The sequence below is a fragment of the Streptomyces sp. NPDC059816 genome, assembly GCF_042732055.1.
Lineage (GTDB): Bacteria > Actinomycetota > Actinomycetes > Streptomycetales > Streptomycetaceae > Streptomyces.
Genome location: NZ_JBHWIQ010000013.1, coordinates 1 through 57,671, shown reverse-complemented (window position 1 = coordinate 57,671; position 57,671 = coordinate 1). Strand labels below are relative to the sequence as shown.

Annotated in this window: 14 protein-coding genes and 2 pseudogenes (1 of these 16 running past the window's edge); 2 read left to right on the top strand and 14 right to left on the bottom strand. The window is 73.0% G+C overall.

What is annotated here, in order from left to right; translation table 11 throughout:
* The 7 genes and pseudogenes from ACFV88_RS18565 to ACFV88_RS18535 all read right to left on the bottom strand — a co-directional run.
* Nucleotides 1-2,026 (bottom strand): annotated as a pseudogene (locus tag ACFV88_RS18565) (type I polyketide synthase); its annotated part reaches 8,282 nt to the left of the window's first position; the annotation flags it as partial.
* 58 nt (nucleotides 2,027-2,084) lie between these two features.
* Nucleotides 2,085-20,837, bottom strand: coding sequence for an SDR family NAD(P)-dependent oxidoreductase (locus ACFV88_RS18560; protein ID WP_385492439.1), 18,753 nt, complete (start codon nucleotides 20,835-20,837; stop codon nucleotides 2,085-2,087).
* Nucleotides 20,838-20,855: 18 nt separating this feature from the next.
* Nucleotides 20,856-21,671 (bottom strand): thioesterase II family protein, encoded by an 816-nt coding sequence (locus ACFV88_RS18555; protein ID WP_385492437.1) that lies wholly within the window; start codon nucleotides 21,669-21,671, stop codon nucleotides 20,856-20,858.
* Nucleotides 21,668-22,792, bottom strand: a complete 1,125-nt coding sequence (locus tag ACFV88_RS18550) for an alpha/beta hydrolase (protein WP_385492435.1) — start codon at nucleotides 22,790-22,792, stop codon at nucleotides 21,668-21,670. Before ACFV88_RS18550 ends, ACFV88_RS18555 begins: the two co-directional genes overlap by 4 nt.
* Complete coding sequence (locus tag ACFV88_RS18545) at nucleotides 22,789-23,544, bottom strand: 2-oxo acid dehydrogenase subunit E2 (RefSeq protein WP_385492433.1); 756 nt, start codon at nucleotides 23,542-23,544, stop codon at nucleotides 22,789-22,791. Before ACFV88_RS18545 ends, ACFV88_RS18550 begins: the two co-directional genes overlap by 4 nt.
* Complete coding sequence (locus tag ACFV88_RS18540) at nucleotides 23,541-23,774, bottom strand: phosphopantetheine-binding protein (protein ID WP_385492431.1); 234 nt, start codon at nucleotides 23,772-23,774, stop codon at nucleotides 23,541-23,543. The genes ACFV88_RS18545 and ACFV88_RS18540 overlap by 4 nt, the downstream gene beginning before the upstream one ends.
* Before the next feature lies 1 nt (nucleotide 23,775).
* A complete protein-coding gene (locus ACFV88_RS18535; protein WP_385492429.1) occupies nucleotides 23,776-24,816 on the bottom strand; it encodes a 3-oxoacyl-ACP synthase III family protein in 1,041 nt (346 codons plus the stop codon).
* A 108-nt stretch (nucleotides 24,817-24,924) separates the two neighbouring features.
* Between ACFV88_RS18535 and ACFV88_RS18530 the strand changes: the two genes are divergently transcribed.
* Together ACFV88_RS18530 and ACFV88_RS18525 are read left to right on the top strand one after the other, a co-directional pair.
* Nucleotides 24,925-25,458: a flavin reductase family protein gene (locus ACFV88_RS18530; protein ID WP_385492427.1), complete on the top strand. Its 534-nt coding sequence runs from the start codon at nucleotides 24,925-24,927 to the stop codon at nucleotides 25,456-25,458.
* 140 nt (nucleotides 25,459-25,598) lie between these two features.
* Nucleotides 25,599-26,264, top strand: coding sequence for a class I SAM-dependent methyltransferase (locus tag ACFV88_RS18525; RefSeq protein ID WP_385492425.1), 666 nt, complete (start codon nucleotides 25,599-25,601; stop codon nucleotides 26,262-26,264).
* A 63-nt stretch (nucleotides 26,265-26,327) separates the two neighbouring features.
* Here ACFV88_RS18525 and ACFV88_RS18520 read toward each other — a convergent pair whose 3' ends face one another.
* The 7 genes and pseudogenes from ACFV88_RS18520 to ACFV88_RS18490 all read right to left on the bottom strand — a co-directional run.
* Nucleotides 26,328-27,485: an acyl-CoA dehydrogenase family protein gene (locus tag ACFV88_RS18520; protein WP_385492423.1), complete on the bottom strand. Its 1,158-nt coding sequence runs from the start codon at nucleotides 27,483-27,485 to the stop codon at nucleotides 26,328-26,330.
* 49 nt (nucleotides 27,486-27,534) lie between these two features.
* Nucleotides 27,535-35,661 carry a type I polyketide synthase gene (locus ACFV88_RS18515; RefSeq protein ID WP_385492421.1) on the bottom strand — a complete coding sequence of 2,709 codons (8,127 nt, stop codon included), beginning with the start codon at nucleotides 35,659-35,661 and terminating at the stop codon, nucleotides 27,535-27,537.
* 294 nt (nucleotides 35,662-35,955) lie between these two features.
* On the bottom strand, nucleotides 35,956-36,540 hold the full coding sequence (locus ACFV88_RS18510; RefSeq protein ID WP_385492419.1) for a DUF2867 domain-containing protein: 585 nt from the start codon (nucleotides 36,538-36,540) through the stop codon (nucleotides 35,956-35,958).
* A gap of 296 nt (nucleotides 36,541-36,836) precedes the next feature.
* Nucleotides 36,837-38,279: a cytochrome P450 gene (locus ACFV88_RS18505; protein WP_385492417.1), complete on the bottom strand. Its 1,443-nt coding sequence runs from the start codon at nucleotides 38,277-38,279 to the stop codon at nucleotides 36,837-36,839.
* Nucleotides 38,280-38,342: 63 nt separating this feature from the next.
* Nucleotides 38,343-49,520, bottom strand: a pseudogene (locus ACFV88_RS18500) (SDR family NAD(P)-dependent oxidoreductase); the annotation flags it as partial.
* A gap of 67 nt (nucleotides 49,521-49,587) precedes the next feature.
* A complete protein-coding gene (locus ACFV88_RS18495; RefSeq protein ID WP_385492415.1) occupies nucleotides 49,588-56,022 on the bottom strand; it encodes an SDR family NAD(P)-dependent oxidoreductase in 6,435 nt (2,144 codons plus the stop codon).
* Between the two features lie 14 nt (nucleotides 56,023-56,036).
* The coding region (locus tag ACFV88_RS18490; protein ID WP_385492413.1) for an SDR family NAD(P)-dependent oxidoreductase at nucleotides 56,037-57,671 on the bottom strand (1,635 nt) is incomplete at its 5' end.

Below are 57,671 nucleotides of genomic sequence, written 5' to 3'. Positions count from 1 at the left end.
CTTTGCTGCGCCGGGCGACCAGGGCGGCGGCGTCATCGAGGTCGAGGGCACCGGCGACGTAGGCGGCGGCGATCTCCCCCTGTGAGTGGCCGACGACGGCGGCGGGTTCCACTCCGAGGGAGCGCCAGGCGGCGGCGAGCGAGACCATGACGGCGAAGAGGGCGGGTTGGACGACGTCGACGCGGTCGAGTGCGTGGGCGTCGTCCCCGGCCCGGGCCACCACATCGAGCAGGTCCCAGTCGGTGTGCGGGGCCAACGCCGCCGCGCAGCGGGTCAGTTCGGCTCGGAAGGGTTCGGAGGAGGCGAGTAGTTCCCGGGCCATGCCGGCCCATTGGGAGCCTTGGCCGGGGAAGACGAAGACCGGTCGTACGGGGCCCGTCGACTCGCCGCGTGCGGTGCGGCGCGAGGGCACGTCGTCGGCGAGGGCGGTGAGGGCGCGGGTGAAGTCCTCCGGGGTGCGACCGACGGCGACCGCGCGGTGCGGCAGGGCGGCGCGGCCGGTGCGCAGGGTGTGCGCCACGTCGAGCGGGGACAGGTCGGGGTGGTCCGTGAGGTGGTCGCGCAGCCGGGTGATCTGCTCGTCCAGGGCCCGTTCGTCGTGGCCGGACAGCAGCCAGGCGAGGGGGTCGTCCACCGGGTCCGGTGCGGCGGCGTCGGGGGCCGGGGGCGCGGGTGCCGGTGGGGCTTCGACGACGATGTGGGCGTTGGTGCCGCTGATCCCGAACGAGGACACCGCGGCCCGGCGCGGCCGGTCGCGGTCGGGCCAGGGCCGTCGGGCGGTGAGCAGGGCGACTCCGCTGTCCTCCCAGGCCACGTGCGGGGACGGCGTGTCGATGTGCAGGCTGGCCGGCAGCACCCCGTGGCGCATGGCCTGGATCATCTTGATGAGGCCGCCGACACCGGCCGCGGCCTGGGTGTGCCCGATGTTCGACTTCAACGAGCCGAGCCACAGCGGGTCGTCGGCCGGGCGGCCCCTGCCGTACGTGGCGATGAGGGCGGACGCCTCGACGGGGTCCCCGAGTCCGGTTCCGGTGCCGTGTCCCTCGACGGCGTCCACCTCGGTCGGTCCGAGGCCCGCATCGGCGAGGGCGGCCCTGACGACGCGTTGTTGGGCGGAGCCGTTGGGGGCGGAGAGCTGGGTGCTGGCGCCGTCGGAGTTGACGGCGCTGCCCCGCAGGACGGCGAGCACGGGGTGCCCGGCGGCGACCGCGTCGGAGAGCCGTTCGACGAGGACGAGGCCGGCGCCCTCGGCCCACCCGGTGCCGTCCGCGCCGGCCGCGTACGCCTTGCAACGGCCGTCCGGGGAGAGTCCGCGCTGTCGACTGAACTCGACGAAGGTGGCCGGGGTCGCCATCACGGTGGCGCCGCCGGCCAGCGCCATCCGGCAGTCGCCGCGGCGCACCGCCTGCGCGGCGTAGTGCAGGGCGACGAGCGAGGAGGAGCAGGCCGTGTCGACGGTGACGGCGGGGCCTTCGAGCCCGAAGGCGTAGGCCACCCGGCCGGAGGCTATGCTGCCGGCGCTGCCGGTGCCGATGAACCCTTCGAAGCCCTCGGGCGCCCGGGTGTGGCGGGAGCCGTAGTCGCCGTACATGACGCCGGCGAAGACCCCGACGGGCTGCCCCGACAGGGACCGCGGGTCGATGCCCGCGCGCTCGAACGCCTCCCAGGCCGTCTGGAGCAGCAGCCGTTGCTGCGGGTCGATGGTGAGGGCCTCACGGGGGCTGATGCCGAACAGGGCGGCGTCGAAGTCGGCGGCGTCGTGGAGGAAACCCCCCTGGTCGGTGTAGGTGGTGCCCTCCTTCGCCGGGTCGGCGTCGAGCAGTCCGTCGAGCGGCCAGCCGCGGTCGTCGGGGAACGACCCGATGGCGTCGGTGCCCGCGGCCACGAGTCGCCACAGGTCTTCGGGCGAGCGCACACCACCGGGGTAGCGGCATGCCATGCCGACGATCGCCAAGGGTTCCCCGGCGGCGCGCTCGACCTCTTCGAGGCGCGCCCGGGCGCGCAGCAGGTCGGCGGTGGTGCGTCTGAGGTAGTCGCGGAGCCTGTCTTCGTTCGCCATCGCTACACCGCTCTCCGAAGGTCGGTCAGTGTTCGAGTTCTCGGTCCAGCAGCCCGAAGAGGTCGTCGTCGGAAGCTGAATCCATGCCAAAGTCGGCCGGGTCGGTGGCCTCCCCCGCGGGGTCGGCGAGCCGTCCCAGTGCGGCTTCCAAGGCCACGACGAGCGCGGCGCGTTGCTCGTCGTCGGGGGTGAGTCCGGCCGCCGAGTCCACCCAGTCGCCGAGGGCGGACGCGTCGAAGACGGTCGACGGGGCGGCGCTGAGGGCGCTGAGGTGGTCGCTGAGGGCGCGGACGGTGGGGTGGTCGAAGAGCACCGTGGCGGGGAGCCGTTCCCCGAGTTCGGTGCCGAGTCGATTGCGCAGTTCGATGGCGGTGAGCGAGTCGAGTCCCAGGTCGAACAGGCCCCGGTCATCGGGTACGTGGACGGATTTCGGAAGGCCGAGGACTTCGGCGACGGCGCCGGTGACGGTGGACCGGACCAGGGCGCGGGCGGCGTCACTGTCCAGCCCTGCCACGCGCTCGGCCAGCGGGACGTGCGTGGCGCGGGCGGCAGCGGGCCGGGGCGGCAGCAGTTCGGCCAGGAGCTCCGGCGGGTCCTCGGGCCGCCGTGCGAGTGCTGCCGGGTCGAACCGGGCGGGCACCAGCAGGGCGGGGGCGTCGTCGCCGAGGCCGAGCGCGGTGTCGAGCAGGGCGAGGCCGTCGGCCGTGGACAGGGCACGGATGCCGAGCCGTTCGATCCTGGCCCGGGCGGCGGCGTCGAGCGAGGCGGCCATGCCGCCGGAGCGCTCGGCGTGCGCGGATTTCTCCGTGGTCTCGGTCGGCTCGGTGGGCTCGGTGTCCCACAGACCCCAGGCCAGCGAGGTGCCGGGCCGCCCGGCGGCGGTGCGCCGCTGGGCGAGGGCGTCCAGATGGGCGTTGGCCGCGGCGTAGCCGGCCTGCCCGGCGTTCCCGAGGACACCGGCGACGGAGGAGAACAGCACGAACGCGGTGAGCGGCGCGTCCGCGGTGGCCCGGTCGAGTTGGGTGGCGGCATCGACCTTGGGGCGCAGCACCCGGTCCAGGCGCTCGTCGGTGAGGTGGTCCAGCACGGCGTCGTCGAGGGTTCCGGCCGCGTGGAGGACGGCGGTCAGCGGGTGCGCGGGATCGACGGTGGCGACGAGGGCGTCGACGGCGGGTCCGTCGGCGAGGTCGCAGGCGGCGGTCCGCACCCGGGTCGTACCGCGGGACCGCAGTGCTTCGGCCAGGTCGCGCAGGGCGGGGTCGGTGTCGCCGCGCCGGCTCACCAGGAGCAGGTGCCGGACGCCGTGGTGTTCGGTGAGGTGGCGGGCCACGGCGGAGCCGAGTGCGCCGCCGGCTCCGGTGACCAGGACCGTGCCGTCGCCGAAGCGGGGGGTCGCGCCGGTCCGTGGGGCGAGCGGGACCAGCCGGGGCGTGAGGGCGCGCCCCCGGCGCAGCGCGAGTTGGCCCGGGCGGGCGGCGACGGCGCGCGGGAGCAGGGCGAGGGAGTCGTCGTGGCCGTCGGTGTCGATGAGGCTGAGGCGTCCCGGGTGCTCGTGCTGGGCCGAGCGCACCAGGCCCCACAGCGGCGCCTGGGCGAGTCCCGGCAGCGTTTCCGTGCCGTCGACCGCGACGGCGCCCCGGGTCAGGACGACCAGGTGGGTGCGTTCGGGAAGGGTGAGGATCAGGTCCCGGACGGTCTTCAGGTTCCGGCGTACGTCGTCCTCGGCGACGACGGCGAGCACGGTGTCCTCGCTGCCGTCCGGCGCGTCGACCACGGGGAACGGCAGGGGGGCCGCCGTGTCGGTTCCGCGGACGACGGCGACGACCCTGGCGTCGTGCGGGGCGGTGTCGAGCGATTGGGTGCGCCAGAGCACCTGGTGCAGGAGGCCGGCGCCGGCGCGTCGGGTGCGCAGGGCGGTGGTGGGCACCGGGCGCAGCAGGACCTCGTCGACGGTGAGCACGGGGTGGCCGCGATCGTCGGCGACGTCCAGGGCGAACGCGGCGGCCGAGGTCCGTCGGATCCGTACTCGCAGCGCTCCGGACGGGGTGCGGTGCAGTCGGATGCCGCGCCAGCCGTAGGGGACGTCGATCCGGGGACCGTCGGCGTCGGTGGGTGCCCGGTCCGGGTTGCGCAGGGCATCGGCGAGCCAGGCGTGCAGGGCGGCGTCGAGCTGGGCGGGGACCGGGGCCGTGCCGGTGTCCACCTCCGCGTAGAGGGTGTCGTCCTCGGTCCACAGGGCGCGCAGGCCCTGGAAGGCGGGACCGTACGTGTAGCCGTGCTCCGCGAACTCGGCGTACACGTCCCCGAGTCGTACGCCGTGCGCGGTCGCCGGGCGGTCGCCGGTCCAGGTGACAGGGGGCGGGGTGGTGTCGAGGGTGGCCTCGGCGTGCAGGGTCCACGGGGTGTCCTTGCCGGCCCGGGCGTGGACCCGGACGCCGTGGCCCTCGACGGTGACTCGTAGGTGCACCGGGGCGGGTCCGTCGACGAGGAGCGGTGCGTGCAGGGTGAGTTCGGCGACCGTGTCGGCGTCGTGCCGGGGTGCGAGTCGGGCGATCAGGTCGAGGAGCGCGGTGGCGGGCAGTACGGGGGTGCCGTGCAGTGCGTGGTCGGCGAGCCAGGGGTCCCGGTGCGGGGACAGGACGCCGGTGTACACGGTGCGCCCGCCGTCGGGGTCGGTGATCGCGGCCGACAGCAGCGGGTGGTCGGGGTCGTCGGCGCCGATGCCCGTCGCGGTGGTGGTGCCGCCGGGCGGGGGCGCCAGCCACAGGCGTTCGCGCGCGAACGGATACGTGGGCAGCGGGACGGTCACGGCGCCGGGGCCCAGCAGCGCCGGCCAGTCCCAGTCGACGCCGGCGACATGGGCCGCGGCGACGAACGACCAGAGGGCGGACAGGTCCTCCCGTTTGCGGTCGAGGGCGGCGACGGCGGTGGTGTCGTCACCGAGGTCGCACTGGTCGGCCATCGCGGTGAGTGCGGCGTCCGGGCCGATCTCCAGGAAGCGGGTCGCGCCCAGGGCGCGCAGCCGGTGGAGGGCATCCGCGAACCGTACGGTGCCGCGGACCTGGGCGGCCCAGTGCGCCGCGGAGCCGAGGGCGGGGGCGTCGGTCTCGCGCCCGGTGAGCGTGGAGACGACGGTGGTGTGGGGTGCGGTGGCCCGTAGTCCGTGCAGCGAGGCGCGGAACGTGTCGAGCATCGGGTCCATGTGGGCGGAGTGGAAGGCGTGGCTGACGGGGAGCCGTTTGGTGCGGTGGCCGTGGGCGGCGAGTGATTCCAGGAGGTCCCCGAGCGGCTCCGGGTCCCCGGACAGGACGAGTGAGCCAGGTGCGTTGACGGCGGCGACGTCCACCCGGCCGTCGGTCCCGGCCAGGGCCGACTCGACGGCGTCGAGGTCCGCTTGGACCGCGGCCATCAGTCCCCCGCCGGGCAGTTGCCCCATGAGTCGGCTGCGGGTGACCACGAGGTGTGCGGCGGCGGGGAGGTCCAGGGCGCCGGCGAGGTGCGCGGCGGTAATCTCGCCGAGGGAGTGGCCGGCGAGCAGCGGCGCGCTCAGGCCCCAGCCCGCGAGCAGCCGGAACAGGGCGACTTCCAGGGCGAACAGCGCGGGTTGGGTGTTCTGGGTGAGGTCCAGGTCGACGGCGGGGTCGGCGTCCACGGCTGCGCGGACATCGGGACCGCCGGCCGCGCGCACGGCTTCGGCCACCTCGTCGAAGGCGCTCGCGTACGCCGGGAAGGCCCGGTGCAACGCGGCGCCCATGCCGGTGCGTTGGCTGCCCTGTCCGGTGAACAGCAGGGCCGTTTCGCCGCGGACCGGGGCGCCGGTGACGAGCGCGGGGAAGGCGTCGGGACCGGGCCTCGTCCCGGTGGCGACGTGGTCGAGGCCGGTGAGCAGTTCGGTCAGGTCGCGGCCGAGGACCACGGCCCGCCGTTCGAAGGCGGTCCGGGTGGTCGCCAGGGACAACGCCACGTCGACGGGGCGCGGTCCGGGTTCGTCGCGGACCCGTCGGGCCAGTCGGGCGGCCTGTTCCCGTAGCCCCTCGTCGGTGCGGGCGCTCAGGACCCACGGCACGACCCGTGCGTCCCTGTTGCCCTCCCGGGAGGACTGTGGCTCGGGAGCGGCCGGGTCCTCGCCCTGTTCCAGGATCACATGGGCGTTGGTGCCGCCGATGCCGAACGAGGACACGGCGGCCCGCCGCGGCCCGCCGCCCTCGGGCCAGGCGGTGGTGCGGGCGGGCACGCTCACGGCGCCGCGCGTCCAGTCGACGTGTTCGGAGAGCCGGTCCAGGTGGAGGGTGCCGGGCACCTCGCCGTGCCGCATGGCGAGGACCACCTTGATGATGCCGGCCACCCCGGCGGCGGCCTGGGTGTGCCCGAGGTTGGACTTGACGGAGCCCATCAGCAGGGGTCCGCGGGGGCCGCGTTCGCTGCCGTAGGTGTGCAGGACGGCGCCCGCTTCGATGGGGTCGCCGAGCCGGGTGCCGGTGCCGTGCGCCTCCAGGACGTCGACGTCCCGGGGACGTAGCCCCGCGGTGTCGAGGGCGCTGCGGATGACGCGTTCCTGGGCCGTGCCGTTGGGTGCGGTGAGTCCGTTGCTGGCGCCGTCCTGGTTGACCGCCGAGCCGCGCAGCACGGCGAGGACCCGGTGGCCGGCGCGGCGGGCGTCGCCGAGTCGTTCCAGGACGAGGAGCCCCGCGCCCTCCGCCCAGGCGGTGCCGTCCGCCCGCGCGGAGAAGGGCTTGCAGCGGCCGTCGGGGGCGAGCCCGCGTTGTCGACTGAACTCGACGAAGGTGGCCGGGCTGGCCATCACGGTGGCTCCGCCGGCGAGGGCGAGGGAGCATTCGCCCAGCCGCAGGGCCTGGGCGGCCTGGTGCACCGCCACCAGCGAGGAGGAGCAGGCCGTGTCGACGGTGACCGCGGGGCCCTCCAGTCCCAGGGTGTACGAGACCCGACCGGAGGCGACGCTGCCCGCGCTGCCGCTGACGAGGTACCCCTCCAGGTCGGGGGCGGCGCCCCGGTGCTGGTGGAGGCGGGCGCCGTAGTCGGCGTACATGAGGCCGACGAAGACGCCGCTGTCGGTGCCGCGCAGCCGCGTCGGGTCGATGCCGGCGTCCTCGACGGCCTCCCACGCGGTCTGGAGCAGCAGCCGCTGCTGCGGGTCGACGGCGAGGGCTTCGCGGTGGCTGATGCCGAAGAAGCCGGGGTCGAACTCGGCCGCGTCGTGGAGGAAGCCGCCGTGCCGGGCGTACGAGGTGCCGGGGTGCTCCGGGTCGGGGTCGAAGAGGTCGGGGTCCCAGCCGCGGTCCGTGGGGAACTCGGTGATCGCGTCGGTGCCGGAGGCCAGCAGCCGCCACAGGTCGTCGGGGGTGCGGACACCACCGGGGAACCGGCAGGCCATGCCGACGATCGCGATCGCGTCCTCGGCCGGGTCGGCCGCGGGGGTGCCGGGCCGTGGGTGCGAGGGGGCGGCGGGGTCGGTGACGTCCGTGGTGAGCGTGTGCGTGTGGTGGATCAGGGCGGCGGGGTTGGGGTGGTCGAAGACGACGGTCGCGGGGAGGTCCAGACCGAGGTCGGTGTTGATCCGGTTGCGTAGCTCCACGGCGGTCAGGGAGTCGAAACCGAGGTCGATGAAGGCGCGTTCGGGGTCGACGGCGGTGCCCGCCGGGTGGCCGAGGACCTCGGCGACGGCGTCGAGCACGACCCGGGCGACGTCCGGCCCCGTGCCCCGGTCGACCGGGGCCGCTGCCGGCACGGCGCCGGGTCGGCGGGGCGGGGCGGTGGCCCGGGGGTCGAGGCCGGCGGCGGTCACCGTGGTCAGGTCGAGGCGCAGGGCCCGGTCGAGCAGGGTGAGGGCGGCTTCGGGCGGCATGGGTCGGATGCCGGCGCGGGCGAGGCGGGCGACGTCACGTGCGGCGAGTTCGCCGGCGAGACCGCCGTCGGTGTCCCACAGGCCCCAGTGGACGGTGAGCGCCGTCCGCCCGGCGTGCCGGCGCTCGTGCGCGACGGCGTCGAGGGCGGCGTTGGCGGCGCCGTAGCTGCCCTGCCCGGCGGTGCCGAGGACCGCGGCCACGGAACCGAAGAGCACGAACGCGTCCAGTTCGGTGCCCCGGGTCAGCTCGTCCAGGTGGCGCGCCGCCACGGCCTTGGGGGCGAGGACCCGGGCGAGCGCCTGCGGGGTGAGTCGCGCGGCGACGGTGTCCTCGGCGATCCCGGCGGTGTGCACGACGGCGGCGAGGGGGCCGTCCAGCGTGTCGAGCAGGGCGCTGAGGGCCGCCCGGTCGCCGAGGTCGCAGGCACGGACGTCGACCCGGGCGCCCAGCGCGGTCAGTTCGGCCACGGCCGCGGGGGCGTCGGGGTGCTCGGGGCCGCGCCGGGAGACCAGGAGCAGTCGGCGGGCTCCGTGGTGGGTGACCAGATGGCGTGCGGTCAGCCGGCCGAGCGTGCCGGTGCCTCCGGTGACCAGGACCACGCCGCCCGCGCTGCTCAACGGCCAGGTCCCGGGCGGGGGCCCCTCGGGGTCCTGGGCGCTCCCCGGTGCCGGGTCGGCGTCCGGCACCGGGGTGGCGTCCGTCAAGGGGGTCAGCCGGGGCAGGTGCACCGTGCCGTCACGCACCGCCGCCTGCGGCCAGCGGGCGGCCACTGCGGCGAGCAGGGCGTCGTCGTGGGTGCCGTCGGTGTCCACCAGGGCGAAGCGCCCCGGATGTTCGGCCTGCACGGCGCGGACGAGTCCCCAGGCCGCGGCAGTGCCCGCGGACATCGACTCCCGTTCCGTGAGGGCCAGTCCACGGGTGACGACCACCAGCGGAGCGGGCGCGTCAGCCGCGAGCCGTGCCACGACCGCGGCCCGTACGGCTTCGGCGGCCGGCAGCGGATCACCGGCGTCCATGGTCGCCGCCTCGGGCAGGACGAGGACGTCGGGGACCGCGGACGGCTCGGCAGGGGGCGGCTCGGTAGCGAACGGCTCGGCGGCGGGCTCCCAGTCCGTCCGGTACAGCTGCGCTTCGGCGGGCAGCGGGCGCAGGGCCAGACGTTCGACGGTGAGCACGGGCTCGCCGTCCGCGGTCGTGAGGTCGAGGCGGTACGCGTCGGGGCCCACGGGTGCCAGGCGCGCCGTCACCCGGGTCGCCCCGCGCCGGTGCAGCCGTATCCCGTCGAGGGCGTACGGGACGAGCCGCGGGCCGCCGTGGGCGTGCAGCGGCAGGACGTGCAGGGCGGCGTCCAGCAGCACCGGGTGGAGGCCGAACCGGTCGGTGCCCCGTACCGTCGACGGGGTCTGTGCCTCGGCCCTCAGGTGGTCGCCGGCACGGCTGGCGACGGTCAGCCCCTGGAAGGCCGGGCCGTACGCGTACCCGGACCCGTCGAGCTGCTGGTAGGTCGCCGCGCGGTCGCCCAGGTCGAGCCGGACGGCCGAGGCGGGGTCCGGTTCCCCGGGCACCGGTGCGGCGGGGTCCGCCGGGTCGGTGGGGACGGCCCTGTCGGTGAGGACGGCGGTGGCGTGCACGGTCCAGGTGTCGTCGGCGTCCCTGGCCCGTACGGCGAGTTCGCCCTCGGCGTTGACGCTCACCTGGAGCGGGACGTCCGCGGTGGTGGTCAGCTCCAGCGGGGCCCGGACCAACAGCTCCCGCAGCGCGGGGCGGCCCAGGGCGTCGCCCGCCGCCAGGGCGAGTTCCAGGAACGCCGCGGCCGGGACCAGGGTCCGCCCGTCGATGCGGTGCTCGGACAGCCACGGTTGCCGCCGCGGAGACAGGACGCCGGTGAACAGCAGTGTTTTGTCCGGGAGTTCGGTCGATCCGGCGAGCAACGGGTGAGCGCTGGCCTGCAAGCCGAAGGCCTCGGCACTGCCCTCCTCTTCGGGTGCGTCGAGCCAGTAGCGCCGGGTCTCGAAGGGGTATCCGGGGAGGTCGACCAGACGGGCGCCGACGAGGTCCGCGGTGCGGTCGACCTCGATGCCCGCGACCTGGAGCCGGTTCAACGCCGTTCGTACGGTGTCCCGTTCGGGCTTGCCGGGCCGGAGGAAGGGGACGGTGACGAGGTCGTCGGCCGGACCGGTCCGCCCGGTCTCGGCGGCGAGGGCGGCCAGGGTGCCGTCGGGGCCGAGTTCCACGAAGCGGGTGACGCCGAGCGCGACCGCGGTGCGTACCGCGTCCGCGAACCGTACGGGACGACGGAGCTGCCGTACCCAGTACTCCGGGGTGGACAGCTCCCGCGCGTCGGCGAGGGCTCCGGTGACGGTGGAGATCACGGGGGTGTCGGCGGTGTGGAAGGTCAGCGGGGCGAGCGCCGCACGGAACTCGTCGAGCACGTCGTCCATGTGCGCGGTGTGGAAGGCGTGACTGACCTTGAGCCGGGACGCCTTGTGGCCGGCTTCCTTCCAGTGCCGCACCAACCGGTCCACGGCGTCCGCCGCACCGGCGAGCACCACGGCCCCGGGCCCGTTGACGGCGGCCAGTTCGACCGCGCCGCCCGTCGACGCCAGCAGTTCGGCCGCCTGCTCCTCCGAGGCGGCGAGGGCCGCCATCGCCCCGCCCGGAGGTGCGGACTGCATCAGCCGTCCGCGGGTGGCGACCAGGGCGCAGGCGTCGGGCAGGTCGAGGACCCCGGCCAGGTGGGCGGCGGCCACCTCGCCCACGGAGTGCCCCAGGACGAAGTCGGGCCGTAGGCCGTAGGACTCGGCGAGGCGGTGCAGCGCCACTTCCACGGCGAACAGGGCGGGTTGGGCGCGCCGCGTCTCGCGCAGCACCTCGGCGTCCCCGGTGAGCAGGGCGCGCAGCCCGATGTCGAGCAGCGGATCGAGGTGGCTGGCTACGGCGTCGAAGGCTGCGGCGTACACCGGGGAACGGTCGAGGAGTTCGCCGCCCATGCCGATGCGTTGGGCGCCCTGCCCGGAGAAGAGGAACGCCAACCGCGCGTCGGAGGCGGCCCGGCCGACCACCGCCCGCGGGTGCCGCCGGCCGTCGCGCACCGCGCCGAGCGCGGCCAGCACGTCCGGGTCGGCGTCGATGACCGCCCGGTGCGCGAACCGGGCCCTGCGGTCGAGGGTGTGGGCGACGTCGACGGGTCGGAGCGTCGGGGTCGCCGCGAGGGCGTCGTGGAGTGCGGCGGCCTGCGACCGGAGCGCGGTGGCGGTCTTGGCGCTCAGCAGGAACGGTGCGGGCGACGACGGGTCGGGGTCCGTACCGGGGTCACGGGTGTCCACCGGCAGCGTGCTGTCCGGTTCTTCTTCGGGTGCTTGTTCGAGGATGACGTGGCTGTTGGTCCCGCTGATCCCGAACGACGACACCCCCGCCCGCCGCGGCCTCCCCCGATCCGGCCACACCCTCGACTCCCCCAACAACTCCACACCCGAACCCACCCACTCCACCCGCGACGACGGCACCTCCACATGCAACGTCCGCGGCAACACCCCCGCACCCAACGCCATCACCGCCTTAATCACCCCACCCACACCCGCAGCCGCCTGCGCATGCCCCACATTCGACTTCAACGACCCCAACCACAACGGCACACCACCACCACGACCACCCCCAAACACCTCCACCAACGCCCCCACCTCAATCGGATCACCCAACACCGTCCCCGTCCCATGCGCCTCCACCACATCCACCTCACCCCCCACCAAACCCGCATCCACCAACGCCCGCCCCAACACCTCCACCTGCGCCCGACCACTCGGCGCCGTCAACCCATTCGACGCACCATCCTGATTCACCGCAGAACCCCGCACCACCGCCCACACCCGATGCCCCAACCGCCGCGCCACCGACAACCGCTCCACCACCAACACACCCACACCCTCACCCCACCCCGTACCCCCCGCACCCTCACCAAACGACCGGCACCGACCATCCACCGACAACCCCCGCTGCCGCGAAAACTCCACGAAGGTCCCGGGGGTGGCCATGACGGTGACGCCGCCGGCCAGTGCGGTGGTGCACTCTCCCGAGCGCACCGCGCGCACGGCGAGGTCGAGGGCCACCAACGACGAGGAGCACGCCGTGTCCACCGTCAACGCCGGCCCCCGCAAACCCAACACGTACGCGATCCGACCCGACGCCACACTGGACTGGTTGCCGGCGAGCAGCAGCCCCTCGACCTCCTCGGGGGCGGTCCGCAGGCGCGTGGCGTAGTCGTCGTACATGGCGCCGATGAAGACTCCCGTGTCGGAGCCCTTCAGCGAGTGGGGGTCGATGCCCGCCCGCTCCAACGCCTCCCAACTGACCCGGAGCAGCAACCGCTGCTGCGGGTCGGTGGCCAGTGCCTCACGCGGGCTCATCCCGAAGAAGTCGGCGTCGAACTCGGCCGCGTCGTAGAGGAATCCACCGCTTCGGGTGTACGTGGTGCCCTTGTGGTCGGGGTCGGGGTCGTAGAGGGTGTCGAGGTTCCAGCCGCGGTCGGTCGGGAACGGCCCGATCGCATCCACCTCGTCCATGACCAACCGCCACAGGTCCTCCGGCGACTCCACACCCCCCGGGAAACGGCACCCCATCCCCACGATCACCACCGGATCGTCGTCCACCGCCCCCCGCACCGGAACCACCACCGACTCCGGCGCCCGCTCCGGTGGCGGGCCGTCGAGACGGGTCAGGAGGTGTGCGGCGAGTGCGGTGACGGTGGGGTACTCGAACACCACCGTCGCGGGGAGGGTGAGTCCGGTGAGCCGGGCGAGCCGGTTGCGCAGTTCGACGGCGGTCAGCGAGTCGAAGCCTAGGTCCTTGAACGCCCGCTCGGCGTCGACGCCTTCGGTGTTTCCGCTTCCGTGTCCGAGGACGACGGCCGCCTGTTCCCGCAGCAGTGCGGTGACGGTGCGTTCCCGGTCGTGGGCGGGGGTGTCGGCGAGCAGCGTCGCCCAGGCGCCGCCGGTGGCGGTGCCGCGGCGGACGGTCGTCGGAATGCGCACCAGTTGGCCGAACAGCGGCCGGAGTTGACCTTGGGCCGCCTCCTGGCGCAGCACGCCCCCGTCGAGCGGCGACACCACCGTGTGCGGTCGGACCGCTCGGAGGAGGGCGTCCAGGCCCCGTTCGGTGGTGACCGGCCCGACGCCGTACCGGGCGAGCCGGACGCGGTCGGCGGCGCCGAGGTGTCCGGTGAGCGCGCCGGTCTCCTCCCACAGTCCCCAGGCGAGGGAGACCGCGGGCAGCCCGTGGGAGCGGCGGTGGACGGCGAGGGCGTCCAGGAAGGTGTTGCCGGCGGAGTAGTTGGCCTGTCCGGGGGCGCCGGCGACGGCCACCGCGGAGGAGAACAGCACGAACGCTTCGAGGGGCAGGTGCGCGGTCAGTTCGTGCAGCAGCCAGGCCGCGTCCACCTTGGGGCGCAGTGCCCGGGTCAGCTGCTCCCCGGTCAGTTCGGTGACGGTGGCATCCGCCAGGGCGCCGGCGGCGTGGACCACCGTACGGAGCGGGCGGTCCGCCGGGAGGGCGGCCAGCAGTTCGGTGAGGTCCGTGCGATCGGTGACGTCGCAGGCGGTCACCGTCACCTCGGCGCCGGCCGCGCGCACCTCCGCGACCAGCGCGTCCGCCCCGGGCGCGGCCGGTCCGGTGCGGCTGACGAGCAGCAGGTGCGGGGGGCCGGGGCGGGCGGCGAGGTGGCGGGCGACCAGGGCGCCCAGGGCGCCGGTGCCACCGGTGATCAGCACGGTGCCGGCGGCTTCACCGGTGCCGGTTGCTTCGCCGGTGTCGGGGTCGGTGCCTTCGCCGGTGGTGGGGGCGGCGGCGCGCCAGGCGGGCTGCGGCTCGGGGTCGAGGTCGTGTTCGGCGAGCCGCGGAACGTGGACGCGTCCGCCCCGCAGCGCGGACTCCGGTTCGCCGTGGTCACCGACGAGGAGCGCCGCGTCGGCGGGTCCGTCGGTCTCCACGAGGGCGAACCTGCCGGGGTGCTCGGCGGCGGCGGTGCGCAGCAGCCCCCGCACGGGCGCCGTGGTGAGGTCTCCGGTGCGCAGCACCACATGGAGGGGCACCCGCTCGCCGGCGGGATGCGCGAGCCAGCGTTGGAGCAGGGCGAGGACGGCGGCGGTGTGGGCGTGCGCCCGGGCGGGAACGCCGGCGTGGTCCTCCGACTGCGGGTCGGTGACGGGGACGAGCACCGCGGTGGGCAGGGTGTCCCGGTCGAGCAGCGCCTCCGGGTCCTCGACGGTTTCGGCGCCGGTCACCAGTGCGGTGTCGCCGAGGCCGGCCAGCACCAGCGGGGTTTGGGTGGCGGGCCCCGCGGTGGTCAGCTCGGGCCAGTCGATGTGGTGGGCGGTGCGGGTGGTGTCGACGCCGCCGGTGAGTTCGGCACGCGCCACGGTGCGGAACGCCAACGAGTCGATCTCCGCCACCGGGTGGTCGTCCTGGTCGGTGAACACGTACCGGAACCGGTGGTCGGCGAGGGGTTCGATGCGGGCCCGCAGTCGGCGCGGTGAGGTGCCGGGTGCGGTGAGGCGCAGCCCCTCGAAGGCGAAGGGCAGCAGGGGCCGTTCGGGATCGGGCGGTACGGAGCCGACGAGTCCGGCGACGACCGGGTGGAGCGCCGCATCGAGCAGCGCGGGGTGGATCCCGAACCCTCCGTCGTCCGGGGTGTCCTCGTCCGGGGCGACGGTCAGTTCGACGTGGAGCGTGCCGTCCGCGGTGCGCCGGGCCGCCACGAGCCCTTGGAACGCGGGGCCGTAGTCGTAGCCGAGGCGGTACAGCTCCCGGTAGACGTCGTCCAGGGCGACGGGTTCGGCGTCGGCGGGGGGTCGGGGTGCGTCCGCCGGTGCGGGTCGGTGCGGGTCCGCCGGGCGGAGGGTCGCCGATGCGTGCAGGGTCCAGTCGGCCCGGTCCTCGCTCCGGGCGTGCACGGACAGGGCGCGGGCCCCGGTGTCGTCGGGCGGGCTGATGCGGACCTGGAGGGAGGTGGGTCGGTCGGCGTCGGGCACCAGCGGCGCGCTGACGGTCAATTGGTGCACCTCGGGGTGGTCGACGGCGGCCCCCGCGTGGGCGGCGAGTTCCACGAAGACGGTGCCGGGGACGAGTGCGGCGCCGAACACCTTGTGGTCCGCGAGCCAGGGCAGGTCGTTCGGGGTGAGTCGCCCGGTGAAGAGGTCACCGCCGTCGGCCAGGGTGACCCGGGCGCCCAGCAGGGGGTGGGTGACCGCGGCGAGTCCCAGCCGTCCGGCGTCGGCGGGTCCGCCCGTGGGGGTGAGCCAGTACCGGTCGCGGGCGAATCGGTAGGTGAGGGGCAGGTCGGGCGGGGTCAGTGGGGTCCGCCAGGTCACGGGCACGCCCCCGAGGTGGGCGGCGGCCAGGGCGCGGCGGAACGCGTCCGGCCCGCCGCGGTCGCGGCGCAGCGTTCCGCCGGTGAAGGCGTTCACCCCGCGGGCCGCCACGATCTCCTCGATCGCGAAGGTGAGCACGGGATGGGGGCTGACCTCGATGAACCGCCGGTACCCGGCGTCGACGAGCCCGTTGACCGCGGTCTCGAACAGCACCGGCTGGCGTAGGTTGCGGTACCAGTAGTCCGCGTCCAGGGCTTCCCCGGCGACCGGCCCGCCGGTCACGGCGGAGTGGAAGGCGGTTCCGGCGGCGCCCGGGTCGAGTTCGGCGCCGAGGTCCAGCAGGTGCTCCCGCAGCGGCTCCACGTACCGGGTGTGCGAGGCGTAGTCGACGGGGATGCGCCGGGCGCGCACATCGTGCTCCGCGCACCAATCGAGGAGCGCGGCGAGGGCGGTGTCGGCTCCCGCGACGACCGTGGCGCGCGGCCCGTTGCGCACCGCGATCTCCAACTCGCCAGGATGGTACGCGAGTACGGGACCGAGGCCCTCGGGGTCGAGGGCGACGGACACCATGCCGCTGTCGCCGGCGATGCCCGTCAGGGCGCGGCTGCGCAGGGTGATGAGTTTCGCGGCGTCGCCGAGCGAGAGGGCGCCGGCGACATGGGCGGCGGCGATCTCGCCCTGGGAGTGGCCGACGACCGCGTCGGGCGTGACGCCCGCGGCCTGCCACAGGCGGGCCAGGGACACCATCATCGCGAACAGCACCGGTTGGATCACGTCGACCCGGTCCAGCGAGGGGGCGTCGGGCGCGCCGCGCAGGACGTCGAGGAGGGACCAGTCGGTGTGTTCGGCGAACGCCTCGGCGCAGGACTCGATGCCGGCCCGGAAGTCGTCACTGGCGTCCAGGAGTTCACGGGCCATGCCGAGCCACTGGGAGCCCTGCCCGGGGAAGACGAAGACGGTGCGGCCGGGTGATTGGGCCGCCGTGACGAGGGAGTCGTGGACCTCACCGGCGGCGAGAGCGCGCAGCGCCTCGGACACCGTGCCGCGATCGTCCGCGAACACGGCGGCGCCGTGGCCGAGCCGGGCCCGTCGCACGAGGGCGGCTGCGAGGTCACCGGGCTCGGCGTCGGGGTGGTCGGTCAGGTGGTCGGCGAGCGCGGTGGCCTGACGGCGCAGCGCGGCGGGGGTGTTGCCGGACAGCAACACGGGCGGGACGGGACGGTCAGGGCTGTCGCGGTGGTCGGGGTGGGACGTGGGTTCGGGGGTCGTGCCGATCGCGCCAGGCGTTCCGGTCGGCGCCGGGTCGTCTTCGGGTGCTTGTTCGAGGATGACATGACTGTTGGTCCCGCTGATCCCGAACGACGACACCCCCGCCCGCCGCGGCCTCCCCCGATCCGGCCACACCCTCGACTCCCCCAACAACTCCACACCCGAACCCACCCACTCCACCCGCGACGACGGCACCTCCACATGCAACGTCCGCGGCAACACCCCCGCACCCAACGCCATCACCGCCTTAATCACCCCACCCACACCCGCAGCCGCCTGCGCATGCCCCACATTCGACTTCAACGACCCCAACCACAACGGCACACCACCACCACGACCACCCCCAAACACCTCCACCAACGCCCCCACCTCAATCGGATCACCCAACACCGTCCCCGTCCCATGCGCCTCCACCACATCCACCTCACCCCCCACCAAACCCGCATCCACCAACGCCCGCCCCAACACCTCCACCTGCGCCCGACCACTCGGCGCCGTCAACCCATTCGACGCACCATCCTGATTCACCGCAGAACCCCGCACCACCGCCCACACCCGATGCCCCAACCGCCGCGCCACCGACAACCGCTCCACCACCAACACACCCACACCCTCACCCCACCCCGTACCCCCCGCACCCTCACCAAACGACCGGCACCGACCATCCACCGACAACCCCCGCTGCCGCGAAAACTCCACGAACATGCCGGGCGAAGCGAGCACGGCCACTCCACCGGCCAGGGCCGTGGCGCACTGCCCCGAGCGCACCGCGCGCACGGCGAGGTCCAGTGCCACCAATGACGAGGAGCACGCCGTGTCCACCGTCAACGCCGGCCCCCGCAAACCCAACACATACGCGATCCGACCCGACGCCACACTGATCGCGGAGCCGGTGAGCAGATAGCCGTCGGAGCCCGATCCCCCCTCGTGCAGTCGGGGGGTGTAGTCGGAGACGGTCGCCCCGATGAAGACTCCGGTGTCGGAGCCCTTCAGCGAGTGGGGGTCGATGCCCGCCCGCTCCAAGGCCTCCCAGCTGACCTGGAGCAGCAACCGCTGCTGCGGGTCGAGGGCGAGGGCCTCGCGCGGGCTGATGCCGAAGAACTCGGCGTCGAACTCGGCGACGGTGTCGAGGAATCCACCGTGCCGGGTGAGGGAGGTACCGGTGCGTTCGGGGTCGGGAGAGAAGAGGGTGTCGAGGTTCCAGCCGCGGTCGGTCGGGAAGGGACCGATCGCATCCACCTCGTCCATGACCAACCGCCACAGGTCCTCGGGTGACTCCACACCCCCCGGATAGCGGCACCCCATCCCGACGATCACCACCGGATCGTCGTCCACCGCCCCCCGCACCGGAACCACCACCGACTTGGCTGAGGGGGAGCCCAGTTGGGTGATGAGGTCGTCGGCGGTGGGGTGGGCGTAGAGGGTGGCGGCGGGGATCTGCGTGTCGAGGGCTTCGCTGAGTCGATCACGGAACTCCACGAGGCCCAGCGAGTCGAGTCCGAGGTCCTTGAAGGTGGTGGTGCGGTCGACGCGCGCCGGGTCGGTGAAGCCGAGTACGGCGGCCAGCTCTTCGAGGACCCGGCGTTCGAGGTCGAGCGCGGCGCCGAGGGTGGCCGGGGCGGTCGGTGCTGCCGTGGGCTCGGCGGGTGCGGGCTCGTCACGGTCCTCGGCGGGTGCGGCGTCCAGCCAGTACCGCTCCCGCTGGAAGGCGTACGTGGGCAGCGCCGTCCGCGGTCCGTCCGGCGGCAGGACGGCGTCCCAGTGCGGGTTCACCCCGCCGGTGAAGAGTCGACCGAGGGCCCGCGTCGGATCTCCGTCCTTGCCGAGGACGGGGACGTGCGCGGCGGCCCCTTCGGTGAGCTCCCGCCCGAGTGCGCTCAGCGTCGTGCCCGGTCCGGTCTCCACGAAGACGCCCACGCCGTGTGCCCGCAGCCGGCGCACCGCCGCGTCGAACCGGACGGGCAGTCGCGCGTGCTCCACCCAGTAGTCGGCGTCCGTGGTCTCCAGCAGGTCACCGGTCACCGTCGACACGAAGGGGATGCGAGCCGGTCGGAAGGTGATCCGGGACAGGGCCTGGCGGAACTCCCCCAGCACGGGTTCCATCAGCGGGGAGTGGAAGGCGTGGCTGACGTCCAGCCGGCGTAGGCGGTACCCCCGCTCCCCGGCCAGTGCGGCGATCGCTTCGAGGGCGGTGGCTTCGCCCGAGACGACCACCGCCGCCGGGCCGTTCACTGCGGCCAGGCCCACCGCGCCGCCCGTGGTGGCCAGCAGTTCGGCGATCTGCTCCTCGGAGGCGCCCACGGCGAGCATGCCGCCGCCCGAGGGCAGCGCGTCCATCAACCGTGCGCGGGCCGCGATGAGGTGCGCGGCGTCGTCGAGGTCGAGCATGCCCGCGGCGTGGACGGCTGCGACCTCGCCGATCGAGTGCCCGGCGACGAAGGCCGGCGAGACGCCGAGCGTCGCCAGCCACCGCTGGGTCGCCACCGAGACGGCGAACAGCGCCGGCTGGGTGTAGGCGGTCCGGTCGAGGAGTTCCGCGGCCTCGCTGTCGGGCTCCGCCCAGATGACCTGGTCGACGGGGTGGGGCAGATGGGGGGCGAGTGCGGCGGCGACCTCGTCGAAGGCGGACCGCCACCCGGGCAGGGTCGCGTACGCCTGCCGCCCCATGCCGAGCCGTTGGCTGCCCTGGCCCGGGAAGAGCAGGGCCGTGGTGCCCTCGCCGGCCCGCCCGGTGAGCACTCCGGCCGCCGCACGCCCCTCGGCGAGCGCGGCGAGCCCTCGCCGTACGTCCCCGGTGACGGCGGCGCGGTGCGCGAAGGCGGTGCGGGTCGTGGCCAGGGCGCGGGCGAGGCCGCCGGGCGGGTCGCCCGCCCGGTCCAACGCGGCCCAGAGCCGCGCTGCCTGGGCACGCAGTGCGGTGCCGGTCCGGGCGCTCAGGACCAGGGGGACGGCCCGGGTGGGGTCCGGCTGCGGCCGGGGTGCCGCCGTGTCGGGTGCCTCCGCGACGATGACGTGGCAGTTGGTGCCGCCCATGCCGAAGGAGCTGACACCCGCGAGGAGCCGTTCGTCCGGGCGGGGCCAGGCCCCGCCCTCGGTACGGACGGCGAGCCGCAGTCCGGTCAGGTCGATGTCGGGGTGGGGGTCCCGGTGGTGGAGCGTGGCGGGCAGCTCCCGCCGGGCCACGCCCAGAACGGTCTTGAGCAGCCCCGCGATCCCCGCCGCGCCCTCCAGGTGCCCGAGGTTGGTCTTGACCGAACCGACCTCCAGGACGGGTCGCTCCGCGAGGTCGTCGCGGGCCAGCCCGAGTCCGCGGGCCTCCAACGGGTCGCCCACCGGTGTTCCGGTGCCGTGCAGTTCGACGTACTGGAGCGCGGCGGGCGACACCCCGGCCGCCGCGCAGGCCCGCCGGATCACCTCGGCCTGGGCACGGGGGCTGGGCACGGTGAGGCCGTCGGTCGCACCGTCGTTGTTGACGGCGCTGCCGAGCAGCACGGCGTGCACGGTGTCGCCGTCCCGCAGGGCGGCGTCGAGCGGCTTGAGCAGCACGAGACCGGCGCCCTCGCCGCGTACGTAGCCGTTGGCGCGGCGGTCGAAGGAGTAGCAGTGGCCGTCCGGCGACAGCCCGCCGAACCGGGCGACGGTCGCGGTGGACGCGGGGTCCACGATCAGGTTCACCCCGCCGGCCAGCGCGAGTTCCGACTCCCCGCGCCGCAGGCTCTCGCAGGCCAGGTGGACGGCGACCAGCGACGAGGACTGGGCGGTGTCGACGGCGATGCTGGGTCCGCCGAGTCCCAGCACGTACGAGACCCGGTTGGCGATGATGCTCCGGGTGGTGCCGGTGAGGGTGTGGCGGCCCGGGTGGGTTCCGCGGGCGAGCGCACCGTACTCGTCGGCGAGGGAGCCCACGAAGACGCCGGTGCGGGTGGCGCGCAGCGAGGCGGGCACGATGCCCGCGTGTTCCAGCGCCTCCCAGGCGAGTTCGAGGACGAGCCGCTGTTGGGGGTCCATGGCGGTGGCTTCGCGGGGTGAGATCCCGAAGAACTCGGGATCGAACCCGTCGATCGCGTCGAGGTAGCCGCCGTACCGGATGCCGGGGTGGCCGGCGGCCAGCCGTGCGACGGCGTCCCCGCCGCCGCGGTGCCCGGGCACCTCACGGATGGCGCTGCGCCCCTCGCGCAGCAGCTCCCACAGGGCGTCGGGGTCGGGTGCGCCGGGCAGTCGGCACGCCGTGCCGATCACGGCGACCGGGGTCGTGGGGGCTTCCCGTACGTCGTTGCCGCTCAACTACAGCCTCGCTCTCGGTCAGGACACTTCGGCGAGCACCGTGCGTACGGTGTCCACCACGTCCGGCAGCCGCGGATTCAGGTAGAAGTGGTCGCCCGGCAGTACGTGGAGCCGGAAGCGGTTCGTGGTGTGGTCGCGCCAGCGGCCGGCGTCGGCGAGCGGGACCAGGGGGTCGTCCTCGCCGATCAGCACGGTGACCGGGCAGCGGACCCGGGTCGCGGGGGTGGGGACGTATCGCTGGAGGGCGCGGTAGTCGGCGCGCAGCACGGGGAGGATCAGGGCTCGTAGGTCAGCGTTGTCCAGGGCAGCCCGGTCCGTCCCGCCGAGCAGCCGGACCTCGTCGATGAGGGACTCGTCGCTGCGTAGGACGGCGGGGTCGACGCGGGTGCGGGCGGGGGCGCGTCCGGCGGAGGCCATCAGCGCGTCGGGCGCCGGTGCCCGGCCGCGTTCCCCGAGCAGGGCGGCCTCGTAGGCGACGAGGGAGCCCATGCTGTGTCCGAAGTAGGCCAGCGGGGCGTTTCGCGGGGGGCCCGGTGTGCGCTCGACGGCTTCCGCGATCGCCGCCGCGGCGCCGTGGGCCAGTTCCCTGAGGTCTTCGGCGGGTGGCACGTCGCGGCGCTCCAGCCGGCCGGGGTACTGCACCGCGAGGGCCCGGACGGAGGGGGCGAGGGCGCGGGCCAGGGGTGCGAAGAAGCCGGCGGATCCCCCGGCGTGCGGGAAGAGGACCACCCAGGGCGCGTCCGCGTGCGCCGGTGCGTACTGGCGCAGCCAGTCGCCGGCGACCGGCGTGGACGGGGCGGCGGTCCGGCTGGTCGGGGTGGTCGGGGCGGTCACGGGGTCCGCCCCGGTCGTCGTGCGGCGGCGACGGCGGCGACGAGTCGCTCGGTGACGGCCGGGTCGGCGTCCGGGCGCATGCGTTGCAGGGCGAGGAGGCTCCACGCCTTCGTCTCGGCGAGGTGCCGGGGCGCTCCGTGGACGTCGTCGTGCTCCAACAGCCGCAGGTCGGTGACGTGCCGTTTGAGCCGTTCCGGGTCGCCCGGCGGGACGATCTCGTCCCGGAGTGCGGTGACTGCGGCCAACGGGACGTCGAGGGACCGGAGTTCGTCGTCGCTGAGGGCCCAGTCGTGGAGGTGGGCGTGGACGTCCTTCGGGGGGACGCCGACGAGGTGCGCGAGGGTGTTCCTGGTGACCGCGGGGACGCTGCGCTGCCAGGTGGCGTCGGTGAAGAAGTCGTGGATCGGGGGGCCGTTGCCGACGATGCCGCGGATGCGGGGGTCGGTCAGCGCCGCGCGGATCGCCAGGTGTCCGCTGAAGCTGAGCGCCAGGAGGTACGTCCGGGTGACGTCCGCCCGGCCGGCCAGGGCGTCGAGGAGGGCGGTGAACAGTCGGGTGCTGTCGCGGGCGTAGCGCAGGGGGTTCTCGCCGACCCCGGGGAGTTCGGCGACGGCGCCGGCCAGTCCCAGGGCGGTGATCTGCGGGAGCAGGGCGCCCCATTGTTCCTTGGGGCTGACGATGCCGCCGGTGATCACGAGGAGGGGGCGGGGGTCCTGCGCGCAGAGGCCGGCGGTCCAGATGCGGACGGGGACGCCGTCGACGTCGACGGTCTCCGGTTCGATGCCGGTCGGTTCGGCTGTGCGCCAGCGGTCGAAGGCGTCGACCGCGCGGTGCAGGGCGCGGGCACGGCCGGGGCCGTCCACGTAGGGGAAGCGTCCCATGACGTAGTACTGGCTGGCGGCCAAGGTGTCGCCGGCCGCGTCCCGTTCGTCGCCGGCGCGGATCCACTCGTACGCCCAGGAACCGGGTGCGTCGCCGGTGTCGGTGGTGATCCGGTCCAGGACCGGGGCGTGGTGGTCGGCGGGCAGGCCCTGGGAGAGGGCGTGGGCTACGACGAAGCGTTTGAGTTCGTCCAGGTCGTGCCCGTCGCCGGTGGCCCGGGGCGCGTGGGGGTGGGTCATGCGGGGTGCTCCTCCAGCGCGTCCTTGATCTCGGTGAGGACGTCGGCCGCTTCGGCTCCGTCGATCACCCGGTGGTCGAAGGTGAGGGAGAGTCGCAGGACCGGTGCGACGGTGACCTCGTGGTCGCGTACCACGGGTCGGTCGACGATGCGGCCGACGCCGAGGGTGACGGTGGTGCCGCCCACGGAGTGGAAGCCGTCGACGGCCCGGTGGCCGAGGGAGGTGACGCTGAACGTGCCGGTGATCTCGGGGCGCCGGTGGAGGAGCCCGGCCGCCGCCCGGAACCGGTCGAGCGCCTCCCGCCAGGGCAGGGAGCGCAGGGCACGGACGGGGGCGAACCGTTCGGCGGTGTCGGGGTCCTCGGTGGCGACCCGGTCCAGATGGGCCTGGACGCCGTCGAGGGTTTCGTCCTCCGGCACGGGGATGACCGTGGCGAGGACGACCCGGTGGCCGTCGAGCGTGCGGTCCAGGGTGACCTTGGCGCTGACGGTGTCGTAGGTGGCGACGGTCGGATCGAGCCGGCCCTGGATCGCACCGTTGGCCTCGGGGTGCTTCCGCAGCACCGCGGCGGCGGCGTGCACCACATGGGCGACGACGGAGCGGCGGGTGCCCGCCTCGACCGCGCGGCGGCGCGAGGCGACGATCGCGGTGGCGTCGACCTCCGTGTCGAGGTGGACCGGTGCGAAGTCCCGGATCTGGTCGAGGAAGAACAGGGTGTGCCGACGCTGGGTGGGAAAGGGGCGCTCCGTCACGGGGTCACCAATTCGTAGATCGATTCCAGGCTTCCGGCATCGAGGAAATCCGGTAGGGACAGCGGGGTTCCGATCTCCTTTTCCAGCAGGATGAGGAGGGCGAGGAGATGGACGGAGTCCCAGCCCGTCAGTTCGTCGAGTCCACGGCCGAGGTCGACCTCGGTGACGTCCAGGCCGATCTCGTCGCGCAGGATTCCCACGAAATCCGTTCTGGTGAGGGGGACCGCCATGTCAGACTCCTCCGTCCAGTTCCAGGGCGAGCCCTGATCTGATCCATTTGCTGGACTCGATGGCCACGGCGATCGCCCGGGCCGGGGCGGTGATCCGCGCGAGCAGCCGTTCCAGTTGGAAGAAGAGCAGGGCGTTGCCGTTGTTGCCGGTCTCCCCGACGCAGGTGATCTCCTGTGCCTTCGGGAAGTCGAGGCGCTCGGCGATCCGCCCGGTCATCGTGACGGAGAGCTGGGGCGGCAACAGCCAGTCGACGTCCTCGCGTTCCCACCCCAGGTCGTCGAGGAGTTCCCGGGCCACCTCGTCGGCGAGTTCGGGCACGCGTTCCTCGATGGCCTTGTAGTCCTCCTGCGCGGGGGCGCGGGCACTGTCGCGGTCGGCGAGCCCGTACCACTGGAGCACCTGGCCCGGCGCCCGGTCCAGGCCGGCCAGTCGGGTGAGCACGGAACGGATGCGGGGGCTGGTGGGTCGGTGCTCCGTGCTGAGGACGGCCGCTCCGGCGCCGTCCCCGAAGAGCACGTAGTTGACGAGTTCCTCCGGCGGCAACGCCCGGAGGTCCGTGGTCACGTCGTAGTGCTTGGCGATCACGTCGCCGCCGAGCACCAGGGCGGTGCGGTAGCGGCCGGTGGACAGCAGTGAGGTGGCGAGGTCGAAGGTCTGGACGGCGCCCGAACAACCCGACTGGAGTTGGAACGTCGGGACGCCGTCGATGCGCAATCGGTCGGCGACGACGTTGACGGTGGCCGGCATCAGGGTGTCGGGGGTCGCCGTGCCCAGGACCACGAGGTCGATGTCCTCGGCCGACACCCGGGCCCGGGCGAGGGCAGTGGTGGCCGCGGCGGTGGCGAGGTCGGCGAGGGATTCGCGGGGCTCCCCCGTTTCCAGATCGAGTGCGAGGTACCGGGTGCGGGTGCCGATGAACGTGTCTACCCATTGGACCCACAAACGGTCCATTCCAAATCGGCTGGCCAACGCCTCGGTGTCGACGGGCTGCCCGGGCAGGGCGGTTCCCGCGGACAGAATGTGCACGGTGCGGTCCACCACGTTCGACCTCCTTTCCCTTTCGGTCCGGACGCTAGGACCGATCGCTAAAGCAGCCCTAATTCAGCCGGGAATTGGCGCGGCTTTAGCGGCGCCGCCGATCCTGGACGGATGACAGCCACCGGATTCACGGTCGCCGCGGGGCGACCCGACGCGGACGCGTTCCGCAGCGCACTCGGGCGATTCGCGACCGGGGTGGTCGTGGTCACGGGGCTGCCCGGCGGTGACGCCCGGCCGAGCGGTCTGACGGTGAACTCCTTCACCTCGGTGTCGCTGGAACCGCCGCTGGTGTCGTTCTGCGCGGGACGGGGCAGCCGGACCTGGCCGGGCTTGCGCACCTCCGCACGGATCTGCGTCAACATCCTGGGCGCCGGGCAGGAGCAGACCTCCCGGCGGCTCGCCCGCAGCGACCCGGACAAGTTCGCCTCGGTGCCGTGGTCCCGGTCGCCGTCGGGACAGCCGGTGCTGGACGGAGCGCTCGCCTGGCTGGAGTGCTCGGTGGAGGCGGAACACCCGGCGGGTGACCACCACATCGTGGTCGCCCGGGTGCACGCCCTCGGCACGGGCGACGACGACGGTCCGCTGCTCTTCTACCGGGGTGGGTACGGCCGGTTCGTGCCGGGCGACGGGACCGCCGCGCCGTAGGGCCCGTCCGCGCCCGCACGCATCCGCCCTTCGGGCGCACTGCTCGTTGCGCCGACCGGCCCAACTGCCCCGAGCGGCAAGGAACTCCGGCCCGTATAGTCGTGACCCGACGCATTCGCCCGCCGGCCGGAGGTTCCCCCGTGACCGCCTCGTCCCACTCCGACCAGGTGTACGCCGGACAGGCCGTCTACCGACCGTGGACGCTCCCCGTGTACGACTTGGTGGCCTTCAAGATCAACTGCCGGTTCCTGTTCCGGGTTCCCGTGTCCGAAGTGGTCGCCATGTTCGACCGCAACGTCTCCGCGGAGCACCTGGACGTCGGCGTGGGCACGGGCTACTTCCTGGACAACTGCCGCACCGACCCGCAGCAGTCCATCACCCTGGCCGATCTGAACGAGCACTCGTTGCGCCACGCGGCCCGCCGGCTCGCCCGGTTCGACGTCACGACGGTCCGGGCCAACGCGCTCGAACCGCTGCCGCTGCCCGAGGCGTCCTTCGGCTCGGCCTCGTTGAACTTCCTGCTGCACTGCGTGCCCGGCAGCATCCGCGAGAAGGCCGCGGTGCTGGACAACGTCGCGGCGTGCGTGCGGCCGGGCGGGCGGATCTTCGGCGCCACCGTGCTGAGCAAGGGGGTGCCGGTCGGCGCGGCGGCCCGGGCGAGCTTCGCGGCGTGGAACCGGCGCGGCATGATGAACAACTCCGAGGACAGCCTGGACGACCTGCGGGCGGAGCTCGCCGCCCGCTTCCCCGTCCACACGGTGACGGTGCACGGCTGCACCGCCCTCTTCGAGGCCGAGGTCCCCTGACGCCCGCGCGGCCGGTCACCCGGGGCGCGCGCCCGGATGACCAGCGGGTACGCCCGCCGCACGCTAGGAGCGGCGGGGTACGGGGACCACGTAGCGGCTGAACAGCAGATCGCGCAGGACGTCGTCGCCGCCCTCCACCAGGGAGACGTAACGGACGTCCCGCACCAGCTTGCCGATGGGCAGCTCATGGGTGTAGCCGAGGCCGCCGAACATCTCGGAGCCCACGCTCGCCACCTCCCAACCGGCCTGGCCACAGAACATCTTGGCGGTCAGCGCGGACTTCAGGGTGCCCTGGCGGTGGAACCGCGCGGCGGCGTCGGGCGCGGACATGATCGCGTCGTAGTCGCGGGCGGCGCGCAGGCAGTGGCTCTTCATGACGTCGATCTGCATTTCCATCTGCCCGAGCCGCTGGGCGAACACCGGACTCTCCACGAGGGTCCCCTCACGCAGGGGCTTGCTCTTGGCGTAGGTCATGCAGTGGTCCCGGATGCGCCGGGCCACACCGATCGCGGTGGCGGCGATCAGGATGCGGCTGGCGTTGAGGCCGATCTCCAGCAGCCGTAGCCCCGAACCGTCGAGCCGGTTCGCCAGGGGAACGCGACAGCCCTGAAGACTGACCTGGTAGGTGTACGAGGAGCGCAGGCCGATGACGTCCCAGCGCTTCACGATCTCCACCCCGGGGGTGTCCCGCGGCACCAGCACCGCGTGGTACGCCTCCGGGTCCTCCGCGGAACGCGCCACCACCACCAGGAAGTCGGCGAAGTCGGTGTTGGTGGAGAAGAACTTCTCCCCGGTGACGACGAGTTCGTCCCCGTCGACCGCGACCGAGGTTTCGATCTTGGCGAGTTCGCTGCCCGCGGACCGTTCGCTGCCCAGCGTCGCGCAGAACGCGCCCCGGTCGCCCATCGGGGCGAGGTACCGGGACTTCAGCTCTTCGGAGCCGTACAACTGCACGATGCTGGTGCCGAGCACCGAGATGAAGAGGGTGAAGGCCACTCCGGCGTCGCCGTAGGCGATCTCGTTGACGATCTCGACGCCGTCCTCCAGGCTCAGCCCGCGGCCACCGAGTTCCTCGGGCAGCCACCAGTTGGCCAGTCCGGTCTCCCGGAACCTCTCGTAGACGTCCGAGGGCTTGTCCTCCAGCCCGTCCCACTGGGTGTGCGGGCCGCCGAGACACTCCTTGACGAACGCGCGCACGGCCTTCAGGTCTTCCGGCTTCATCTCTCCACCACTTCCAGGTCAACGCACTCACCCGCGGGCGAGCGGATCGTCATTCGGAGTTCGCCCGCAGGACGAGCGCCTCGATGTCGAGGTCGTCGATGTCGTCAAGGCCGTCAAGGCCGTCGCGGCCGTCGCGGCCGTCCGGTCCCGCTTCGCCGTCCGGCAGGTCGACGTCCGCGTCCGCCGGCTCCTGGGGCGCGGGGAACAACAACTCCCGCACGCGCTCCGCCAGGGCCGCGGGCGTCGGGTAGTTGTAGATCACCGTCGCCGGGACGTGCACTCCGGTGTCCAGCTTGACCTGGTTGCGGAACTCGACGCCGCTGAGGGAGTCGAAGCCGATCTCCTGGAACGACATCTCGGCGTCGATGTCCTCGGAAGACGGGTATCCCAGCACCACGGCCGCGGTCTCCAGCAGCAGCGACACCAGTTCCTCGCGCTGCTCCTCGGCCGACAGGGCCGCCAGCTTGGCCGCCATGGGGGACTCCCCGCTCTCCTCGACCGCGGACGGTTCGGCGGGGGCGGGCACGGCGACGGGTCGGACCAGGGTGCGCAGCAGTGCGGGCACGGTGTCCTGGCCCAGGGCGGCCCGGTCGATCTGGACGGGGAGTTGGAGCCGTTCGTCGGCGGCGAGCGCGGCGTCGAACAGGGCCGTGCCCCGCTGGGCCGTCAGGGGCGCCATGCCGTGGCGCCGGAAGCGTGCCAGGTCGGTCTTGCCGAGGGCGCTGGCCATGCCGATCTCCCACGGGCCCCAGGCCAAGGAGAGTGCGGGCAGTCCCTCCGCGGCGCGGTGCTCGGCCAGGGCGTCGAGGAAGGCGTTGGCCGCCGCGTAGTTGGCCTGGCCCGCGTTGCCGATCACGCCCACGACCGAGGAGTACAGCACGAAGGCCGACAGGGGCGTGTTCCGGGTGAGTTCGTGGAGTTGCCAGGCGGCGTCGACCTTGGGGCCGAACACGCCGTCGACGCGCTCCGGGGTCATCAGTTCCACGGTGGTGTCGTCGAGCGTGCCCGCCATGTGCACGACCGCGGTGAGCGGGGCCGCCCGCGGGATGCGGTCCAGTTGCCGGGCCAGCGCCGCGGCGTCCGAGACGTCACAGGCGGCGTCGGTGACGTGGGCACCGAGTTCGGTCAGTTCCGCGGCCAGGGGGCCCGCCCCGGAACGGCTGAGCAGCAGCAGGTTGCGCACGCCGCGCTCGACGACGAGGTGCCGGGCGAGCAGTGCCCCCAGTCCACCGGTGGCGCCGGTGAGCAGCACCGTGCCGTCGGGGTCCCAGTCGGGCCGGGCGTCGGTGGGCGCGGCCACCGGGAGCAGCCGTCGTGCGTGGAGTTCGCCCCGGCGGATCGCCACCTCGGGCACCCGCGCGTCCAGGGTTTCCAGCGCGCGTCGTGATTCCTCGGTGCCGTCGGTGTCCACGAGCACGAACTGTCCGTCGTGCTCGGCCTGCGCGGAGCGCACCAGGCCCCACACCGGTGCCAGCGCCGGATCGGGCGTCTCGCCGGGGAGGACGGCCAGGGCGTTCGTGGTGACGACGGCCAGGGGTCGCTCGTGGTGGTCGTCGAGCCGGCGCTGCACCAGTTCGAGTGCCGCCGCGGTGGTGGCCCGCGCGGCGGTGGGCACGTCCGGGTGGGCGGCGCGCTCCAGGTGTACGAGGTCGACCGGTGGGGCCGGCCGGTCCGGTGCCGCTTCCAGCGGGGACCAGCGCACCGTGAAGAGGGAGTCGGCGAGCGACCCCGTGGCCAGTTGGTCCGGCGAGGCCGGCATCAGGGCCAGGGACGCGACGGTCAGCACGGGCGCACCGTCGGCGTCGGCGATCGCGAGGGAGACCTCGGTGTCGCTGATCCGGGCGGCGCGGACCCGTAGGCGGTCGGTGGCGGGCCCGTGGTGGGTGACCCCGGACCAGGAGTAGGGCAGCACCGCCCGCGTCGGATCGTCGGAGGCCACCAGCGACAGCACCGGGTGCAGTGCGGCGTCGAACAGGGCCGGGTGCACGGCGAATCCGGCCGGGCCGTGCGCCGCCTGCTCGGGCAGGTGGACCTCGGCGTGCACCGCGTCGCCGTGCCGCCACAGCGAGCGCAGTCCCCGGAAGGCCGGCCCGTACCCGTAGCCCCGGTCCACGAGTTCCGGGTAGAAGCCGGAGAGGTCCACCCAGGCGGCGTCGTCCGGCGGTCGGACGTCCACGGCGGGGGTGTGGGCGGGGGTCTGTCGCTGGACGTGCCCGCTGGCGTGGCGGGTCCAGGCGCGCGAGCCGCCGACCGGGCGCGCGTAGACGCCGATCGGGCGCCGGCCCGACGGCTCCGCCCCGCCGAGGACGACCTGGACCTGGACGGCGCCCTCCGCGAAGGTCAGCGGCGTGTGCAGGGTGATCTCTTCGAGGGTGCGGCTGCCGGTGCCTTCGATCGCGCGCAGTGCCATCTCGACGACGGCCGCGCCCGGGAACACGGTGTGACCGAAGACGGTGTGGTCGACGAGCCAGGGTGCGGTGACCGGGTCGACGGTTCCGCTGAACGCCACCTGGTCGCCCACGGCGAGTTCGGTGGCCGCGGAGAGGAAGGGGTGCCTGACGGGTTCCAGTCCGGCGTCCGTGACGTCGCCGTGCGCTCGGGCCGGTAGCGCCCAGTACCGCTGGTGGTCGAAGGCGTAGGTGGGCAGGTCGACGGGGGTTCCGGCGGGGCCGACGAGGTCCAGGTAGGCCCGCCAGTCCACCGGGACGCCGACGACGTGCAGCCGGGCCAGGGCCTCGGTCGCCGCACGGGCCTCGGAACGGCCCTTGCGGGCGAGGGGGATCGCCGTCAGGTCTGGGTCGGTGGAGGCGTCGGCGGCCATGGCCGACAGGACTCCGTCGGGGCCGACCTCGATCAGCGTCCGGGCGCCGGCCCGTACCGCGGCGGCGACCCCGTCGGCGAAGCGCACGGCCTCGCGCACGTGGCGCACCCAGTACGCGGGGTGCTCCAGCTCCCCCGGTGCGGCGAGGGCGCCGGACACGTTGGACACGACCGCGATGCGCGGCGGCGCGTAGGTGACCGACTCGGCGACGCGCCGGAACTCCTCCAGCATCGGTTCCATCAGCGGCGAGTGGAAGGCGTGCGAGACGCGCAGCGCCTTCGTCTTGCGTCCCTCGGCGGCCAGGGCCGCGGCGACCGCGGTGACGACGTCCTCGGCACCGGAGATGACGACGGCCTCGGGCCCGTTGACGGCGGCGACGGAGGCGGACCGCTCGTGTCCGGCCAGGGCGGCCCGCACCTCGTCCTCGCCGGCCTGCACGGCCACCATGGCCCCGCCGCGCGGCAGGGCGCCCATCAGGGCTCCGCGGGCCGCGACCAGGCGGGCCGCGTCGGCGAGCGGAAACACTCCGGCGACGTGCGCGGCGGCCAGTTCGCCGATGGAGTGCCCGACGAGTACCGCGGGCTCGACCCCCAGGGAGGTCACGAGCCGGTAGGCGGCCACTTCGAAGGCGAACAGCGCGGGCTGGGTCATCGCCGTCTCGTCGAGCAGTCCGGCCGCCGCGGAGCCCGGCTCGGCCCCGACGACCTCGTCGACGGGGTGCTCCAGCAGGGGGTCCAGTGCGGCGCAGACCTCGCGCCAGGCCGCGGCGAACACCGGGAAGACCTCGATCAGTTCCCGGCTCATGCCCAGGCGTTGGCTGCCCTGTCCGGAGAAGAGCACGCCGATGCCGGGTGCCGCCGACGCATGGCCGGTGACCACTCCGGATTCGCGCTGTCCGCGGGCCAGGGCGTCCAGTCGGGTGAGCAGTTCTTCCCGGCCGGTGCCGATGATCACGGCGCGGTGGTCGAGACGGGCGCGTCGGGTGACCAGGGAGCGGGCCACGTCGACCGGGTGCGCCGCGGGGTCGGCCGCGAGCGCGGTGCCCAGCTTCCGGGCCTGCCCGGCCAATGCCTTGGCGCTGTGCGCCGACACCGCCCACACCGTGGCGCCCGGGGTCGGCGCGGTTGCCGCCGACCCGGTGGGCGCTTCGGCCGGCGCGGGATCGCCCTGTTCGATGATGACGTGGGCGTTGGTGCCGCTGATCCCGAAGGAGGAGACCGCGGCGCGCCGGGGGCGGTCCGCCCGCGGCCAGTCGCGCTGTTCGGTCAGCAGTCGGACCGTGCCGGAGGACCAGTCGACCTGTTGGGAGGGCTGCTCGGCGTGGAGCGTCCTGGGGAGTGCCCCGGCCCGCATCGACATGATCATCTTGATCACTCCGGCGACACCGGCGGCGGCCTGGGTGTGCCCGATGTTGGACTTCAGCGAGCCCAGCCACAGGGGCTCCTCGCGGCCCTGGCCGTAGACGGCGAGCAGGGCCTGCGCCTCGATCGGGTCGCCGAGGCTGGTGCCGGTGCCGTGTGCCTCCACCGCGTCGACCTCCGCCGGGGACAGACCGGCCGAGGACAGCGCCTGGCGGATCACCCGTTCCTGGGAGGGACCGTTGGGGGCGGTGAGGCCGTTGCTCTCGCCGTCCTGGTTGATCGCACTGCCCCGGAGCACGGCCAGCACGCGGTGGCCGTTGCGTCGCGCGTCCGACAGCCGTTCCAGCACGAGCACGCCGACGCCCTCGGACCAGCCGGTGCCGTCGGCGGTGTCGGAGAACGCCTTGCAGCGGCCGTCGGCGGCGAGTCCGCCCTGTCGGGCGAACTCCACGAACATGCCCGGGGTGGACATCACGGTGACGCCGCCGGCCAGGGCGAGGGAGCAGTCTCCGGAGCGCAGCGACTGGGCGGCCAGGTGCACCGAGACCAAGGAGGAGGAGCACGCGGTGTCGACGGTGACGGCCGGCCCCTCCAGGCCGAGGGCGTAGGCGATCCGGCCGGACACCACACTGCCGGAGCCACCGGTCAGCGCGTGGCCGGCGAGGTTGCCGGACACGTCCTGGAGGCGTGGCAGGTAGTCCTGGGCCATGGCCCCCATGAACACCGCGGTACTGGTGCGGCGCAGCGCCGTCGGGTCCTGGCCGGCGTTCTCCAGCGCCTCCCACACGGCTTCCAGGGCGAGCCGCTGCTGAGGGTCCATGGCGAGGGCTTCGCGCGGGCTGATCCGGAAGAATCCCGCGTCGAACTCCGCGGCACCGTCCAGGAAGCCGCCGGCGGGAACGAAGTCCGCGTCCGAGGCGAGCTGCCAGCCGCGGTCCTCGGGGAAGCCGGTGATCGCGTCGTTCCCGTCGGCGACCAGGCGCCACAGGTCCTCGGGGGTCACCACGCCGCCGGGCAGCCGGCAGCTCATGCCGACGACGGCGATCGGCTCGTCGTCGGTTACGGCGACGGCGTCCGCTGCGGCCCGGTCCTCGGTGGGTCCGGCGAGCTGCTCGTGTAGGTGGCGCACCACCGCGGCGGGTGTCGGGTGGTCGTAGGCGAGTGAGGCGGGCGTCTGGAGTCCGGTCGCGGCGTTCAGCCGGTCGCGCAGTTGCACCGCGGTCACCGAGTCGAAGCCCAGTTCCTTGAAGGTGTGGTCAGCGCCGATCCGTGCGGTGTCGGCGTGCCCGAGGAGGACCGCGGCCTCACCCCGCACCAGCGTCCACAGGTCCTGCTCCGAGGTCTCGACGGCGGCGGGCGCGGCGGCCTCGGGGACCGGGGCGGCGGACGTCGACCGGACGACGGGCGCCACTGCGGCGGGTCCGTCGATCCAATGGGTCTCGCGCTGGAACGCGTACGTCGGCAGCGTCACGCGCCGGGCGCCGGTGAAGCTGTGGCGCCAGTCCAGGTCGACGCCGCGGCTGTGGAGTTCCGCCATGGACAGCAGCAGCCGGTGCGTCTCCTCCTCGTTGCGGCGCAGCGTGGGCTGCACGACGGCCGAGCCGACCGTCGCGGCGATGTGCATGGCGAGCACCGGGTGCGGGCTGACCTCCACGAACGTGCCGTGCCCGGCGGCGGACAGGGCGCGGACGGTGTCGGCGAAGCGCACGGGTTCGCGCAGGTTGCGGTACCAGTACTCGGCGTCCAGCTCGGCCGGGTCGACCCGGCCGGCGACGACGGTGGAGTAGAACGCCACTCCGGTGTCGGTGGTCGCGGCGCCGGCCACCCCGGCGAGCACCTCGTCCCGGATGGATTCCACGTGGTCGCAGTGGGATGCGTAGTCGACGGGGACGATCCGGGCGCGGATCTCCTTCGCCTGGCAGTCGGCGACGGCCTCGCGCACGGCATCGGGGTCGCCGGAGATCACCACAGTGCCGGGCGAGTTCACCGCGCCGATGAACACCCGGCTCTGGTCGATCTGGTCGGCGGGCAGGTCGAGCACCGCCATCAGGCCCCGCCCGGACAGCTTCTCGGTGATGACCCGCGCACGGGCGACGATCAGTCGCACCCCGTCGGCCAGGGAGAGGATGCCCGCGGCGGTCGCGGCGGCGATCTCCCCCTGGGAGTGGCCGATGACCGCGTCGGGCTTCAGGCCCGCCGAGCGCCACACCTCGGCCAGCGAGACCATGACGGCGAACAGGGCGGGCTGGACGACGTCCATCCGCTTCAGTGCGCTCTCGTCGCCGAGGACCTCCCGCAGTGACCAGCCGCCGTACTGCCGGAGCAGTTGCTCGCACTCGTCCATGCGGGCGGCGAACACCTCGTTCGCCGCCCACAGGCCTTGGGCCATGCCGACCCAGTGGGCGCCCTGCCCGGAGAACACCCACACCACGCCGCCGCCCTCGGCGGCGGTGCCGGTGACGGCCCGGGCGGACGGTGTGCCCTGCGCCAATGCGGCGAGTCCGTCCAGCAGTTCCGCCCGGTCGGCGGCGAGCACGACACCCCGGTTCTTCAGCGGGGAACGGGTGGTGGCCGTGGAGTGGCCGATGTCCCGCGGGTGCAGATCGGCGTCGTCGCGCACCCAGTCGTGCAGGAGCCTGGCCTGCTCCCGCAGTGCCCGGGGCGTGCGGGCGGACACCGTCACGGGGACGGGTACGGCGGGCGCGGTCTCCGTCGTCGGGCGCGGCTCGGGGCGCGGCTCGGGGGCGGCGACGACGAGGTGGCAGTTGGTGCCGCCGATGCCGAAGGAGCTGACGCCGGCCAGTCGGGGCCCGCCGGGCCAGGGCCCGGCGGCGGCGTTGACCCGGAGCTTCCACCGCTCCAGCGGGATGTCCGGGTTCGGGGTCTCGTAGTGGAGGCTGGCGGGCAGCAGGTCGTGCTGCACCGCGAGGCCGACCTTGATCAGGCCGAGGACGCCCGCGGCGGCGTCGAGGTGACCGATGTTGGTCTTCACCGACCCGACGAGCAGCGGGTGCCCGGCGTCGCGGCCCTCCCCGTGGACGGCGGCCAGGGCGCTCGCCTCGACCGGGTCGCCCGCTCGGGTGCCGGTGCCGTGCAGCTCGACGTACCCCACCTGCGCGGGGTCCACTCCGGCGTCCCGGCAGGCCGCGCGCAGCAAGGCGCCCTGTGCCTCGGCGTTGGGCACGGTGAGGGCGCCGGGGCCGTCGTGGTTGACGGCGCCGCCCAGGAGCACGCAGTACACCCGGTCGCCGTCGGCGACCGCGTCGGCGAGGCGCTTGAGGACGACGACGCCGGCGCCCTCGCCACGGACGAAGCCGTTGGCGCGGGCGTCGAAGGTGTGGCTGAGGCAGTCCGGCGACAGTGCGCCGGCGCGGGCGAACGCGATCGTGCTCTCCGGCACCAGGTTCAGGTGGACCCCGCCGGCGAGGGCCAGCCCCGCGGCGCCCGACCGCAGGCTCTCGCAGGCCATGTGCACCGCGACGAGGGAGGAGGACTGCACCGTGTCGACGGTGAGGCTCGGCCCGTGCAGGCCCAGTTGGTGGGAGACCCGGTTGGCGATCAGGCCGCGGCTGAGGCCGGCGATGGAGTGGTGGGACAGTGCGTCTCCACCGTGCCGGTGGACCAGGGAGGCGTAGTCGTCGCCGGTGGCGCCCAGGAACACCCCGGTGGCGCTGCCGTGCAGGCTCTCCGGGGGGAGGAAGGCGTCTTCCAGGGCCGCCCAGCTCAGTTCGAGCACCATGCGCTGGCGCGGGTCCATGACCGCGGCCTCGCGTGGTGAGATGCCGAAGAACTCGGCGTCGAAGTCACCGACGCCGTCCACGAATCCACCCCGGGGGTGGCTCGCCAGTTCGGGGATGTCCGTCGGCCACCGGTCGGCGGGCGCGTCCGCTATCGCGTGCTCGCCCTCCCGCAGCAGCCGCCACAGCGCCCGCACGTCCGCGGCGCCCGGAACCCGGCACGACATTCCGATGACGGCGACGGCATCGCGATCCACCCCGGTGTCCCCTTGTCCGCCCTCGTACCTGCCCATAGAGCTCCAGCCCCCTCTAAGCCTTATGTGCTCCACGATCCGCGAACGGCCCCCGTGGATACACTTTTGCGGCGACGAATCCGGCGAGTTTCCCGCTGCGCGGCAATCGCGTCGGCTGACGGCTCCGCAGCGGGCCGGCGTGGTGGGGGTGCGGACGGCGCGCGCCGCCCGTCCGCCGGGCGGCGCCGTGCGCGGGGCCAGCGGGGGTGCCATGCGTGGCCGCGCCGTCGAGCGGCGTGGCCACCGGGGCGTACGCCCTCAACCGGCCGATCGCGTGTGCCAGGAACGGCCGATCGCCTTCACCAGCGACGGCGTCACGAAGACCCGCCGGAAGGGCAGGATGAGGGGCATGTACACCTTCCCCAGTCGGCCCTTCGTCTTGACCAGCACCGTCATCTGCGCGTGGTAGCGGCCATCGCCGTCGTCCACCCAACCGATGTGCATCGCCGCGTGCACGGTCTTGTTGACGACCTCCGTCACCCATTCGTCGGAGGTCTGGTAGACCGACTTCAGCGGCACCACCTTCATGTCCGGGCCGCGCGGAACGTCGAGCAGGTCCGCCGGTAGGCGGTCCCGCAGCGAGGGGTTGCGCGGACCGAGGCCGTGTTCGGCCCCGTCCCACTTCAGGACGGCGCCGAGCCGCCACCGGATCGCGAACAGCAGCTTGTACATCGGTGACGGCTTGAAGTCGGATCCGTCGCTGTCGAACTGGTTCACCAGGTGGGCCAGCCCGTCGGGTCCCCCCGGGGTGTCCAGGTCCCAGACGTCTTCGATCTCGAAGTCCTTGATGAACTCGTGGAGCCTCCAGGGCCGTTCGGTGAAAGCGGAGTTCGGGATCCTCATGCAAACCCTCCATCTCGGGTGGAACGGACGCGCACCCGCACGGCGAGCCCGTCGGGTGCGGCGTGTCGCGGGGGCGGTCCGTGTCCCACCCGGGCGCGCCCCCGGGTCCCGGGGGCCTCACCCTGACGGGACGGAGGGCCGCTCCCGCCACTCCCCGGGTGCGGGGACCGTCTGATGACGCCGCCGGGCCGAAACCGGCCGCGCGCGGCGGAGCCAACCTACCGGGGGGCGCCGAGCCGCCGCGAACGCACCTCGGCGTCCGCGCAGTTGGCGCCCCCACGGGCAGCGGTCGGGGCTCAGCCGGCGGCCGACGCCGCCCTCACCTTGCGGGGGCGGAACACCATGCGGGCGCCGCCCTTCGGGATGTTGACGACGGTGCGGCTGTGCGCGAGCTGCGGGGCGGCGTCGGCGCGTTCCACGTCACAGGTGGTCAGGAGCTCGGTCAGGGTGGCCTTCAGCTCCACGAAGGCGATCCGGTCACCCAGGCAGCGGGTGTGGCCGCCGCCGAACGGGATCCAGGTGTGCGAGGCCGGCTTGACGCCGAGGAAGCGCTCGGGCCGGAACTCGTCGGGCTCCGGGTAGTTGTGCTCGTCCCGGTTGAGCAGATAGGCGCTGGCCCACAGCCGGTCACCGGACTCGTAGCGCACGCCGCCTATCTCGATCGGCTTGACCACCTCGCGGGGCACGATCTGCTGGATCGGCGGGCCGAGCCGCAGCACCTCGTTCACCACGGCCGTCAGGTACTCGTCGCTGTCCCCCTCCTCGATCTCCGCGCGCAGCCGCTCGACGACGTGGGGGTGCCGGGTCAGGAACTCCAGCGCCCAGCAGATGGCCGATGCGGTGGTCTCCGTACCGGCGAGGAACTGGGTCATGATCTCGTCGCGCATCTCGATGCGGCTGGGCTTGGAGCCGTCCGCGTTGGTGATGCCCAGCATCACGCCCAGCAGGTCGTCGCCGCTCGCGCCGGACCGGGCACGCTCCTCGATGGCCGTGTCGAGCGTGCGGTAGACCCGTTCACGGCGGGTCAGGAACTCGTTGACGCCGTTGGGCCGGATCAGGCGCAGCAGCTTCACCCGCCAGGGCGGCATCCGGTGGAACATCTTCATCGACGCGGGCCGGGAGTTGAAGTCCAGCATCTTCATCACCTCCTCGAACATCTCGTCCTCGCAGGACGGGCGGTGCTCACCGAAGAGGACCTCAAGGATGACCTTGGTGGTGTAGCGGTGCGCGTGGGGGTGGACCGAGACGACCTGGTTGCGCGGCAAGGACGCGACCGTCTCCTTGGCCAGTTGGGTGACGGCCTGCTCCACGCGCTTCAGGGCGTCGCCACGGAAGCTGGGCATGACGCTGCGGCGGCGCGTGGTGTGTGCGTCCTCGTCCAGCCAGGCGAGGCCGTTCTGCCCGGTCCACTTCTCGATCGGGCCGTTGCTGGAGCCGGTGTGCAGCACGTCCCGGGGCGCGAAGAACATCTGTTTGACGTCCTCCGGCGCGGAGATCACATGGATGCGGATGCCGGGGATGATCGTCACGCGGAACCGGCTGCCGTACTTGGCGCGGCAGCTCTTGAGGAAGGGCTCGGGGCGAGCCCAGATGCTCAGCAGCTGCCGCATCCGCGGCATCTCCACCACGGGCAGCGCCGTGGAGGGCACGACCGTCTGCGGAGCGGGCGCGGAGTGGTCGATCGGGCACTTGCCGCCGGACGCGACCGCCGCGTCGTGAGTGTTGCCGGAGTGGTCCATAGTCCTTGCTTCCTTATCTCGTTGCCGCTTGGGTCACGTGCTCTGGCCTGCCGTCGCCGCTCGTCACTCGCCGATCCAGCCCTCGATGGCCTCCGCGGTGGCGGCGGCGGCCGTCTCGACCAGGGCGAAGTGGTCGGCGGCCACCTCGACGTACTCGTCGGCGGCCTCCCACCGGGGGCCGCCTGGCAGGCCCGCACCGCCGAGTGGTTCGGTCGCGCGGATCATCAGGGTCCGCGCGGAGACCGACTGCTGCCGGGTTCCGGTGAACAGACGCAGATAGGCGCCCGTGGACAGCCAACTGGCGTCGTCGACGGTGACGGGGTGCCGCTCCTGGGTGAGGATCTCCGCCAGCACCGCGGCGAACGCACGGCCCGCCCCGTCCCTGCCGTCCGCCCCGTTCGCGCCGTCCTCGGCCGCTGCGTCGACGTCGACGTCGAGCGCCAGTGTGTCGATCATGACGACCCCGGCCGGTGCGGCACCGGCGTCTTCGAGGTGTTCGGCCAGTGAACGGGCCACCGCCCCGCCCATGGAGTAACCGACCAGGACGAACGGTGCGTCGCCGACGGCCTCGCGGACGGCGTCGCCCAGGACGTCCAGGGCGACCTCCCGGGACGCCGGGGCCACCTCGCTCCCGAAGCCCGGCAGGGCGCAGACGTGCACGTCCCGCACCCCTTCGAAGCGTTGGGCCAGCCGCATGAACTGCTCCTGACCGGAGCCGACCACGTACACGTAGGACGGCACGCAGACGATCTTCACCCGGCCGGGTCCGGAGGCCAGTCGTGCGAGCAGCGCTTCGGCGCCGGGCAGTTCGGCGGCCGAGGAGAAGACCTCGCGGGCGCCCGCCTCGTCGACCAGTCGCCGCAGTGCCTGCGGCAGGGTGCCGGTCTGCACGGCCTGCCGCAGCCGCGGGGTGATCGTCTCCTCGACCGTCGGGGACGCCCCGCTGTCGGCTCCCGAGCCGACCCGCTTGAGCAGTTGGCGGGCGATCTCCGCCGGGGTCGGGTGCTCGAAGACGAACGAGACGGGCAGGCTCATGCCGGTGGCCTGGGCGAGCCGGTTGCGGAGTCCGACCGCGCTCATCGAGTCCATGCCGAGTTCCGCCAGTTTGCGCTCGGTGTCGATCCGGTCGTCGGCCTGGTGACCGAGCACGGCCGCCACCTGTGCGTTGACGAGCTCCAACACGACCTGCTCGCGTTCCGCGTCCAGGACGCCGGCCAGGCGCTGGGCCAGCGACCCACCGCTCGCCGCCCGCTTGGCCGGCAGGCGCACCAGGGCACGCAGCAGGGCCGGCAGGGTCCGCTCGCGGGCCTGTCCCCGCAGCACCGCCAGGTCCAGTCGCACCGGCGCCACCAGCGGGGCGTCCACCGCGAGGGCCTGGTCGAACAGTGCGAGTCCGTCCTCGATGGACAGGGCGACACTGCCGGGGGCCTCGACGCCGCCCGCCCAGGCACCCCAGGCGAGTTGGGTACCGGCGAGCCCGGCGGCGCGGCGTGCCCGCACCAGGGCCGCACCGGCGGCGTCGGCGGCCGGGTCCGTTGCCCCGCCGCCGGCGAGGGACGCGAACGAGGAGAACGTCACGAAGGCGCGGAGCCCGGCGTGCTCGGTCAGCGTGTGCAGTCGCCACAGCAGGTCCAGCGCGGTGGCACCGGGCCGGTCCCCCGTGTGGATGACCGCGCTGAGCGGCCGGTCCAGGGAGTCGAGCACCGTGGCGAGCCCGTCGGAGGCGGGAGCCTCGACGCGCGCCCGGGCACCGAGTGCGGCGAGTTCCGCCACCAACGCGTCCGCGGCGGCCCCGGGTGCGCCGAGCAGCAGCAGTTCCCGCACGCCGTGCTGGACGGCCAGGTGTTTGGCCAGCGAGGCGCCCGCGACCGTGCCGCCGCTGATCAGCACGGTGCCGTCGATGTCCGCCAGCGGCGAGCGATCCGCTGATCCGGCCGGCAGCAGGGCCAACCGGGGCACCAGGGCCCGCCCGGCACGCACGGCGAGCTGCGGTTCGTCGGCGCCGAGCACCGCGGCCCACTCCGGCTGGGCCTCCTCGCCGGTTGCGTCGACGTCCACGACGAGGAACCGGCCCGGGTGCGCGGCCTGCGCCTCCCGCAGCACGCCCCACACCGCGGCCTGCGCCGCATCGGGCACCTCCGTGTCCGTGACCGCGACCGCGCCGCAGGTCGCCACGACGAGCACGGCCCCGCCGGACGGCCCCTGTTCCAGCCAGCGCCGCACCAGGTCGGTCGTCTCGTCGGCCGCGCGCCGTACCGCCTCGGGAGAGTCCCCGACGGGGGTGTCGAGCCGGGTGAGCACGGCCTGCGGGGCCGGCGTGCCGTCGGCGACGGCCCGGCCGAGGTCCGCCAGGTCCGGGTACCGGTCCACCATCACCCCCAGGGCCCCGCCCAGCGCGGCCAACCGCACCGGAGTGGCCGCGCCCAGCGGAACCGGGGTCCAGTCCACGCGGTACAACGAGCTCTGGCCACGGCGGAGTTCTTCGAGGTGGCCCTCGTCGACCTCGTGGAAGGCGATGCGGTCCACCCCGAGGACGAGGGCACCGTCCTCGCCGAAGACGTTCAACCGCAGGGCGTCGCCCTCGGGCTTCACGTGCGCACGGCCCCGACTGGCACCGGTCGCCGCCAACCGCACCCCGGACCAGGTGACCGGAAGCTTCGGCGTCCCCTGCGCGGTGAAGGACAACTGCCCGGTGTGCAGGGCGGACTCGAACAGGGCCGGATGGATGCCGAAGTCCGCGGCACCGACGTCCTCGGGCAGCGCGAGTTCGGCGTACAGCTCGGTGCCGGAGCGCCAGGCCGCGCGTACCCCCTGGAGCGCCGGACCGCAGTCGAGGCCGAGGTCGACCAGTGTGGCGTACAGCCCGTCCACCGGTACCGCTTCGGCCCCGGCGGGCGGCCATGCGCCGGTCCAGCCCGTGGCGGGCGCGGTGTCCGGTGCCAACCAGCCGGTGCAGTGACGGGTCGACTCGGCGTGCTGGTCACCGTCCGGACGTGAGTGCACGGCAACCGACCGGCGGCCGTCCACTCCACGGGCGCCTACGATCGTCTGGATCTGGAGCGCCGCGCCGTCGGGCAGCAGCACCGGCGCCTCGAACATCATGTCGTCGAGCAGCGGCGTCCCGACGGTGCGCCCCGCGGCCAGTGCCAGTTCGACCAGGGTCGTGTGGGGTGCGACGGGGAGACCGAAGGCTGCGTGATCGCGCAGCCACGGCTGGGACTCGTGGGACAGCCGGCCGGTGAGCACCCATTCGTCCCGGTCGGCGAGTTGCATGCCGGCCGTCAACACCGGGTGCTCGACCCGGCCGAGACCGGAGTCCACCGGGTCGCCCGCGGTCGGGCGCGTGCTCGGCCAGTGGCGCTTGCGCTGGAAGGCGTAGGTCGGCAGCGGCACCCGTCGGGCACCGGAGTCGGCGAAGTGGGCCGCCCAGTCGACCTTCACCCCGGCGATGTGCGCCTCGGCGAGGGAGAGCAGGAACCGCTTCAGCCCGCCCTGCTGGCGCCGCAGCGAACCGACCACGGCGACCCGGGCGGCACCGCTGGCGGCGACGGTCTCCTCCATCGCGACGCCCAGCACCGGGTGCGGGGACATCTCCAGGAAGCAGCCGGCGCCGTCGTCCACGAGCGCGCGGATGGCCGGTTCGAAGCCGACCGGGTTGCGGAGGTTGGCATACCAGTAGTCGGCGTCCATGGTCGCGGTGTCGACGAACCCGCCGAGCGCCGTCGAGTACAGGGGAACGTGCCCGCTCCGCGGCTCGACCGGGGCGAACGCCTCCAGCATCTCGGCGCGGGCCACCTCCACGTGCGGTGAGTGCGAGGCGAAGGTGCTGGGAACCCGCTTGGCCCGGGCGCCCTCGCGTTCGCAGTGCTGGACCAGGGCGTCGACCGCTTCCACGTCACCGGCGACGATCACTGCTGACGGGCCGTTCACCGCCGCCACCGACACGCCGTCCCCGTAGGGGGCGATCAGTTGCTCGACCCGCTCCAGCGGCAGGGCGAGCGAGGCCAGCGAGCCCGTGCCCATGAGCCGGTCGCGGGCGATCCGGCTGCGCACCGCGATGATCCGCGCGGCATCCCGCAACGACAACCCACCCGCGACATACGCCGCAGCGATCTCCCCCTGCGAATGCCCCACCACCGCGGACGGTTCGACTCCGTACGAACGCCACACCGCCGCCAGGCCGACCATCACCGCGAACAGCGCGGGCTGCACCACATCCACCCGCTCCAACGACGGCGCACCCTCAACACCCCGCAACACATCCTCAAGCCGCCACTCCACAAACTCCGACAACGCCTCCCCACACACCCCCACCTCAGCAGCGAACACTGGAGACCCGTCCAACAACCCCACCGCCATACCCACCCACTGCGCACCCTGACCCGGGAACACGAACACCGGCTTGGCGGTGCCGACGGGGCGGCCTGCGGCGGTCTGCTCGGTCACGTCACCGACGGCGAAACCGGCGAGTTCGGCGACCAGTTCGTTGCGGTCACCGGCGACGAGCACCGCGTGGTGGTCCAGCGAGGCCCGTGTGGTCAGCTGCGAGTGCCCGAGGTCGAGCACCGACAGGTCCGGGTCCGCCAGCAGGTGCCGCCGCAGCCGTTCGGCCTGGGCGCGCAGGGCGTCCTCGCCGCGCGCGGAGAGCAGCACCGGCGTCACGGGGGCCGGCGTCACGTCCTCGACGGGCGCGGCCGACACCTCGGCGGGTGCCTCCTCGACGATGATGTGGGCGTTGGTGCCGCTCACCCCGAACGAGGACACGCCCGCGCGACGCGGACGGCCGGGGCTGGTCCACTCCCGGGCCTCCGTCAGCAGTTCGACCTCGCCGGACTGCCAGTCGATGTGCGGGGACGGCTCGTCGACGTGCAGGGTCTTCGGCAGGACCCCGTTCCGCATCGCCATCACCATCTTGATCACGCCGGCGACACCGGCGGCCCCGGAGGTGTGGCCGATGTTCGACTTGATCGACCCCAACCACAGCGGGTCGCCGCCGGCCCGCTCACGGCCGTACGTCGCCAGCAGGGCGTGCGCCTCGATCGGGTCGCCGAGGACGGTACCGGTGCCGTGGCCCTCGACCACGTCCACCTCGGAGGGGGACAGTCCCGCGTTGGCCAGCGCCTGTTGGATGACCCGCTCCTGGGCCGGACCGTTCGGCGCGGTCAGGCCGTTGCTCGCACCGTCCTGGTTGATCGCCGTGCTCCGGATCAGCCCCAGGATGCGCCGCCCGTTGCGCTGCGCGTCGGACAGTCGCTCCAGCGCCACCAGGCCCAGACCGTCGGAGAAGCCCGTTCCGTCGGCGGACGCCGCGTAGGCGCGGCAGCGGCCGTCCGGGGAGTTCGCTCCCTGCCGGCTGAACTCGGTCATCGTGATCGGTGTCGTCATGAACGTCACCCCGCCCGCCAACGCGAGTGAGCACTCGCCGTTGCGGAGCGCCTGCGCCGCCTGGTGCAACGCCACCCCGGAGGAGGAGCAGGCGGTCTCCATCGACACCGCGGGACCCTCCAGCCCGAGGGTGTAGGCGATGCGGCCGGAGGCGACGCTCGTCATGGTGCCGAGGACGCGGTAGCCCTCGTACTCACTGGGTACGAGGATGCCGTAGTCGGAGCCGGTGATGCCGAGGAAGACGCCGGTGTCGGTGCCGCGCAGGGACGTCGGGTCGATCGAGGCGTGTTCCAGGGTCTCCCAGGAGGTCTCCAGCAACAGTCGCTGCTGGGGGTCCATCGCCACGGCCTCGCGGGGGCTGATCCCGAAGAACTCGGCGTCGAAGTCGCCCATGCCAGTGAGGAAGCCCCCGCCGCGGGCGTACGTGGTGCCGATCTGCTCGCGGTCCGGGCTGTACAGCCGTTCCACGTCCCAGCCCCGGTCGGTGGGCATCGGGCCGATCACGTCCCGGCCCTCGACCACGAGGTCCCACAGGTCCTCCGCGGAGGTGACGCCCCCGGGGTAGCGGCAACCGATACCGATGATCGCCAACGGTTCGTCCACCGCGCCGACCCGCTTCTGCGCGGGCGGCGGTGCGGCAGTCGTCGTTCCGTCGACCTGCGAGAGCAGCAACCGGGTCACGGCCACCGGTGTCGGATGGTCGAACACCACGGTGGCGGGCAGCGGGACTCCGGTGCTCTGGGAGAGCCGGTTGCGCAGTTCGACCGCGCTGACGGAGTCGAAGCCGATCTCCTTGAAGGCGCGCTCGCTGTCCACCTCGTCGGCGGAGGTGTGGCCGAGCACCGAGGCGACCTGCGCCCGCACCAGTTCCAGCACCACCTGTTCCCGGTCGGCCTCCGGCACCTGGGCCAGGCGGCGCGCCAGGGTGCCGCCGGAGGCCGCGCGTCGGACGGGCACCCGCACGAGTCCGCGCAGCACCGCGGGCAGCAGTCCGGCCCGGGCCTGTTCCCGCAGGACGGCCGGGTCCAGTTCCACCGGGGCCAGCAGCACCTCATCCGCGGCGACACCGCGGTCGAACAGTTCAAGACCGAGTTCGGTGGGCAGCGGAAGGATTCCGGCCTGGGCGACGAGAGCGGCATCGGCCGTGCCGAGTTCGGGCGTGCCGGGCCCGTCGGCCCAGAAACCCCAGGCGAGCACGGTGCCGGGCTGACCAGCCGATCGGCGGACGCCCGCCAGAGCGGCCAGCGCGGCGTCCGCCGCGGAGGCGGCGGCCTGACCGGGGATGCCGACCAGACCCGCGAAGGAGGAGAACAGGACGAACGCGGAGAGGTCCGCGTCCGCCGTCAACTCGTGCAGGTGCCACGCCGTGTCGACCGTGGCGCGCAGCACCGTCCCCAACCGCTCGTCGGACAGGATCTCGATCAGCCCCGCGTCGGGCACCCCCGCGGCATGCACGACCGCGGTCAAGGGAAGTTCCAAGGACGCGACCAGAGCGGCGAGTTGCTTGCGGTCGGTGACGTCACAGGGCACGACCCGCACCTGCGCGTCCAGGGACGCCAGATCGGCGCAGACCCTGTCGACCTGCTCCGGGGCAGCGGCCAGCACCAGGTGACGGGCGCCGTGGTGGGTGACCAGGCGCTCGACGAACAGGGCGCCGAGACCGCCGGTGACCAGCACGGTTCCGTCCGGGTCGACGGGCTCCGGTCGGCTCGCCGGCCCGCCGGGGACCCTGGCCAATCGCGGAGCCAGCACCTTGCCGTCGCGCACGGCGAGCTGGGGCTCGTCGAGCGCGAGCAGCGCGCCCCACTCCCCGGCCCCGTCGGCCGCTCCGTCCGCGTCCACGACGAGGAAGCGGCCGGGGTGCTCGGACTGCGCGGCGCGCACCACGCCCCACACCGCGGCCTGCGCGGCACGGGGCACCTCGTCCCCGATCGTCACCGCGCCTTCGGTGAGGACGACGAGTACGGCCTCGTCCACTCCGTCGGCGGCGAGCCACTGCCGCAGCAGCGCCACGGTCCGTTCCGCGGCGTCGTGCACCGCCTCGGCCGTCTGCCCCTCAGGGGTGTCGATCACGGCGAGGACCGCCTGCGGGACGGGTGCGCCGTCGGCGACGGCGGTGAGCAGCGAGGCCAGTTCGGGGTGCCCGTCGGCCACTCCCGCGATCTCTCCCAGTGCGGCCGTCCGTACCGGTGCGGCCGTACCGACCGACACGGGGGCCCAGTCCAGACGGAACAACGGGTGCTGTCCGCGCCGTAGTTGGCCGAGCCTGGCCGGGTCGGCAGCCCGTACGACGATCCGGTCGACGTGGGCGACGGGCGCGTCCTCGGCGTCGAAGACGTCGAGGCGCAGTGCGTCGTCACCGACCGCGACGATGCGCACCCGCGCCTGGGAAACCTTCTCGCCCGCGACCCGCACGCCTGACCAGGACACCGCGGACGGGGCGCCGTCCGCCGCGGACCGGGGGGCCGCGTGGAGCGAGGACTCCAGCAGGGCCGGGTGGAGCGCGAACCCGCCGGCATCGGTTCCGTCGGGCAGCGCGAGGTCGGCGTACACCTCACCTTCCCGGGTCCAGGCCGACTGCACGCACTGGAGCAACTGACCGCAGTCCAGACCCTGTTCGGCCAGTGTGGTGTACAGCCCTTCCACCGACAGCGGCTCGGCTCCGGCGGGCGGCCACTGGCCGGTCCGGGTCGACAGCGGCGCCGCCTCGGGGGCGATCCGACCCCGGGCGTGGCGGACGGTCCCGGTGGACTGTTCCTCGCCGGTGTCCGGCCGTGAGTACACCGCCACCTCACGGCGGCCGGCGGCGTCGGCCGGGCCGACCGTGACCTGCACGCGTACGGCATCGTCGGTGAGGACCACCGGCGCGTCGAGGTCCAACTCCTCCAGCAGTTCGCAGCCGACGTGCCGGGCCGCGGACAGGACCAACTCCGCCAGCGCGGCACCCGGGAGGGTGACCGTGCCGAACAGGGCGTGGTCACGGGTCCACGGCTGTCCCTGGTGGGAAACACGGCCGGTGAAGACCCACTCGTCGCGGTCACCGACCTGCACGGCCGCCGCCAACACGGGGTGCTCGACGCGGCCGAGGCCGGCCGCGGAGGCATCGGCGAAACCGGTGGAGTCCAACCAGTAGCGCTTGTGCTGGAAGGCGTAGGTCGGCAGGGCGACCCGCCGGGCACCGGAGTCGGCGAAGTGGGCGGCCCAGTCGACCTTCACCCCGGCGGCATGTGCCTGGCCGAGCGAGAGGAGGAAGCGTTCCAGGCCGCCCTCGTCACGGCGCAGGGAGCCCACCACAGCGGCCCGGTTGACCTGGCCGTGGTCGGCAACGGTCTGCTCCACCGCCATGGTGAGCACGGGGTGGGGGGACATCTCCAGGAAACAACCCGTGCCCTTGTCGACGAGCGCACGGATCGCCGGCTCGAAACCGACCGGGTTCCGCAGATTCCGATACCAGTACCCGGCATCCATCGACATGGTGTCCAAGAACTCACCCGACACCGTCGAATAGAACGGAACCCGCCCCCTCAACGGCACCACCGGCGCAAGCGCCTCCCGCAACTCCCCCTCAAGCACCTCCACCTGCACCGAATGCGACGCGTAATCCACCTTCACCCGCCGAGCCCGAACATCCTCCCGTTCACACGTCGCCAGCAGCTCGTCCAGGGCATCCGGCTCCCCCGCGACCACCACCGACGAAGGGCCGTTCACCGTCGCCACCGACACCCGACCCGCATACGGAGCAATCAACTCCCCAGCCCGCTCCGCCCCCACCGCAACCGACATCATCCCGCCGAGCCCAGCCAACCGATCACGCACCAACTGACTGCGCACCGCCACGATCCGCGCAGCATCCCGCAACGACAACCCACCCGCCACATACGCCGCAGCAATCTCCCCCTGCGAATGCCCCACCACCGCGAACGGCTCCACACCGTACGAACGCCACACCGCCGCCAGGCCGACCATCACCGCGAACAAGGCGGGCTGCACCACATCCACGCGCTCCAACGACGGCGCACCCTCAACGCCCCGCAAGACGTCCTCAAGCCGCCACTCCACGAACTCCGACAACGCCTCCCCACACGCCCCCACCTCAGCAGCGAACACCGAAGACGCATCCAACAACCCCACCGCCATACCCACCCACTGCGCACCCTGACCCGGGAACACGAACACCGGCTTGGCTCCGGGTGCGGCGCGGCCCTCGACGACGAGGGGCGACGGCTCGCCGACGGACAACGCGGTCAGGGCGGAGAGCAGTTGGTCTCGATCGGCGGCGGCCACGACACCACGGTGCTCCAGGTGGGCCCGGGTGGTCGCCGCCGAGAGACCGAGGTCCGCCAGGGACAGTTCGGGCCGGGCGAGTGCGTGCGCGCGGATGCGCTCGGCCTGGGCGCGCATCGCGGTCGCGGTCCGGCCGGACACCGTCACGGGCACGACCCGCACCGGGCGCGGCTGCGCGGGGTCGTCGGCGACGGGCTCCTCGGCGGGGGCCTCTTCCAGAATGATGTGCGCGTTGGTGCCGCTCACCCCGAACGACGACACCGCGGCGCGGCGAGGCCTGTCCCCCACCGGCCAGGGCCGCGCCTCGGTCAACAACTCCACGCCGCCGGCCTCCCAGTCGATGTGCGGGGAGGGTTCGTCGACGTGGAGGGTCTGCGGCAGCACCTCGTGCCGCATCGCCATCACCATCTTGATCACCCCGGCCACGCCCGCGGCCAGCGAGGTGTGACCGATGTTCGACTTGATCGACCCCAACCACACCGGGTCACCGGCACGCTCGCGGCCGTACGTCGCCAGCAGGGCCTGGGCTTCGATCGGGTCGCCGAGGACCGTGCCGGTGCCGTGGCCCTCTACCGCGTCCACATCGGACGGGGACAGGCCCGCACTGCTCAACGCCTGGCGGATGACCCGCTCCTGCGAGGGGCCGTTCGGTGCGGTCAGGCCGTTGCTCGCACCGTCCTGGTTGATCGCCGTGCCGCGGATCAGCCCGAGGATGCGCCGCCCGTTGCGCTTCGCGTCGGACAGCCGCTCCAGCACCACCAGACCCAGACCGTCGGAGAAGCCCGTTCCGTCGGCGGACGCCGCGTACGCACGGCACCGTCCGTCCGGCGACACCGCCTGCTGACGGCTGAACTCGGACAGCAGGAACGGGCCGGACATGACGGTCACACCGCCGACGAGGGCCATGGAGCACTCCCCGGCGCGCAGGGCCTGGGCGGCCATGTGCAGGGCGACCGCGGAGGAGGAACAGGCCGTGTCGACGGAGACCGCGGGCCCTTCCAAGCCGAACACGTAGGAGATCCGGCCGGAGGAGACGCTGGCCGCGCCACCGGTCAGCTGGAAGCCCTCGATGTGCGGCAGGCTGCCCGCGGGCACCGAGCAGTAGTCGCTGGTGCCCACGCCGCAGAAGACACCCGTGTCGCTGCCGCGCAGCGAGGTCGGGTCGATTCCCGCGTGCTCGAACGCCTCCCACGAGGCTTCCAGCAGCAGACGCTGCTGCGGGTCCATCGCCAGGGCCTCGCGCGGACTGATCCCGAAGAACTCCGCGTCGAACTCGGCTATCCGGTCGAGGAAACCACCACCGCTGGTGGACAGGGCGCCGGGCCGGCTCAGACTCGGGTCGTAGAGCCGTTCCAGGTCCCAATCACGGTCGGCCGGCAGCGCGGTGATCGCGTCACGCCCCGACGCCACCAGCTCCCACAACTCGTCGGGGGAGGTGACGCCCCCAGGGTAGCGGCAGCTCATGCCGACGATGGCCAGCGGCTCACCGGCCTGGGCAAGGAGCCGCTTGTTCAGCTGACGGAGCCGGTCGGTCTCCTTGAGGGACTTCCGGAGCGCCTCGACGAGCTGGTTCTGGTCGGTGGCCATGTCTATTCCTTCTTCTCCAAGCTCGTTGCGGCGACGACTTCCTCAGCCGAGGTCATGCGAGGTCCTCTTGGGCCATCCGGATCAGGGCTTCCGCGTCCATGTCGTCGAACGAAGCGGTGTCCCCGTCCTCGACGGGTGCCTCCGCCAGATCGCTGTCGGCCAGTTCGCGCAGGGGGCCGAGGAGGCCAGCCTTGCGCAGCCGGTCGATGGGGATCGACGCGAGCAGGGCACGGATCTCGTCCTCCTCCGACCGGGGCTTGCCGGCGGCGTCGGGAGCGATCTCCGCCAGCAGGTGCCGGGCCACGGCCGCCGGGGACGGGTGGTCGAACACGACGGTGGCGGGCAGGCGCACACCGGTGGCCCGCGTGAGCCGGTTCCGCAGTTCGACAGCGCTCAGCGAGTCGAAACCGAGGTCCTTGAACGCCCGCTCGGGGTCCACGGACACCGCCGAGGAGTGTCCGAGGACGGACGCCACCTGGGACTGGACCAGTTCGAGCACGATCCGTTCCCGGTCCGCTTCCGACTCACCGGCCAGCCGCTGGAGCAGGACGGCCGCGTTCGCCTCGCCCGCACGGGCGGGCATCTTGACCAGTCCGCGCAGCAACGGCGGAAGCATCCCCGCCCTGGCCTGCGCACGCAGTGCCGCGGTCTCCAGCAGGACCGGAGCCACCACGGCCGCGTCCAGGTCCAGCGACCGGTCGAACAGGGCGGGCCCGGTCTCGGGGGTGAGCGCGGTCATGCCCATGCGCTCCAGCCGGGCGAGGTCCGCCTCGTCCAGTTGTGCCGCCATGCCCGCGGTGTCCGACCACAACCCCCACGCGAGGGAGGTGGCGGGCAGTCCCGCGGCGCGGCGGGTCGCAGCGAGCGCGTCCAACGCCGCGTTCGCCGCGGCGTAGTTGCCCTGACCCGGGCTCCCCGTCAGCGCCGCCACCGACGAGAACACGATGAACGCGGACAGGTCCGCGTCGGCAGTCAGTTCGTGGAGGTGCCAGGCCGCATCGACCTTCGGACGCATCACACGGTCGATCTGGTCGCTGGTCAATGACTCCACGACACCGTCGTCCAACACACCCGCCGTATGCACGACCCCGGTCAACGGGCGCTCCACCGCAGCAAGTACCGCGGCCAGCTGCTCACGGTCGGACACATCACAGGCCACCACCCGAGCCGCACAACCCAAGGCATCAAGTTCCGCGACCAGCTCCGCAGCACCCTCAGCCGCAGGACCACTACGGCTCAACAGCAGAAGGTCACGCACACCATGCGAGGCGGCCAGGTGACGGGCGAACACCGCACCCAAACCACCCGTACCACCCGTGACCACCACCGTCCCCTCCGGGCCGAGCGGCGACGGAACGGTCAGCACCACCTTGCCGACGTTGAGGCCCTCCCTCAGGTAGCGCAACGCCTCACGACCCTGGCGAACGTCCCAGGTCCGGATCGGTGCGAACCTCAGTACGCCCTTCTGGAACAGGGCCACGACCTCGGACAGCAGCTCGCCCAGCCGCTGGGGACCCGCTTCCCACAGATCGAACGCGCGGTACGCCACGCCCGCGGGCCGCGCCGCGATCGCCTCGGCGTCCCGGACGTCGGCCTTGCCCATCTCCACGAACCGGCCACCACGCGGCAGCAGGTCCAACGAGGCATCAACGAACTCGCCCGCCAGGGAGTTCAGCACCACGTCCACCCCGGCGCCCTGCGTGACCTCCAGGAAGGCGTCCCGGAACCCCGGCTCCCGCGAGGAGGCGATGTGGTCGGCGGGGACGCCCGAGGCCCGCACCACGTCCCACTTGGACGGGCTGGCCGTAGCGAACACCTCCGCGCCGAGGTGCTGCGCGATCTGCACCGCGGCCGTCCCCACGCCACCGGCAGCGGCCTGCACGAGGACCCGTTCCCCCGCGCTCAGCCCGGCGAGGTCCACGAGGCCGTAGTAGGCAGTCGCGTACGCCACCGGAACCGAGGCCGCCTGGGCGTACGTCCAGCCTTCCGGCATCCGGGCGACCAGGGTCCGGTGCGCCACGGCCACCGGGCCGAAGGACTCCATCACGATTCCGAAGACCCGGTCGCCCGGCGCGACATCGGTGACGGCCGAGCCGACCTCCAGCACGACACCGGACGCCTCCGCGCCCAAGGGCACGTCATCGGGGTAGAGGCCGAGCGCGATCAGAACGTCGCGGAAGTTCACCCCCGCAGCACGAACCGTGATGCGGACCTCGTCGGCAGCGAGCGGCCGACGGGCATCGGAGGACACGATCTCGACGTCCTCAAGCGAACCCTTGCGCGTGGCCGACAGGTGCCACGCGTCGTCGGCGGGTGCGGCGGCCGCCCTCAGCCGCGGCGCGAACACCTGCTCCCCGCGCACGGCGATCTGCGGTTCGTCGCCGTCGAGCAGCGCACCCCAGTCCGGCTCCTCGCCGTCCAGGTCGACAAGGAGGAACCGGCCCGGATGCTCGGACTGCGCACTCCGCAACAGACCCCAGACCGCGGCCTGGGCGACGTCAGGGACCTCGTCCCCCACGGCCACCGCTCCTCGGGTCACCACGACCAGCCGGGCGTCACCACCCAGCCGCTCACTGGTCAGCCAGCGCTGCACCAGGTCCAGGGCCCCGGCGGTCGCCGCCCTGGCCGCCCCGGCCGGGTCGCCGTTCGGGACCTCGACACCGGCCAGGACCAGATGCGGCACCGGGCCACCGTCAGCAAGGCTCCGTTCCCATGCGTCCAGGTCCGGGAACCGCTCGCCCGTGACGGCGGCTCCCCCCAGCACCGCAGCTCGGACGGGCTCACCCACGCCCACGGCGATCGGGTCCCAGCCCAGCTCGTACACCGACTGTCGCCCACGGCGTCGCAACCGCTCCAACTGGGCCGGGTCGACCGGACGCAGATCCAGCCGCTCCAGGCTCAGCACCGGTTCGCCGTGTTCGCTCACGACGTCGAGACGGAAGGCCGTGTCGTCGACCTGGCGCATGCGGATGCGGACCCGGGACAGCCCCTGCCGCCCGATGCGGACCCCGGACCACGAGAAGGGGAGGACAGCCGTGTCCCTCGGTCCGCCCCGCGGCAAGCCCGAGTGCAGGGAGGCGTCGAAGAGTGCCGGATGCACGCCGAAACCGTCTCCGCTGTGGTCGTCGGGGAGGACAACCTCGGCGTACGAGTCGCCGTCGACCTTCCACGCCGTACGCACGCCCTGGAAGGCGGGTCCGTAGTCGAAGCCCAGCCCGGCCATGCCCGCGTACAGCTCGTCCGCCGTCATGACCTCACCTCCGGCGGGGGGCCAGACGACCGGGGTCCAGGACTCCACGGGCGTCGTGTCTTCCGCGGCCAGCCATCCACGTGCGTGGCAGGTCATCTCCTTGCCCTGATCACCGTCCCCGCTGACCTCGGTGTCATCGCCGGTGCCGGGTTCGGGGCGGGCGAAGACCGCAACCTCACGTCGGCCGTCCTCGACAGCACCCACCGTCACCCGCAGCTGGACCGCCTCGCCGTCCTCCAACAGGAGAGGCGCTTCCATCACGAGTTCGTCCAGCACCGGGGCACCAACGCGACGGCCGGCGACCGTCACCAGTTCCACCCACGCAGTGCCGGGCACGATGACCAAGCCCAACACCACGTGATCCCGCACCCACGGCTGCGACTCAGCAGAGAACCGCCCCGTAAACACCCACTCGTCACGATCACCCACCTGCACCGCCGCCGCCAACACCGGATGCTCCACCCGATCCAGGCCGGCCGCCGACACATCACCCGCACCCACCGACGGCATCAACCAGTAGTTCTCCCGTTGGAAGGCATAGGTGGGGAGGTCGATGCGTTGGGCGTCGGTGTCGGCGTAGAAGGTGTCCCAGTCCACTGCGATGCCGGCTGCGTAGGCGTGGCCGAGGAATCCGGCGAACGCTTCCGTCTCGTTCTGCTTCCTCCGTAGGGCCGGGAGGAACACGGCGTCGGTGTGCTCGGTCTCGGTGTCGAGGCACTGGCGAGCCATCGCGGTCAGGACCGCGTCCGGTCCCAGCTCCAGGAAGCGGCGCACGTCCTGGTCCCACAGGGTGCGGACCCCGTCAGCGAAACGCACAGCCCCGCGTACGTGGCGGACCCAGTACTCGGCGTCGAACGCCTCAACTACCTTGCCCGTGACGTTCGAGACCACCGGGGTCTGCGGCGCCGCGTACTCCAGGCGCTCCGCAACCGCTCGGAACTCCTCCAGCATCGGTTCCATCCGCGGGGAATGAAACGCGTGGGACACCCGAAGCCGGGTCGTCTTCCTGCCCTCCCACTGCTTGAGCCACTCCTCCGCCGCATCCTCGTCACCGGACACGACCACCGAAGTCGGACCGTTCACCGCCGCCACTTCGAGACGGCCCTCGAACCCCGCCAACGACTCCGCCACTTCGGGCTCGCTCGCCTGGACCGCGACCATCACCCCGCCCGCAGGCAACCCACCCATCAAACGGCCGCGCGCCACCACCAGCTCTGAGGCGTCCGCCAACGAGAGCACCCCCGCCACATGCGCGGCAGCGATCTCCCCGACCGAATGGCCGATCAAGAAGTCCGCGCGCAGTCCAAGCGACTCCGCCAGGCGATACAGCGCGACCTCGACCGCGAACAACACCACCTGCGTGAACTCCGTCGAATCCAACACCCCACCATCGGAGGCCAGGAGTTCCCGGACCGGGCGGCCCAACCGCGGGTCGAGTTCCGCACACACTTCACGCAATGCGTGGTCGAAGGCAGGGAACTCCGCCGCCAAACCAAGCCCCATACTCACACGCTGAGAACCCTGCCCCGTAAACAAGAACGCCGACTTCCCGGCTACGGCGCTTTCCGCTTCGCCCGTGGATATGTCGGCCAGGCGCGCCAGCAACTCATCACGGCCACCGGCAACCACCACCACCGCACGCCGCTCCAGCAGTGCGCGCGAACCCACCAACGAATGCGCGGCATCCAAAGCAGATACCTCGGGCCGCTCAATCACGAACGAACGCAACCGGTCCGCTTGGGCACGCAACGCAGCATCGGAACGACCCGACACCACCACCGGAACCGCCGACAAGCCCGCACCGCCCGACGACGTGCCCTCCGACGCAGCCGCATCCTCAACCGGCGCTTCTTCAACGATGATGTGCGCGTTCGTCCCACTCACGCCGAACGACGACACACCCGCACGACGCGGACGATCCCCCACCGGCCACGCACGCGCCTCCGTCAACAGCCGAACGTCACCCGACGCCCAATCCACGTGCGGCGACGGCTCGTCCACGTGCAACGTCGACGGCAACACCTCATGGCGCATGGCCATCACCATCTTGATCACACCCGCCACACCAGCCGCAGCAGACGTATGACCAATGTTCGACTTGATCGACCCCAACCACAACGGATCACCAGAACGCTCGCGACCGTACGTCGCCAACAGCGCCTGCGCCTCGATCGGGTCACCCAACTTCGTCCCCGTACCGTGGCCCTCAACCGCGTCCACATCGGAGAGGCGCAGCCCCCCGGCGTTCTCCAGGGCACGCCGGATGACCCGTTCCTGCGAGGGGCCGTTCGGTGCGGTCAGGCCGTTGCTCGCACCGTCCTGGTTGATCGCCGTGCCGCGGATCAGCCCGAGGATGCGCCGCCCGTTGCGCTTCGCGTCGGACAGCCGCTCCAGCACCACCAGACCCAGACCGTCGGCGAACCCAGTTCCGTCGGCGGACGCCGCGTACGCACGGCACCGCCCGTCCGTCGAAAGACCCCGCTGCCGGCTGAACTCGCGCAGCATGAACGGACCGGGCATGAGGGCGACGCCACCAGCGAGGGCAAGCGAGCACTCACCCGACCGAAGCGCCTGGGCAGCCAAGTGCAGGGCGACAGCCGAGGAGGAACATGCAGTGTCCACCGACGCTGCCGGGCCCTCGAGCCCGAACAGGTACGAGATGCGGCCGGACGAAACGCTCGCCGAGCCGCCGGTGAGTTGGAACCCCTCCACCTGAGGCAGGCTGCCTTCAGGGGCCACGCTGTAGTCAGTGACACCGAGCCCGCAGTAGACGCCCGTGTCGCTGCCGCGCAGCGAGGTCGGGTCGATGCTCGCGTGCTCGAACGCCTCCCACGAGGCTTCCAGCAGCAGACGCTGCTGCGGGTCCATGGCCAAGGCCTCACGCGGACTGATCCCGAAGAACTCCGCGTCGAACTCCCCTATGCCCGCCAGGAATCCGCCGCCCCGGGCGTAGACCTTGCCGGTCTGGTCGGGGTCGGGGTCGTAGAGCCGCTCCAGGTCCCAGCCGCGGTCGGTGGGAAGTCCACTGATGGCGTCCCGTCCCGATGCCACCAGCTCCCACAGACCCTCGGGCGACGTCACCCCGCCCGGGTACCGGCAGCTCATCCCGATGATCGCCAAAGGCTCGGTCGCGCGGGCCTCGACCTCTTCGAGCTGCGCCCTCGTCTCGTTGAGTTCGACCGCGACCTTCTTCAGGTAGCGGACGAGCTTCTCCTGCTGATCGATGTTCTCCGTCATCCCTGTGCCCCTACTCACGCTTCGCCCAAATCCACATCGATCATCTGGAAGATCTCTTCTGCGGTCGTGGCCGCTTCGATCCGCTCTCTGGCGCTCTGCTTCTTGTCGTTCTGAGCAGCGTCGCCCGCTCCGGCGCTGATGCTCGACAGCAAGGTGCGCAGCCGCTTCGCCACCCGCTGTTGCTCGTCCGCGGAACTCGCCACGAGCATGTCCTCCAGCTTCCTGACCTCTTGGTCGATGAGGGGCTCGGCCGGCTCGCCACCCCCGATCTCCGACAGCAACAGCTCGGCGACCGCCGCCGGTGTCGGGTGGTCGAAGACGAGGGTGGCGGGCAGGCGCACGCCGGTGGCCTGGGTGAGCCGGTTGCGCAGTTCGACCGCGCTCAGCGAGTCGAAGCCGAGGTCCTTGAACGCCCGCTCCGGTTCGATGGACGAAGCCGAGGAGTGAGCGAGCACCGCCGCCACCTGGGTCTGTACGAGTTCGAGCACGATCTGCTCGCGCTCTGCCTCCGGCACACCGGCAAGCCTCTGGACCAGACCGCCAGCGCTGGTGTCCACCACCTGGGCAGGGACCTTGACCAGCCCGCGCAACAGCGGCGGGAGCATCCCGGCCTTGGCCTGCGCTCGCAGCGCCGCCGTCTCCAGCAGGACCGGAGCCACCACGGCGGCGTCCACTTCGAGAGCCTCGTCGAACAGCGCCGGACCGGTTTCGGCGGTGAGCGCACTCATGCCCATCCGTTCCAGACGGGCGAGCTCGGCCTCGCCCAACCGCGCGCCCATGCCCGCGGTGTCCGACCACAGGCCCCACGCGAGGGAGGTGGCGGGCAGTCCCGCAGCGCGGCGGGTCGCAGCGAGCGCGTCCAACGCCGCGTTCGCCGCGGCGTAGTTGCCCTGACCCGGGCTCCCCATCAACGCCGCCACCGACGAGAACACGATGAACGCGGACAGGTCCGCGTCGGCCGTCAGTTCGTGGAGGTGCCAGGCCGCATCGACCTTCGGACGCATCACACGGTCGATCTGCTCGCTGGTCAATGACTCCACGACACCGTCGTCCAACACACCCGCCGTATGCACGACCCCCGTCAACGGGCGCTCCGCCGCAGCAAGTACCGCGGCTAGCTGCTCGCGGTCGGACACGTCGCAGGCCACGACCCGAGCCGCACAACCCAAGGCATCAAGTTCCGCGACCAGCTCCGCAGCACCCTCAGCCGCAGGACCACGCCGGCTCAGCAGCAGAAGGTCACGCACCTCGTGCGAGGCGGCGAGGTGACGGGCGAAGATCGCACCCAAGCCACCCGTACCACCGGTGACCACGACCGTCCCCTCCGGATCGAAGGACCGAACGACCGCGTCCGACGCTCCAGCAGTCGAACGGATCAAGCGCGGCGCCAACAACCGACCGCCACGCACCGCGAGCTGCGGCTCGTCCGAACTCAGCAGCGCACCCCAGTCCGGCTCCTGGTCACCCTCCACATCCACCAGAACGAACCGACCCGGATGCTCCGACTGCGCACTCCGCAACAAACCCCACACCGCAGCCTGCGCCACATCCGCAACCTCACCCTGAACCGATACCGCACCCCGAGTCACCACCACCAACCGCGACCCACCCAACACCTCACACGCCAACCACTCCCGCACCACCGACAA

Coding starts and splice junctions, on each gene's coding strand:
- ACFV88_RS18510 (WP_385492419.1), bottom strand. CDS start 36,540: ATGAGGATCCCGAACTCCGCTTTCACCGAACGGCCCTGGAGGCTCCAC.
- ACFV88_RS18495 (WP_385492415.1), bottom strand. CDS start 56,022: ATGACGGAGAACATCGATCAGCAGGAGAAGCTCGTCCGCTACCTGAAG.
- ACFV88_RS18540 (WP_385492431.1), bottom strand. CDS start 23,774: ATGGCGGTCCCCCTCACCAGAACGGATTTCGTGGGAATCCTGCGCGAC.
- ACFV88_RS18520 (WP_385492423.1), bottom strand. CDS start 27,485: ATGAAGCCGGAAGACCTGAAGGCCGTGCGCGCGTTCGTCAAGGAGTGT.
- ACFV88_RS18550 (WP_385492435.1), bottom strand. CDS start 22,792: ATGACCCACCCCCACGCGCCCCGGGCCACCGGCGACGGGCACGACCTG.
- ACFV88_RS18505 (WP_385492417.1), bottom strand. CDS start 38,279: ATGGACCACTCCGGCAACACTCACGACGCGGCGGTCGCGTCCGGCGGC.
- ACFV88_RS18530 (WP_385492427.1), top strand. CDS start 24,925: ATGACAGCCACCGGATTCACGGTCGCCGCGGGGCGACCCGACGCGGAC.